Source organism: Arthrobacter sp. TJ-254, assembly GCF_058269175.1.
Map to the genome: position 1 here is coordinate 57,672 of NZ_JBZCNF010000004.1, position 56,270 is coordinate 113,941.

A 56,270-nucleotide genomic window follows, 5' to 3' on the forward strand; every position below is an offset into this window, starting at 1 on the left:
GTGGACGCGCATTCGGCGGAGTACTGGTCGATGGACTCCCCCCGGGTCGTGTCCGTCGTCAAAACGGTGAAGGGCCTCGTCACAGGGCACAAGCCGGACCCAGGGAAGAACGAGGTCATCGAGCTCTGAAGGCCCGGATTCGGGGGTTCGCGGACGCCGGCCGGAGCCCGTTTGGGCACTGGGCGCCAAACCCGGTAAAGTAGCGGCGTTGGTGACGTGTCCGAGCGGCCGAAGGTGCAACACTCGAAATGTTGTTTGGTGTAAAAGCCAACGTGGGTTCAAATCCCACCGTCACCGCCAACTGAAAAGGCCCCTACTCCCCCGCTGTTGCTGGGAAGTAGGGGCCTTCGCTTTGCCCAGCGGTGTCTCATTGGCAAAGAATTGGCAAAACTCTTCGCGAGACATGCTTCCGCACCGGGTCACGAAGCGGGCGCAGGCAGAGTTCAAGCGACCCGCGCTGGGGGGCGGCTGCCCTCAGGACATGCTGTCCCCGGTGCCGGGAAACAAGTCGAGGAATTCCTGCGCGCGCCCCTATCACCGTCGAGGATGGCTGAACCTGATTCGATGGATCGGCCCAGGGGAGAACCTGCGAAACAGACGGTGTACTCGGTCGGCTCTCGGCACCCCAGACAGTGTCCTTCTAGCGCTGACCAGTATTTTTAAGGCTTGTGGTGTTGCAAGCTGGCATTCCAAGCGTCCGGTAGGGCGGTGATCGACCAGGACGGCCGCAGCACGCGGCTGGATCCCTGCGATCTGGTGCTCTGTGACACCTCACGCCCCTACGAGCTCACGTTTCCCGGTGACCATCGCTTGATCGTCATCGGTGTCCCGCGACACATGGTGGCGGCACCTCGTGGGGTGATGAAGCTGGCGACGGCACGACGGCTGCCGACGAGCGGAGGCACCGCACGGATGGTGGCCGCCTTCCTCAGCTCCATGCCCGAAGGAATCGGCTCGACCGGCGTCCCGGACGGTGGCGACCGGCTGGCAGGTGTGCTGGCAGACCTTCTGGGTCTTGTCCTCGGGGAGCTCGGCGCCGGGCCCATCGACCTGCCCATCCCAATGGTCGACCGCCTGCTCGCCTACTGTGATGCCAACCTCTCGGATCCCGGACTGACCGCCACGAGTCTCGCCCAGGCGCATCGAATCTCGCCCCGCTACCTTCACAAGGTCTTCACCCAGCTGGATCAGACGCCCGCGGCGTACATTCGCAAGCGCCGTCTGGAAGGCATCCGTCGTGCTTTCGTCAACCCGACTCTGGCGCCAGCATCGCTGCGAGCCATGGGCTGACCGACGCCCCTCACTTCAACCGGCTCTTCCGGGCAACATACGGCTGCACGCCCGGTGAGTACCGCAGCTCGACGGCGGAGCCGCACGGACTGCTGAGGACGGGCTGATCCCTGGTTCGGGGTCACGAGCGATGCGTCCGCCACGGCTGATCCCGAGCCGCTCCAACGCGGGTCGTTCAGCGCGGGGGAGCTCGCAGTCGAGCCGATCTACGTCGCCCTGACGGATGCGGGATGCGGAGTTGGTCGACGCCCTGAAGGACAGCCCGCTCGGGACCAGCAGCGGTCGTGCGACCGCTGCTGGTCCGGAGGTTGAGGCAGTCAGGGACGACCGCCTCGCGCTGTTCGTCGATCACGCGTCAGGCAGCGGAGTCCCACGAGTCGCTCAAGGCCGCGCGGTAGAGGTCCCGCATCTCATCGGGTGTCGGAACTCGAGGGTTCAGTCCAGGCCCTCCAGTCAGGAAGGCCTGCTCGACCATCGAGTCCAGGATCCCCAGGTAGCGCTCCTTGTCCACGCCATACTCCTGCAACGACGGCAGATCGAGATCGCGGTTCAGCGCACGCAGCGCCCGGCCGATCCCTGCTGCCGCCTCCTCGTCACCGACGGTCGAGTCCGCGAAGCCGAGGGCGCGCGCTGCGGTCGCGTACCGAGCGACCGACGCCTCGGCGGACCACTCATGCACTGTCGGCGCGAACATTCCGTTGGAGACGCCATGCTGGATGTGGAACAGCCCACCGACCGGCGCCGTCATGCCATGGACCAGGGTGACGCCGGCGCTGGTGAATGCGTAGCCAGCCTGCGTCGCGCCGACCATCATCCGCTCACGCACAGCCCGGTTCGTTGGCTCTCGCACGGCAGTTCGCAAGGACGGCCCGATCAGCGCCAGGGCGCTCAGCGCCATGGCATCGCTGAACGGGTTGGCGCCCGTCGAGGTGTAGGCCTCGAGTGCATGCGAGAGCGCGTCGATGCCCGTCGACGCGGTCAGCTTGGCGGGCATGCCGAGCGAGAACTCGTAGTCGATGAGCGCGACCTGCGGAACACACGCCTGGCCCAGGTAGACCAGTTTCTCACCGGATGCGGAGTCCTTGAGGATGCACGCGTTGGTGACCTCGGAGCCCGAGCCGGCAGTCGTCGGGACGCAGATGATCGGCATCACCGAGCCATCGGGTGTGTTGGGAACGACATGGTCGGCATACGTCCCGCCGTACGCCTCGATGATGGCCAGCGCCTTGGCGGAGTCCATCGAACTGCCGCCACCGAAGGCGATGAGACCGTCGTAGGTCCCGTCCGCATAGTGGGCCCGCAGTGCGTCGATGGAGTCGGTCGTCGGCTCAGGGACCGTCTGGCTGAACACCCCGTACTGGATGCCTGCGGCGTCGAGGGGGCCGGTGAGTCGCTTCAGCAACGGGCTTGCGGCCATGAACGCATCGGTCACGATCAACGGTCGGGCGACTCCGACCGCGGCGCAGATGTCCGCGATCCGGTCGCTGGCCCCTTGGCCGAACTCGACCAGCTCGGGGGATCTGAAGGTGGTGAGCATCTCTTGCTACCTTTCTCGGTGACATTGCGGCTCGAGACACCTGGTTCAGGCGCTCGGTTCTTTTGCGCAGTGGAGTGCCAACCGCCACTTGGCATGCTCAAGCGCCGCTGAGCAGGGTGCACCCTCTCGGGGCTACAGCTAATCCCGGGGCTGGGCGACGGCGTCGGTGGCGGGGGCGGCAGTGAGCGCGAGAGTCGGGCCTTTCGGTCAGGCCGCGTGGGTGAGGACGGCCTTGGCGGTGCCGCCTGTCTTCACATCGGCGACGGCGGTGTTGATGTCGGCCAGCGGGTAGGTGCTGATCATGCGGTCGAAGGGGAAGCGGCCCTGGCGGTGCAGGCCGAGCAGGCGGGGGATGAGGACACCGGGGGCCTGGTGTCCCATGACCGAGCCGGTGATGGTGCGGCCCTTGAGCAGTTCGAAGATGTTGGCGTGCAAGGTGGCGTCCAGGGCGGCGACACCGAGGATGGCGGCGGAGCCCAGGGGGGCGAGGGCGGCGATGGCGGTGTTCATCACCGCGACGACGCCCGTCGACTCGACGCTGTAGTCGACCCCGCGTCCGCCGGTCAGATCGGTGATGGCCTCGGTGGTGTCGGCGGTTACTGCGTCCACCAGGTCGGTGGCACCCAGCTCCTTGGCCAGTGCGAGGCGTTCGGGCTTGGTGTCCACGGCAATGACACGCGTGGCGCCGCAGGCGACGGCCGCCATCAGCGCGGAGAGTCCGACCGCTCCCACGCCGAAGACGGCGAGAGTGCTGCCTGCCTGGACCCGGAGGGAGTTGAAGACCGCTCCGGCGCCGGTGATGACGCCGCAGCCGAGAGGGGCCAGGGTCGCCAGCGGCACGTCGTCGTCCACCTTGATCAGGCCGCGCGGGTGGGCGAGGCCGTGGCTGGCGAAGGAGGACTGGCCGAAGAAGTGATCATGGACCGGCCCGGCACTGTCCGTGAGTCCGACCGAACCGTCCGCGCGGCGGGCCTCGAAGTTCAGCGGGACGTGTCGCTCGCAGTAGGCAGGCTGCCCGGCCAGGCAGTTGCGGCAGGTGCCGTCGGAGTCGAGGCTGAGCACGACCCGGTCGCCGGGCCGGAAGCCGGTGACCCCGGAGCCGACGGCCTCCACGACACCGGCACCCTCATGGCCGAGGACGACCGGGTGCGGGGTGGGCAGACGACCCGCGGCGGCTTCCAGGTCGGTCTGGCACAGGCCGGCCGCGGTGTAGCGGACGAGGACCTCATCCGGACGCGGGTCCTCCAGTTCCAGCCGCTCGATCGAGAAGCCGCGCTCTCCGATCCGGGCCACTGCTGCGGTGACGGTCGTGGGCATGGTCTTCTCGCCTTCTGCTCAATGGGTTCGCGGTGGTGAAGGTGCCGGTGCGTCGCATACGCGCTAAGCCGAGTTTGCAACGATCTGGCCCACGGTAACAAGGGTTTCGACGCTTATGACGTCCATGAGACGGTGAGGGTACTCGAGCGGATAGTGAGTGCACACGCTCTACGTCTGTTGGGTTGTCCCGAACCAGTCATACCCTCGGTCAGAGTCGTTCCCACCCCAGTCCTGCCATTGATGAGCGCCGAGCAAAAGTGGGCCAACGCCTGTTCCAGCCATGCAGCCCAAATTGCGACGCGCCCTACGGCCGCTTCACCCTCCAAGGACATTGAGGTGTACGTCCGGTTATCCGGCAATGCAGCACCTTCAATAGCCCTCTGGTCCATGATCACCCATCGTAGTCAGGCCCACGGAGAAAGGTGGCCAGCAGCAAGGCAGTCAGAGACGAGCGGGCCACAGCTCCTCCGACAGGTGTCTTGGAACCGGTCTTCCCAGCGGGGACGGTGGACGGTAAATAACGACCGTCTTGACCAGGTGCGTGAGCTGGCCGATCAGTGTACCGGGACCGAGGCGCCCACCCTTTTCTAACGCATCGAGTAGTGGCACTCCACCGGGGGCTACGAGAACGGTCTGATGGTCTCACACAACACAACGACGGTTATCGGCGCTCTGAAAACACGGGAATGGAAGTAGCTGCGAAGCTCTCGGCCGATACCTTTTCTCCGGCTTCGCCACAATTGCCAGAGAAGTGCACGATGTTTGCAGCAGCCCCCTGGAACGGGCACCGCGCGGTCATCGGAATGAGGCGCGAATCTCCTCAATGGCCAGCTCCGGGCTTTGCAGGTGGGCGTAGTGTCCCACATCAGGAAGAATACGGATGTTCGCGTTAATCCTTTGCGCGAACTCGATCCCCATTTCCTTCTTGATGAAGTTGTCCTTCTCGCCCCAGACGACTTTCACGGGCGTTTTGAGCTTGTCGATGTTCGCCTCAAGATAATCTTCATCTCGCGTAAAATGGGAGTAGTAGTGGTAGAAGGCGTCTGGCGGTGTCATTCCGCCATGGCTCCATGTGCGGTAGACGTCATCCTTGAACTCAGCCGAAGCCTCAAACTGCGCTTCTTTGGGAATACCTCCCTTCAAGGCGGTGTCGAGAAGCTCCGCACTGGTCCTGCTTTTGTAGCCGGCGAGCGTCGCACTTGCTGAGGGTTCCGACTTCAGACTTTGCAATCCGTCGTGCATGTACTGAGGCCTGTTGAACGGCGCGAAATCACCAACAATGATGGTCCTGGCGATCTGCGGATCGTCGAGAGCTGCTAGCAGGGCCGGGAGAGCTCCGATGTCGGTCGCATAGATCGTGAGCGTCGATGTCGCGATGTTCGCCTTCTTGATGTAGTCCTGCAGAACACGCGCATAATCTTTGGGCGAGTACGAAAACTTGTCGGCCGGGGGCCGCGATGAAAGACCATAGCCTGGCCAGTCGATGGCGTGGACTTCGTAGTCCGTGGACAGCGCCAGGGACATGTCTTTCCAGGCACACAGCGTCTCCGGAAATCCATGCAGGAGAAGCACAGTTCCCTTTGGCGTGGTGGTCTGCGCCACCATCCTTCTGAGCGTGATGTCTGGATCGACCTGGACGTACCCGAGTTCGAGTTTGTGATCCATTGCTTCAGTTCCTAACTTAGTTGAGGTATTGGTAGTGCAAGTTTGAGCTCAAGGTTTGGGCTCATGACATTGGCGGTGTCCCACCCACTGGACGGCGGGAGTTCTGTGCTTTTGTGGGTCATCCCTGCCAGCGACACACTCGTAATCGAGTCTGCTCAGAACCTATTCCCGGAGGTTCTTATGCCGGTCGTTTCCCAGCCGGTTGGACGGGCGTGGGCGGAACACGCAGCAGAAGCTGGCCCGCAACCCGTCGCGGCGAGTGACCTAGCGGAGACCGAGGAGGTCCTTGCTCCAGAAGGCCGCCATGACCATCAGAACGGCGAGGACGACGCCGCGGCGGTAGCGCGGTTGTTACTGGAATCTTCTGCCACATGGCACCCAGTGCAAACGCAGACTGGAACCTGGATAGCAGAAATTGGCGGCTTCGCGTGCCCCATAGTTTCCACCTCAGGTGGTCCTAGGTGAGCTGTTGAGGACCATGGAGGCGAGTTCTTTGGCGAGGCGGACCGCGTCCGGGTGGGTGTCCAGTTGGGAGTTGGCGACGGCCCCGTCGTAAAGCAGCCCGAGGCGGGCCGCCACATCGGCAGCGTCAGTGAATCCTGCTTCTTTGCCCAGGGCCAGAAGGGTATCGGCGAGCCAGTCCCGGAAAGTACGGAGGGCTTTGGCTTCTACGCTGCCAGGGAGGGCTTCGGCGTTTGCGTTGGCGAAGGCGCAGCCCCGGTAACCTGGGGCAGCAACCGCTTCGTTCAGGGCGTCGAAGATTGCCAGCAGTTTTTCGATTGGATCTTTCAGGCCTTGCTGGTGCCGGGCGATCCGGTCGCGTCGCCGCTGATCCCTGCCTTCAAGGTAGGCGGCCACCAAGTCGTCCTTGCCCGAGAAGTTGTAAAAAAGCGAGCCTTTGGCAACCCCCGCCTCTTCGATCACTTTGTCGATCCCGACCGTGTGGACACCCTCGGCGTAGAACAAGCGGTCAGCAGCCTCGAGGAGGCGCTGTCGTGCAGACGGACGCGTTGAAACCATACACCAAGACTATCAGACAGATCTGTCTAAAAATAGGTTGATTTTGCTAGACCGATCTGTCTAAATGGAGGACCCTGTTAGACCGATCTGTCCAAGGAGAATCCCGCGTTGCCCCGTCTACTAGCACCCAGCACTTCCTCTTTCGCCGGACTTACGGTGGTTTTCGCCGCGTTCTTTTTTGCTGCCGGTGCCCCCACACCGCTGCTCTCGCTCCGCCAGCAGGAGTGGGGCTTCTCGGCCAGCAGCCTGAGCATCGCCTTTGCCGTTTACGCGTTGGGCCTCCTAGCGGCGCTGCTGGTGGGCGGCTCCCTTTCCGACCACGTCGGCCGGCGCCCGGTCATGCTCGCCGCGCTGTATGGGGAGATTGTTTCAATGCTGGTGTTCCTGCTCGCACCCACAATTACCTGGGTGATTGTTGCCCGTGCCCTGCAAGGCCTGGCCACCGGTGTCGCCACCAGCGCCTTCAACGCCGCCATCAACGAGCACGCCCCGGCGAAACTGAAGAAGCTGGCCGGAGGCCTCGCCACAGCATCCGTTGCCGGCGGTCTCGGCATCGGTGCCCTGGTAACCGGCGCCGCCGTCCAGTTCACCCCGGACGCCAACAGGCTCATCTTCACGATCCTCGCCGGCGTCATGGTCGCGGGAGTAATTTTTCTGAGCTTCACCTCGGAAACAGCTGCGAAGCGTCCCGGCGCCCTTCGTTCACTCTGGCCACGCCTCGTCCTCCCGGCGAGCATCCGCACTGAGTTCTTCGCCGGCATCCCCGTGCACATCGCGGGCTGGATGTTCCCCGCCTTCTTCCTCGGGCTTTCCCCCGTGGTACTGCGGGTCCACTTCGGACTCGACGGCGGCCTGGTGGGCGGCTTGACCGCATCCGTTGGCCCATTCGCGGCAGCAGTATCCAGCTTCGTCTTCACCAAGCAGCCCGCCCGGCGCAGCACGGTGATCGGCATGATCCTTGTCTTCATCGGGATCGTCCTGGTACTTACAGGAATAAACGAAAGGTGGTTGGCCGCCGTCTGGATCGGAGCTGTCTTTGGAGGTTCCGGCTTCGGCGCTTCATTCGGCGGACAGGTCCGACTCATCGCCCCGCACATCCAACCGCACCAACGAGCCGGCGTCTTCTCCGGCGTCTACACCGCCGCTTACCTGGCATTCAGCATCCCGGTCATCATCGTCGGGCAGCTCGCACCGCTGGTAGGGCTGGTGACAACCGTGCAGTTCTATGCCCTCACCATTATGGCCTTCGCCGCACTTTCCATCCTTGTGCAGGCGCATCGGCTGCGGAAAGACATCCGCCTCCAACCCTCAGCAGCCAACTCCCCCGCCTGACATACCCAAGAGGGCAAGGGCGGGCTCCGGCACACGATCCCGCTCCCCACCGCGCGGGCGCTAGGTAGTCGACGTGTCGTCTAGCGGACTCGACCTAAAGCCGAGAGCAGTCAAACAACTAACCAAACGAGGTCTCCGGTCCACGCCCGCGCGATCGTGAGATAGCGGCGGTTAGGAAGCCGAATTATGCAGACTCAACAGTCTTGACGGCTTCCACCCCAGTTACATCAGGAGTTTTCAGCTGCGTTAGCTGGGCGCGAACGGTGAATCGGTTCCGTAAACCGAAGTCGTAGCGGTGGTGAAACCAGCCACATCAGGAAAAAGGTCTGCTTATCCCAAAACCGCCCCGTAGCAGGTTCCTCCACCGGCAGTTGGTCCCTCCCCTAGAGCGTTGATCCAACTCCCGGTTTTCCCGGGTTCCGGGGTTCCGCAAGACCCGCCCACAAGCCCTGGCTGGCAGTCCGTGCCCTGGTCAACCGACTACTGGAAGCTGCCACTTCTGAGTCCGTCCCCGGCCAGTTCTCCACGCGGGATCATCAAAAATTCGGTACGAGCAGCCCATGCCCGTGAATAACTGACCGTGGTGCATTTTGGTGCAGGAGTACCTGTGAGCAACTGTGCTTGCCCGTGAGCAAGATGGCTAGGATCGCTTATTTCTTGCGACTTTTGACGCAACACTCTGAGTCCGCAGGCCCTCAGAAATGGGTTCAAATCCCACCGTCACCGCCATGTAGCGAGGCCCTGCTTCCCCCTGTAAGGGAAGCAGGGCCTTTTGCTTTGACTCGTTGGTCGTCGGGGCGGCCGCCGAGTACAACTCGCTGCGGGCGGTTAGTGCTCCGCTTCCGCGGCAGCCTTTTTGGCGTCCTTCTCGGCGCGGACAGCTTCCGCCTCGTGCTGCTCCTCGGCCTTCTCCTGGTGAATGACCTCCGCAAGGAGCTTCTCCATCTCCTTAGCCACACCGGCGGCCGAGGCCGGGTTCTGGCCGGTCACCAACCGCTCATCCACCACGACCTTCTCCTCAAAGACATCAGCGGCGACGTGGGTGGCACCCTGTTCCTCGAGCCGGTCTGCCAACGAGAACGGGATGACCTTGTCCTTCCCTGCGGCAACCTCTTCCTCGTTGGTGAAGGCTGCCACCCTCCGGCCCTCGACGAGACGGAACCCGTTGTCCAGTTCCACGTTCACCAAACCGGCCGGTCCGTGGCAGACCGCTCCGACTACGCCGCCGGCGTTGTAGACGCTGGCCACCAGGTTCTGCAGGCCTTCGCTGTCAGGGAAATCCCACATGGTGCCATGGCCACCCACGAGGTAGACGGCGTCGTACTGGTCGGCATTGACGACGTCGACGCGGGCCGTGTTGTAGAGGCCGGCACGCGTGGTCTCGTCCTCCGTGAAGGCGACCTGAATTGGGTCATCCTTGTCTACCTCGTCGCGCGGAGGCTGGCCGCCTTTGATCGAGGCAAAGTCGACGAAATGCCCGGAATCCTTGAAGACCTTCCAGGGATGTGCAGCTTCGGCCACGTTGTAGCCGGTCTTCTCGCCGGTATCGCCGATCTCGGAAACGCTGGTCAGTACCATGAGGATTTTCTTCATGAAGTGCTCCTTTCGTCCAGCTTCCACCCTACGCCCCGCCCTATTCGGGCCCTCCATCCCGCGCCCCCACCCAATGAGGAGATCTGCGGGCAGGCCGCTGTCACGCCCGGCACAGGTCGACGTCGAGCTGCACCCACCCCGCCGGTCGGGTCTTCGCCTGCGGGCGTCTACTCGATTGCGCCCTGATAGATGGCGTCCTCGCCGGTCGAGGTTGGATCCACGATCTCCATCTGGATGATGTCCGCATCAGCAGCGGCGATGCCGTAGGCAAACTTTGCGGTTTGAGTTCCGCCGGCCGGGATTGTCGAGAGGACGTCCATGCCGATGCCCGTGTCTGAATCGACAACCGGCTGAACCGCTGTCCCGGAGGCACCGGCACGAACCGTTGGCAGATTCATCAGGCCGCCGTCCACTTCTGCCTCGCCGTTGTTGACCACGGTGATCTCGAAGACCGCATACTGGCCGTCGACTGCCCCTGCTGCACTACCGGAAGCGGCCTGGAAGCCCTGGGATTCAACGGTCACCTCCACACCCCCCTCGAAGGTCACAGTATCGCCGAACGCCACGCTCTGATTGGAGGGGACTTCCTCAATTGCGTCCTGGGTCGTAGGGGCCTCGCTCGGGGCCGTTCCTGCCGTGTCCGCCCCGCCACAGCCCGACAGCCCGAGCCCAATCAGAAGAGCGGCGGTAAGTGCGATGGAATTCTTCATGATTCCCCCCAAATTGGAGTCGCTGACCGGAACTTTGGCCGCGTACCTACACTCTAATTTCAGGGTCCGGCAGTTTCACCTAAATTACCTGACCGGCACCCACCGGCGGAGATGCCTGGGCCCCTGCACCCTGCGCTCAAGCGTCGGAAACTTCACCGAACTCCAGTCCCCGGGCTTCGGGAACAAAGAGTCCCTCGTTGGTGTTCTAGGGGATGAAAAGGCAGAAGCAGTCCCCAGCCAGGGATTGCCGGTGAGAGGCGTACCGCCCACCCCGCCCTTTCCCGAGCAAAAGGAGCAAGTTATGAAGGTTCGCAACTCGCTGAGGGCATTGAAGCAGATTCCCGGATCCCAGATCGTTCGCCGCCGCGGACGCACCTTCCTGATCAACAAGAAGGACAGCCGCGTCAAGGCTCGCCAGGGCTAGTCCCTCCAACACTTCCAGCTAACGCCAAGGGACCCCGCCGCACTGCGGCGGGGTCCCCTTTTTGCTGCCCCTTTTACTGCCCTCATTGCAGCTGGGCCGCCTACCGCCGGGCCGCCCGTCGCACCGCCGGGGCACCGGCCGCACGGAGCCGCCGGTGCGATTCCTCGGCGCTGACGTATTCCCCCACCGTGGCGAACGCCCCCAGGGATGCGACGGAATTGACGATGGTGTCCGGGTACACGTGCACCAGGTTGAATGCCTGGCCGCCGTCATGGCCGCGGGAGGCGCCGACCACAACGTTGAGGTCCTGTGTGTAGCAGGTGGCCGACGCCACCGACACCGGTATGCCGGCGAACATCGCACTCGAGGAGAAGTGGAGGTGGCCTGCAAGGATCAGGCGCACGTCGGTGCCCTGCACCACTTCTCCAAGGAGGTCCTGGCGGCGCAGCTCGGTGAGGATCGCAAGATTCTGGATCATCGGCATTGGCGGATGATGCATTGCAACGAGGGTGCCCTCGGCGGCAGGGCGGGAAAGCTCGGCGGCCAGCCACTCGAGCTGGCGGGCGGTCAGCTCGCCGTAGTGGTGTCCGGGAACCGATGTGTCAAGGACGATGATGCGCAGGCCGCCCAGCCAGTGAACACGGTCAAGCGGGGTCTCCTCCGGCCGCTCGCCGAGCAGGGCCCGGCGCAGGCTGGCCCGCTCGTCGTGGTTCCCCATCACCCAGATCAGCTGAGCTCCAAGTTCCTGCGCCACCGGTTCGACGAGGCGCCGCAGCCGCTCGTAGGCCGACGCCTCGCCCCGGTCCGCGAGGTCCCCGGTAAAGACCATCGCCTCGGGGCGGACCCCCGAGGCCACGGTCTCGCGGAGCAGCTGCGTGAGCCGGGCTTCGCTGTCAACGCCGCCGTAGAGCCGCCCCTCGCCGATGAAATGGGTGTCGCTCAGGTGCAGGATCAGATGTTCAGGGGCCGGATGCTCTGCTGATCCGGCCCCGCCCCGGCTGGCCTCCCCCTCGGCCATGATGGTCAGGCTGTCGCTTCTGCGGACTCGGCGATCCGTGTTTCCGCTGGAGCGAAGACCAGTTTCTCCATGAGGACGGCGATCCGGTCCCAGTGGTGCCGTTTCAGGAGGCGTTTCAGCTCGGGAGTGCCTTCCTCCCCGGCGCGGCCCGCGAGCCTGCGGCACGCCGCAGCGAACCCCTCGCCGTCGTCCTGCAGGTCGACAACGCCTTCGAAGTCGGCGACGACGTCGGGTACGCGCGTCGAGACAACGGGCAGGGCGCAGGCGAGGTATTCGAGCGTCTTCGTGGGGCTGATCGACCGGGTTGCCTCGTTGAGGGCAAAGGGCATCAGCGCGACGTCGAGGTTGGCCATCAGCCGCGGCAGGTCGGCATACTGCTGCTGGCCCAGGTAGCTGATGTTCGGTGCCTGGGGGAGGCTGGCCGGGTCGATCTTGCACACCGGCCCAATCATCTGGATGTCCCAGTCCGGCAGGAGCGCCGCGGCCTCCGCAATGAGGTCGAGGTCGAGCCGCTCGTCGAGAACACCGACGTAGCCGGCGACCGGGCGGTGCCTTTCGCGGTTGGCCCGCCGGGCTGCGGCCGCATAGTGCTCGGTCGAGACACCGCTTGGCACAAGGTGGGCGTCCTCGCGACCCTGCCGAACGACGGACCGGTGGAGGGAGCGGCCGCCGGCGAAGACGACGTCGGCCCGGCGGAGTGCCTGGCGCTGGCGCACGATCAGCTCGGGGGCTGCGTCCTTGAACGCCGCGAGGTCGTCCATGACGTCGTAGACGAGGGTGGTGGGCTGCAGGGCAAGCGCCACCTCCAGGGCGAGCGGCGTATAGATCCACACCACGCGTTCACCGGTCGGTTTACCCAGGAGCTTGGGGAGCTGCTCGATGTAGTCGGGAAGCACCTCGTCGAAGAACCCAACGTGTCTTCCCTGCTCGGGGATCTCGAGCCAGACCCGGGTAAGCCCGTCCTCCGTCTCCCGGGTGGCAAGGCGGTTCTCGGTCACCTCGACGCCGGCGGGCGTCAACGGCTCCTCGACGAACCAGGTGGTGCGCCCGGCGGTGCTGCCGATCCTCGATATGAGCTGCTGCGGCCGCTGCCAGACCCAATCCCACCGCAGGTGCGACAAAACAATGAGTTCACTTTGCATCGACGATCCTCAATTCCATTCGGGTAGTGGTACGGGGAAGGCTTGAGCCCTTGTCGGTCTCGGGAGGCTCCTGCCAGTCCCAATGCGACATTTGAGGGAAATATCCCTGAAGCCAGGTGTTGACCGGTTCGGCGAAACGGTAGGCGGGCAGGTCCGCCGCCCGGGCTCCGCCGGCGGCGAGCGCGTAGGAGACTGACATCACCGAACCTCGGCGGTCCATGGCCTCGTCGAGCCAGTACACGCCGACCGGGTCGATATGCCCGTCGCACCGGAAGAGAAGGGAGTCCCAGTCTGTCGAGTCGATGACCGGGAACCAGCACAAACCCTCAAGCTCGACGCCGCGCGCCTGCGCGGTCTCGCACTGCTCAAGAACGTACTTCAGCCAGGTGGCGCGGTCCGACGTGTGTCCCCGGACGTTGGTCTCGGTGAGGATGCACGGGAGGCCGTAGCGCTCCCAATACTGCTGGATCTGGTCGGCCAGGGGCAACGGTGACGGCGTGGGGGTCGACCCTCCCTCGATCGAGAAGTTCCACTGGCAGTGGGCGTAGTAGTCAAGGCCCAGCACGTCGACGAAGCCCGGCTCGAGGCCCTGCAGCCGTTCCCCGCCCACCGGGGCGAGGTCCCGGCCGAGCTGGCTGTCGGCGTCGTACCCCTTCCCGAGGAAGCTGTCGATTGCCAGGAAGCGGCGGTCGTTGGCCATATCGGCGTACCCCTGCCCTGAAGCATCGGAGCCCGTATGGAACTCGCAGGTGTCCACCCAGACGTGCCGCGCTCCCGGTAGGAGCTGCCGGTACATCCGGCTCGCTTCGGCGACGGCCGGAAGAACGTTGGCGAGCTGGTCGACAAATCCCTGCAGCCCGGAGTGGTAGGGCGGCCAGATGCCCTCGTGGCCGGTGAGGAAAAGGGTTGAGAAAGGCTCGTTGAAAAGGGTGTATTCCTCGACCCACGGGTAGCGGCGGGCGAAGGCTTCGGCATAGCGCAGGTAGGCCTCCCCAAAACGCGGATCAGCGAATCCGTCAGTCAGCCACGTCGGGTAGCTCGTGTGGTGGACCAGGTCGACGATGGGGCGGAACCCGTGCGCGCGTAGGTATCCGAGCACCTCATCGGTGCCGCTCCAGTCGAAGGTGCCTTCCACCTCTTCCACCCGGTGCCACCGGACGGGATACCGCAGACGGGTAATGCCGGCCCGGGCGAGGAGTCCGAGGTCGTCCTGCCACCGGAGGTCGTGCTCGGTGGTCTCGAAAATGTCCCGGTCGTGGGCGGGCAGGAAGGTGCTCTCAAAGCCGCCGATAATCTCGATCGGCTGGCCCGGTGGCGGGATGCTGGCCATGATCTCCTCCTGTCGGTGTTGTGCCGGTGGCGTGCGCTGTGTGGATGGCAATACTAAGCATGCTTAGTGAAATTGGGCGATGAATATTTTTCGGAGGGTGTCTCTTCCCGTTTGCCGAGTTCTTCGTATACGACATCAAGCAGTTCGGCGGCACGGAGGTTCAGCCTCCTCGACTCGTCCAGGTCCCCGTCAAGGCGGACCAGTTCCGCTGACAGCCGCGCCACCTCCGCCTGGAGCGCGGGTATGGCGTCTAGCCGCTCCTTGACCCCGGGCAGCGCCAGACGCACCACCGCCTGGAGCGGTGTCTTGAGCATTCCGCGCAGCCTATTCATTCGTTTCCCTTCTTACCCGTACCCGCCGGACCTCGACGCCGGTGGACTCTGCGGCAGGCACCGTCGCCTCTTCTTCGATGACCAGCCGGTAGCGCCGCAGCTGCTCCTGGAACCGCTGCCAGTCGACCGGCCGGTAATCGCTCCAGCTCGTGGAGCCGACGGTTCCGCCCGTGCCGACCTCGAAAAACCCCCTGCCGCCGTCCGCCAGCAGGTGCTCAACCAGTTTCAGGGTGGTGTCCCACCCGAGCGGGCTGAGCGCGTTGAAGAGCTGGTTGCCATAGACGTGGACCGGCCGGCCCATTCCGGCGCATTCCTTGCGCAGGTGGAGGGCGTGCCGTGCCATGTTCAGGTTCACCCGCTCATACCGCAGCCCTCCCGGAACGCCGTCGGCCGAGGCGCGGGCGTATGCGAGGGCGGGGCGGCTGAAGTCGACGGCGAGGACGTCGTGGCCGAGCCCGGCAAGGAACCGGGCGTCGGCTCCAAGGCCGCAGCCGAGGTCGAGCACGCTGGATCCGGCGGGAAGGAAATCGGGCAGGTTCTTGACGAACTGTGACGGTCGAGGCGCCGGATCGGCCTGGATTTCGGCCCGGTGCAGGTCCTCCCAGTTCTCGCGGTCCACATCGAAGTGGTTGAGCCACCAGAAGAACCTTCGGGCGGCCGCGGGCGGTGTGACGAAGCGGAACGTGGGGTCCGGGACCGCCCAGCCGGAACCGTAGATCGCGGCGAGCAGCTGGGGAGGATCGGCGGGACCGGGCAGCTGCCGGCCGTTGACGGCAAGGGGTTTCAGCGGCAGGATCCGGACGAGCTCCGCCCGCTCCCTGGCGTGGAAGGGCCCGTGGAACCACCCTGAACAGACAAAGTAGGTGAAGATGTCGACGTAGAAGCGGTCGGCGACCGTCCCGCCCGGGAACATGAGCTGCAGGTGCCCTCCCGAGTGGCGGACCACCTCGTACCCCTGGCTGGTGAGCAGCCGCTCCACGGCGAAGCTTTCGAGGACGACGTCGGTCGGGTTCTCGTGGGAGCTCAGGTAGGCGAGGTCGGCGTCGTCATCGTGGGCCATGATCCTGCCGTTGCGGACCGGGCCGAGGAGCGTGCCGCCGGTGACGAAGAGCTTGAGGCCGAGCCGGTCGTGAAGCAGCGAGATCACGTGCTCGGCCTCGTCGAGGACGTCCTCGATCAGCGAGGCGTCGCGGCCTTCGAAGGACCGCGCGATCCTGCCCCACTTGTTGACCACAAGCGGAACGCCGGTGGCCGGTTCACACAGCAGCAGTTCCCCGCCGCTCTCGTCGAACTGAACCGGCTGCTCGTCGGTGAGCAGGTCGCCGTCATGTTCGACGGCGAGCAGGGCCCTGCCGGTGAGCCGTTCGGCGAGCGCGGGCGGCCAGTCGATGGTCAGGCCGTCGAGCTCGCCCTGCTCCGGGACCCGGAAGGTCCAGATCCGGCGCCCCGAAAGGAGCACCGATACGGCTGAACCTGGGGAAAGCACCGCACCGGATACCCTCAGCCGCTGGGTATCCGCAGTGATCCACCCCTTCACTTAGCCGTTTCCAGTGGCACGCTCAGGGGGTCGGACTGGGGCAGCCGTACGTCGAACACCTGCCCCGTGATGTCCGAGGCGAGGACTTCGGCGCTCACCCGCGCAACGGTCGTCGCCTGGACAAGCGAATGTTCGTCCTCAACGCCGAAGGCCTTCACCCGCATGGGGGTCGCCGTCCGGCTGGGGCTGATGCAGTTCACCCGGATGGAGTCCTCGCTCCACTCGTCGGCGAGCGCCTGCGTCAGGTTCACCACCGCCGCCTTGGTGGCCGAGTAGACGGTGTATTTGGCCCGCCCCCGGGTGTACGAACTCGAGGAGTAGAGCAGCAGCGAGCCCCGGGACGCCGCAAGATAGGAGTGCGACTCCTGCGCAACGATGAACGCCGCCATAAGGTTCACCCCGACGTCGTGCTGAAGTTGCTCATCGCTGAGCTCGACCAGCTTGCCGATGGTGAGCACGCCGGCGGTCAGCACGACGTGGTCGATGGTGCCGTAGGTGGCGGCGGCGGATGCGAGGGCCCGCGCAACCGAGGAACGGTCCTCAACGAACGTTCCGCTGCCGGTGCGGCTGTGGCAGACGACGTTCGCCCCCTCGTCCTCAAGCTGCCGGGCCAGCGCCTCACCGATGCCCGAACTGCCGCCGAAGACTACGACGGTTGAGCCGCGCAGGCTGATGGCCGGGTACGGGACCGGCTCGACCGTGCGGTGCTTGAGCTGGAAGAGCTTGTCGGCCAGGTGGATGTCGATGGGGTGGGTGAGCTTGATGTTCGCTTCATGGCCCGGAACCACGATGATCGGGACGTCGGGCTGGTACTTCAGCACCACGGAGCAGTCATCGGTCGCCGCAAAGTCCGGGTCCTGCCGCGCCAGGGCATACGCCTTCATGATGGTTTCCCACCGGAACGCCTGCGGGGTCTGGCCGCGCCGGAGCGAGGCGCGCGGCGGGACCGCCCGGATGATGTTCGCTTCATCGACTTCGATGATCGTGTCGGCGGAGGGGATGCCAGTGTCGACGGCGTCATAGGTGTCGAGTGCGTCGACGCAGGCCCGGATGATCGAGGTGTCAATGAGAGGGCGGACCGCGTCGTGGAAGACGACCTTCGCTCCCGGATCGGCGATCTCCCGCAGGGCGAGATATGAGGTTTCATTGCGGTCGCAGCCGCCGGGGAGGATCTTGGTGATCTTCGGGTACCGCGAAGCGGGAAGCAGTCCCTCGGCCTGGTGGATTGAGCCCTGGTCCATCATCACGAGGATCTCGTCGATGAAGCTGCAGTGCTGGAACACCTCGGCGGTGTGCTCAAGGCTGGTGCGTCCGGCGATGGGGACAAGCTGTTTGGGGATATCCAGACCCATGCGGGTGCCGATTCCCCCAGCGAGGAGGACGGCGACGGTCCGGGGACGCGTCATTCCATCCGCGGGCAGCCCGTTTTCGCTGGTGCTTGTGTTGCTGTGATCGGTCATGCGGCCACCCACCTCTCGTTTCCTTCGGAAGTTTCGTAAGCGTACTGATAATTCAGCGACTGGGCATCCATTATTTTTTGCCGCAAGGACTGTTGCTTTTTACCTGCTGTACACGAAATGTTCACCCGTCGACGCCGCGATAACCTGAGGGAATGGCGATCCGGGTACTTGCGGTAGGGCGGAAACACGAGAGTTGGGTACTCGAGGGCATCACCCGTTATGAGAAAAGGCTGAAGAAGCCCTTCGACCTCAGCTGGCAGTTCCTCCCCCATTCGGCGCGTGAGGCCGACTCTGCACGGAGCGAGGAATCAGAACGGCTGCTCGGCAAGGTCGCCGGGACGCGCGACTACGTGATCCTCCTCGACGAACGCGGAAAGGCCCTGGATTCGCCGGCCCTTTCGACCGCACTGCTGCGGCCGCTGGAGACATCCCGGCCAGTGACGCTGATCATCGGCGGCGCCTACGGAGTTGATGCTTCGGTCCATTCGCGCGCGGATCTTGTGTGGTCGCTTTCACCGCTTGTCTTCCCGCACCAGCTGGTCCGCCTGATCCTCACCGAACAGGTGTACCGCGCCCAGGAGATTGCCGGCGGGCGCTCCTACCACCACGAATGAGCGGCCTGGCCCGAGATAACGATCCCGCGACTTCTCGGCACGCCACGCCTTCGGGCGAACTGCTGCGGCGCCGGGCCGTCATAGGGTTGGCCCATGAGATCCCGGGTACGTAACCACCACTGGCTCGCAGCCGCTGCGGCCCTGAGCACCATCACCGTCCTGAGCGCATGCGCCCCATCGGCGGCCCAGGACGACCGGCAGCCGGCCGCCGACAGCGGGTCAGCCACCTCCGCCGAGGCCTCGCCGTCGGGCCCCGCCTCGTCGCCGGACGACGCCGGTTCCGAACCCACGGCCTCCGGCCCGGACGGTTCGGCAACGCCGTCCGAGGAGGAGGGCGCCTGCACGGCCGCAATGCTTTCCGGGGAGATCACGACCCAGCCGGGCAGCGGTTCGGCCGGGAGCGTCTACCGCACCCTTGAGCTGACGAACACCTCCGGAGAGGCCTGCGAGATGAAGGGTTTCCCCGGCGTCTCCTACGTCGACGCCGCCGGCAAGCAGATCGGCGCCCCCGCCGACCGCGAGGAGGGAACCGCCTCCTCGTTCGCCCTTGAACCGGACGCGACGGCCGCGGCCGTCCTGCGCCAGACGAACGCCGGCAAGTTCGGCCCCGACTGCGACATCACCGCGGCAAGCGGCGTGAGGGTCTACCCGCCCGGGGCCACCGATTCCCTGGTGCTTGAGCAGCAGAGAGAGGCGTGCGCGGCCACCTCGGTCGTGCTCATGGGCGTCGGGCCAATGCAGCCCGCCGGCTGACCAGACCGGCCGAACAGACGGCTGAACAGGCGGCTGAGCAAAGCGGCCCGTAGCCGCAGGGTCTCGGAATGTCAGGACACTGAGGGATGATGTTCTGGTGACATCGGTGTTGTCGAAATTCACGCCCGCCACGCACGAATGGTTCGCGGGCGCGTTCTCCGCGCCCACTGCCGCCCAGGAAGGCGCGTGGAAGGCGGTATCGGAGGGATCGAACGCCCTCGTCGTGGCCCCGACCGGATCGGGCAAGACGCTCGCGGCGTTCCTGTGGGCCCTTGACCGCCTGCTCGTGGGAAAAGACCCGGCGCCGGACGAGCCGGATTCCACCAAGGACAGTGTCAACAAGGACAGTGTCAAAGGGGCGGCAAAACCCAAGCGGAGCACCCGCGTCCTCTACATCTCCCCGCTCAAGGCGCTTGCCGTGGACGTCGAGCGCAACCTCCGGGCGCCGCTGATCGGCATCACACAGACGGCCAAGCGCCTCGGCCTTCCCGCCCCGTCGATCACCGTCGGCGTGCGCTCGGGCGACACCCCCCAGGCCGAACGCCGGGCCATGCTGACCCGCCCGCCGGACATCCTCATCACCACTCCGGAATCGCTCTTCCTGATGCTCACCTCCCGGGCGCGGGAGACCCTCATGGAGGTCGACACCGTCATCGTCGACGAGGTCCACGCCGTCGCCGGGACCAAGCGCGGCGCGCATCTCGCGGTGTCCCTTGCCCGCCTCGATGCCCTCCTCGGCACCCCCGTCCAGCGCATCGGCCTCTCCGCCACGGTTGAACCGCGCGAAACGGTGGCACGGTTCCTCTCCGGGAACGCACCCGTGCAGATCGTCGCCCCGCCCTCAAGTAAGAAGTGGGACCTGACGGTCTCCGTTCCGGTGGAGGACATGACCGATCTCGGCGGAGCCCCCACCCCCGCCAGCGGCGCAAGCAATGACCGCGGGGGCGGCGGTGCCGACGGTTACGGCGGTGACGCTGATGCGGTTCCGCAGGCAAGCATCTGGCCCCACGTCGAGGAACGGATCGTCGACCTGATCGAGGAGAACCGTTCCACAATTGTTTTCGCGAACTCACGCCGGCTTGCGGAACGGCTGACGGCCCGGCTCAATGAGATCCATGCCGAACGGCTCGAACGCGATGCCGCGTGGACCGGCGAGGGTTCCTTCCCGGACGGCTCAGATGGCTCATCGCCCGGCACAGGCGCCGCGCCGGCTGGAACGACGGCGTCCCGCCCTCCGGCAGAGATCATGGCCCAGGCGGGCCAGAGCGCCGGAGGTGCACCGCTGCTTGCCCGCGCCCACCACGGCTCGGTTTCAAAGGACCAGCGCGCCCTCATCGAAGACGACCTCAAGTCGGGGCGCCTGCGCTGCGTCGTGGCGACAAGCTCCCTGGAGCTCGGCATCGACATGGGCGCCGTCGACCTCGTGGTGCAGGTCGAGTCCCCACAGTCCGTCGCCAGCGGCCTGCAGCGGGTGGGCCGCGCCGGCCACCAGGTCGGCGAGGTGTCCCAGGGCGTCCTGTTCCCCAAGCACCGCGGCGACCTCGTCAACACCACCGTGACCGTGGAGCGCATGCTGGCGGGCAAGATCGAGCCGCTCTACATCCCCGCCAACCCGCTGGACATCCTCGCCCAGCAGACGGTTGCCGCTGCCGCGCTGGGCACCATCGACGTCGAGGAATGGTTCGACGTCGTACGGAAGTCCGCGCCGTTCGCCACCCTGCCGCGCTCGGCCTTTGACGCAACCCTCGACCTGCTTGCGGGACGCTACCCCTCCGACGAGTTCGCCGGGCTCCGCCCCCGGATCATCTGGGACCGGATCGAGGGGACCATCACCGGACGCCCCGGCTCCCAGCGCCTCGCCGTCACCTCCGGCGGCACCATCCCCGACCGCGGCCTGTTCGGCGTCTTCCTCGTCGGCTCCGAAGGCGAGGGTGCCCGCGCCGGCGGCCGCCGGGTCGGGGAACTGGACGAGGAGATGGTCTACGAATCCCGGGTGGGCGACGTCTTCGCCCTGGGCGCCACAAGCTGGCGGATCGAGGAGATCACCCACGACCGCGTCCTTGTCTCCCCCGCCTTTGGGCAGCCCGGCAAGCTGCCGTTCTGGAAGGGCGACTCCCTGGGCAGGCCGGTGGAGCTGGGCAGGGCGCTGGGCGCCTTCGTCCGGGAGATGTCCTACGCCCCGGAGGACCAGGCCCGCGAGCGGTGCCAGCGGATCGGGCTCGACGAATGGGCCTCCGGGAACCTGCTGACCTACCTCAAGGAGCAGCGCGAGGCCACCGAGGTGGTTCCCAACGACCGCACGCTGGTCGTCGAACGCTTCCACGACGAGCTCGGCGACTGGCGCGTCGTGCTCCACAGCCCCTTCGGCATGCCGGTGCACGCCCCGTGGGCCCTGGCCGTAGGAGCGCGGCTTGAGCAGCGCTACGGCATGGACGGCTCGGCAATGGCCTCCGACGACGGCATTGTGCTGCGGGTGCCCCTGATGGAGGATGAGCCGCCCGGGGCGGAGCTGTTCCTCTTCGACGCCGACGAGCTCGACGGAATCGTCACGGCGGAGGTGGGCGGATCGGCGCTGTTCGCCTCACGTTTCCGGGAGTGCGCCGCCCGGGCGCTGCTGCTGCCCCGGCAGAACCCGAGCAAGCGCAGCCCCCTGTGGCAGCAGCGGCAACGGTCCGCGCAGCTCCTCGACGTCGCCAAGAAATATCCGACCTTCCCGATCGTCCTTGAAACAGTGAGGGAGGTCCTTCAGGACGTCTACGACCTGCCCGCCCTCAAGGAGCTCGCTGCCTCGCTTGAGCGCCGGGAGCTGCGCATGGTCGAGGTCACCACGCAGCAGGCGTCCCCGTTCGCCCGCTCAATGCTGTTCGGCTACGTCGCCTCCTTCCTGTACGAGGGGGACTCCCCGCTCGCCGAGCGGCGGGCCGCCGCGCTCTCGCTCGACCCGACGCTCCTCAACGAACTCCTCGGCCGGGCCGAACTGCGGGAGCTGCTCGACTCCCGCATCATCGCCGAGACCGAAAGCGAGCTGCAGCGGCTGCGACCCGACCGGCGGGCCCGCGGCCTCGAAGGGGTGGCGGACCTGCTGCGCCTGCTGGGCCCGCTGAGCATCCCCGAGATCGCCGAACGGCTTGAGCGTACCGGCACGGTGACCGAAGGGGCTTTGCCTAACGGGGACTCCTCCGACGGGGACTCCCCGACATCCGCGCACGCCACCGAAGCGGAGGCCGCCGTCTCGGTCGAGGCGCTCCTGCGCGCCAACCGTGCGCTGACAGTCCATATCGGCGGGGTCGAGCGGATCTCGGCCGTTGAAGACGCCGCCCGGCTGCGGGACGCCCTGGGTGTTCCCCTGCCGATGGGCATTCCGCTGGCGTTCATCGAACCGGTCGCCGATCCGCTCGGTGACCTCGTCAGCCGCTACGCCCGCACCCACGGGCCCTTCACCGCCGCCGAGGCGGCGTCCCGCCTGGGACTCGGCGTCGCTGTCGTTGCCACGGCCCTGCAGCGCCTCGCCGCGGACGGGCGCACCGTGGAGGGCGAGTTCCGTCCCGCCGAGGCCGCACCCCAGCTCCAGGCCGGCGAGACGGCGACAGTCCACCCCGCTGCCCCCAGCGAGTGGTGTGACGTCGAGGTCCTGCGCCGGCTGCGGCGCCGGTCCCTCGCAGCGCTGCGCCAGGAGGTGGAGCCGGTCGATCCGGCCGCCTACGGGCGGTTCCTCCCCGCCTGGCAGCACGTCGGCTCGAACCTGCGCGGGCTCGACGGCGTCGCCACCGTGGTGGACCAGCTCTCGGGAGTACCCATCCCGGCCTCGGCGTGGGAACCGCTGATCCTCGCGCAGCGCGTTGGGAACTATGCGCCGGCGATGCTCGACGAGCTGACGGCCACCGGGGAGGTTGTCTGGTCCGGTGCCGGGTCGCTCGCCGGAAACGACGGCTGGATCGCGCTGCACCTCGCCGAAAACGCACCGCTCACCCTGCGCCCGGATCCCGCCTACGAGCCCTCCCCGCTCTCGGCGGCGCTCCTTGAGCTCCTCGGCGGAGGCGGGGGCTACTTCCTGCGCCAGCTCAGCTCGGCCCTGGACGTCGACACCGTGCCCTCCGAGACGGACCTCGTGACCGCGCTGTGGGACCTCGTCTGGGCCGGGCGCGTCAGCAACGACACATTCACCCCCGTCCGGGCGCTCCTCGCCGGGGGACGGACGGCGCACAAGCAGCGCCAGCCGCCGGCCCGCGCCCGCACCTCCCGTGCCGGGCGGCTTGGACGCGCCCCCGGACGGTCGCTCACCACCAGTTCAATGAGCCTCGCGGGAGGGCCGGACGGCGCCTCCGGGTACCAGCGGACCACCCCTCCGGTCGCGGCGGGGCGGTGGAACCTGCTGCCTCCGCTGGAGAACGAGTCAACGTTGCACGCCCATGCGACAGCCGAGCTCCTTCTCGACCGCTACGGTGTCGTGACCCGCGGCGCCGTCGGCAGCGAAGGGGTGCCCGGCGGGTTCGGCCTGATGTACAAGGTGCTGGCCCGGCTCGAAGAGATGGGCCGGTGCCGGCGCGGCTACTTCATCGAGCACCTGGGTGCGGCACAGTTCGCCGTCCCCTCAACAGTCGACCGGCTGCGTTCCTTCAGCGCCGACACCGACCTCCAGCCGGACGCCGACGCACCTTCAGGAAAGGTGCCCAAGGCGACGGCGCTCGCGGCGACCGATCCGGCCAACCCGTACGGGGCGGCCCTCGCCTGGCCTCAGGCCGAGGGCGGGCACCGGCCTGGACGCAAGGCCGGCGCCCTCGTGGTGCTCGTCGACGGCGCCCTGGCGCTCTACGTCGAACGGGGAGGCAAGACCCTCCTCGCCTTCACCGATGACCAGCCCGCGCTCGATGCCGCCGCCGGGGCACTCGTCGGCGTGATCCGGCGCGGAGCCGCTGACAAGATGGCCCTCGAGAAGGTCAACGGAGGCGAGATCCTCGACACCGGGGTGGGATCGGCGCTGGCCGCCGCCGGCTTCTACACAACGCCGAAGGGGCTCAGGATCCGTGCGTAAGGGGGACATCAGTGCCTGAGGGAGATACCGTCTGGCGGGCAGCCCGCGAGCTCCACGGCGCACTCGCCGGCAAGGAGCTCACCCGCTGCGACATCCGCGTGCCGCGCTTCGCCACGGTGGACTTCACCGGCGACACCGTCCAGGAGGTCGTCTCCCGGGGCAAGCACCTGCTGATCCGCGGCGGGGGCGACGACGGCTGGGACATCCATTCCCACCTGAAGATGGAGGGGCTCTGGCACGTCTACGCCCACGGCCAGAAGTGGCGGCGGCCGGGCTTCAAGGCCCGGTGCGTCCTTGAAACCCGGGACAGCGTCGTCGTCGGATTCGAACTGGGCTTCCTGCGCGTCCTGCCGCGGTCCGGGGAGGAGGAGGCCGTGGGTTACCTCGGACCGGACCTCCTGGGCCCGGACTGGGACCCCGCCGAAGCCCTGCGGCGGCTGACGAGCCAGCCCGAACGCCCGCTTGGGCTGGCGCTGCTCGACCAGCGGAACCTCGCGGGAATCGGGAACGTGTACCGCTGTGAACTCTGCTTCCTCGTCGGCGTCCACCCCCTGACACCTGTCGGGGAAGTGGCGAACCTGCCGCGCATCGTTGACCTCGCGAAAAGGCTTCTCGAGGCCAACAAGCACCGAAGCACCCGCGCCACCACCGGGAACCTCCGGGGGAACAACCTCTGGGTGTACGGCCGCTCGAACCGCGGCTGCCTGCGCTGCGGCACCCCGGTGGTCCTGGAACAGGTCGGCGACAGCGAGCTTGAACTTCGGGACCTCTACTATTGCCCGCACTGCCAGCCCCAGAGGCACGGGTCTGGTTTGATGGGCGGATGACCACCATCCGCACCGTCAGCGCCCCAGACCTCGCACCGGCCGAGGTTCTCAGCCTTTACGCGTCGGTGGGCTGGTCGGCTTACACCGACAACCCTGGAACCCTCACCGCTGCACTCGCAGGTTCCTCCCTGCTTGTCGAAGCGCGCGTCGGCCCGCGCCTGATTGGCCTGGCCCGCGTCATCTCCGACAACGCGACGATCTGCTACCTCCAGGACATCCTGGTGCACCCGGACCACCAACGGGAGGGCGTCGGGAGGGCCCTCGTAACCGAGGCCCTCGAGCGGTATGCGGACGTGCGCCAAAAGGTGCTGCTGACCGACGACGAGCCGGGTCAAAAGGCGTTCTACGAGTCCCTCGGTTACACGGAGACAGCGGAGTTCCGCGGCGGTGCGGTGCGCGCGTTCGTGCGGTTCGACTGAGCGCCCCAAGCGATGCGCGGCCGGTGGCCGCGGCAGCCGAGGAGAAGGATCGCGGCGCGGCACCGTAACCTTGAACGGTGATGAAATCCCCGCTCCCCGTGCGCAACGGCGTCAACGCCACCCGGCTGCGCCTGCCGGAGGAGGGTCCGTGGGCAACAGCGCTCGAGTACATCCTCGACCGTTTCGACCACGTCGATCCCGAGGGCATCGCCGAGCGGTTCGACCGCGGCGAGGTGATGGCCCTGGGTGGTGCGGTGCTCACGCGGACGACCCCACTGACCGACCACACGTTCGTGTGGTACTACCGGGAACTTCCTGTTGAGGACCGGATCCCCGTCGACATCGGCATCCTCCACCAGGACGAAAACCTGCTGGTCATCGACAAGCCCCATTTCCTTCCCACAACCCCCGGCGGGCGGTACGTGGCCGAGTCCGCCCTGGTGCGCCTGCGCGTGCAGCTTGATCTGCCGGACCTGATCCCCATGCACCGGCTGGACCGGATGACCGCCGGGATCCTGATGTTTTCGGTCAACCCGGAAACTCGGGGAAAGTATCAGCTGCTCTTCGAGAACCGGCAGATCCGCAAGGAGTATGAGGCGCTCGCGCCGGTCCGGCCCGAACTCGGGCTGGACCGGGTGCCTGTGACTGTGCGCAGCAGGATCGTGAAATCGCGGACGTACCTGCTGGCCCAGGAGGTCGAGGGCGAGCCGAACACGCAGACGACCATCAGCCTCACCGAGGAAAAAGCCGGGGTGGGGCGGTACCGGCTCCAGCCGCACACGGGCAAGACGCACCAGCTCCGCCTGCACATGGCCGGACTCGGCCTCGGGATCATCAATGACCCGTTCTACCCGGTGCTCCAGCCCCAGGGACTCGACGACTACTCGAAGCCGCTGCAGCTGCTGGCGAAAAGCATCGAGTTCACCGACCCCCTTACCGGCGCCGAAAGCTCCTTCACCTCAGCCCTGAAGCTCTCGGAGTTCGCCCAACGTTAACGAATCTTCCGACCACCGTCCAAGGGCATCCCAACCTCGGACCGGTAGGTTGGAGGGGTGGAGATCCCGGGCCCGGATGTGACGATGCCCGTCTACTTCCTGATCATGTTCGGTGTGATCTTCGTGGACGTGGCGGTACCAGTGGTGCCCTCCGAGCTGATGGTCATCGGTGCCGGGACAATGGCATCCCACCGTGCGGCGATCCTGCCTCCCGCGGTCTTCGTCGCGGTGGCGGCCAGCTGGCTGGGCGACCTCGCCCTGTTCCTGCTGTTGAGGAACAAGCTCACCCACTGGCTTGACCGGTTCCGTTGGGGAAAGAAGGTCCACCGCGGTCTTCGGAACGCGGTGGCGAAGGCCGGGAAGTCACCGACCTACGCAGGCCTCGTCGCCGTGCGGTTCCTGCCCGGCGGCCGGACGGCAAGCATAGCTGCGGCGGGTATCGCGGAGGTACCCCTGCGGCCCTTCGTGCTCGCGACCGCCGTCGGGGCGGTCCTCTGGGCGGGGTGGCTTCTCGGATTGGGCTACGCCACAGGAGCGAACACCGGCCTTCCCCCGTGGGGCAGTGCCCTGCTCGGAATGATGGTCGGTACTCTTGTGGGAATTCTGACTGCGGCGTTCCTCGCGGTCAAACGACGTCGAAAGGCCGGACCAGCCGATGAACCCGACGAACGAACGGGCTCCGAGACTTCCTAAGGCCCCTTCCATCCCGCCCACCATCGGCGCCGCCGCGTCCGCTGCAGAAGGCGACGGCGCCACTGACGCCGTTGACCCTCAGGCTGGCGAGGGAGCGCGCGGCTCGGCTGTCCCGCGCCCCGCAGGCCATCGTTGGGAGGCATCCTTCAATCCCGACATCGTGCGCCCCGTCGTAGTGACCCTCACCGCCGCCGCCTGCATCGCCGGCTCAGCCGCAGGCGTCGGTGCCTTCGGCGGTCCCTCAATCCGCGACGCCGCCGGTGGATTGTTCCAGCCGGATGCGACACTGCTAGCTCCGTCCACCAGGGCGTTTTCGATCTGGAGCCTGATCTACGCGGGGCTCGTCGCGTATACCCTCTATCAGTGGCTGCCGAGCCAGCGCAGAAGCGAACGCCAACGGCGCCTGGGCTGGAGCGTTGCGGCGTCTATGGTGCTCAACCTCGCCTGGATCCTCAGCGCCCGCGAATCGCTGCCCGTGCTGAGCGTGGTCGTCATCGTGCTCCTGCTCGCGGTGCTGCTTTCCGCGCTCGCCACCCTCAACCGGTTCCCTGCGGAAAGCCGGTGGAGCGGTGCCTTCGTTGACGCACCGCTGGGGCTGTATCTCGGGTGGGTCCTGGTTGCGACAGCTGCCAATATCGCCGCGGTCACCACCGCGGAAGGCATCGACGTGTTCGGCCTCGGCGGGCAGACCTGGGCATTGATCGGGATCGCAGTGGTCACGCTCGGTGCCGCCGTCATCTGCATGACCGACAGGGGCAGGATTGCCGTGGCACTCGCCGTGTGCTGGGGTCTGGCCTGGATCCTCGTCGAGCGGCTGCTCGGGGAGCCATCGTCAATGCCCGTGGCGTTCTCGGCCGGACTCGCCGCCTTCCTGCTGCTGATCTCGGCCGGATCCCGCAGGCACCAGGTGGACCACAACCGCAGGCGGCGCCTGCGGGCCCTGCAGGATGCGCAGCGGGAGCCGCTCATCCTTGACGAGGGCGGAAACTAGCCCGCGGACCGGGCGTTCATCCGTTCCCCTCGCGCATGGAGAGGCCCTCCGACAGCCACCGGATCGCGTCGGTTCGGGAGGTGAAGAAGTTCGTCGGACAGGGCGGTGTGTGAAGGCCAAGGAAGAAATTGGCAATCAGCCGGTCAACGGGCGACTTACCGAGCAGCGCGATGCGCGAGGCGGCGCACGGGATCGAGAAAGTGCTGCGTGCGTCCCTGCTGACCGACCCAATGGCTTCCATATCGACAAGCATCGGATGGGAGACTTCCCCGCAGAGGTTGTTCACCTCACGCATTGCCGCCCGGGCGTCGTCACCGGAGATTGCGGTACCGGGAGTCCACCGCAGGTGGAGGATGCCGTCAGGCCGCAGGCCGATCGATCCCTTGCCGCCTTCGATGGGAGTGGGGCGGCCGCTGCTCACGGCCCGTCCCATCCGCTGCCCGCGCGCGCTTCGAGGACGGCATAGTATCCGGGGATGCCGATGCTTCCCTCGGCGGTCATGGGCACCGCTTCAATGGTCGCGGCCCCGTCTTTGATGAGCCGCCAGGAGTGTTCCGGAAAGGCGGCCTTGCGTTCGGGCGCGCCGAAATGACCCGGCATGGGCAGGTTGCCTATCGCCCGCCGCAGCGGGGCGGGTATCTTCCGGGGAGTTGCTCCGAGGCTCTCCACATACTGGAGGGGGTTGCCCTGGAAGTTGGTTTCGGTGAGGAAGACCCGGCCGGAGCCGCCGGTGATCGACCGCAGGTTCTCGGCCATCAGGGTGCGCTGCGGCCGGCTCAGCACGTGAAGCACCCCGCGCACGAACACGTTGCAGGGGCCAAGGCGGGAGAACAGCTCGGCCCCCGCACCCGGTGCCGTCGCATCGACGACGTCGAACGAGATATTCGAGATTCCCGCGGCCTCGAGTTCCGCCCTGCGCACAGCGCTCTCGGAGACGTCGACCCCCAGCGCATGCGGGAAGATCCCGGCAAGCCAGCGCGTGTAGGTTCCGTTGCCGCACCCCACGTCAATGACCGGCAACGACACGTCGAAGTGTCCGTGGATCACGTCGAAGTACTGCCGGTGCTCATCCTCCGAGGTGGAATCCCACAACACGTCCCCCTCGGAGCCGGTGCTGCGGATGCCGTTCCAGTACCCCTCCCAGGCCACGTGCGGGTTGCGCGGCGCCTTGGAGGCTACCCAGGCAAGCCGGGGGATCATCTGCACCCTGTTCCAGAAAGTCGGCATTGACCCACTGTACTGATCCCCCACGGCCCCTCCCCGCATCAGGCCTGAGCGTCGCCGTTTCCGTCGACGAGCACAACTTCGGATGAGCCGCCCAGGTGGGCCCCGGAGTCCACCCGCGCCCCGGTATCGACGATCACCCGGCGCAGCTGGGCATCCTGTCCAACCACCACGTTCTCCAACAGCACCGAGTCGACAACCAGCGCGCCGGGCTCGATGACCGTTCCGGGGCCGATGATGCTGCGCACCACCTGGCCGCGCACCGTCGATCCCGGTGCAAGCAGGGAGTCCTCCACCTGGGCGCCCGCTGCGACAAACGCCGGAAGGCGGCGGGGCACATCGGTCTGGATGGGCCACTTCGGGTCATCGAACGCGAGCCCGCTGCCCTCGAGGAGTTCCATGTGCGCCTTGTGGTAGTTCTCCGGCGTCCCGAGGTCGCGCCAGTAACCCTCAAGCCGGTGCTCAACGACCAGCGCGTTCTTCACGAGGTAGGGCACCAGTTGGTGGCCGTAGTCTTCGAGTTCGCCTTCCTCCTCCTGCAGCTTTTCGAGCGTTTGAAGCAGGTCGGAGGCGTTGTAGAGGAAGATTTCGGCAGCCACCAGATCCGTCTTGGGACTTTCGGGCTTGTACTCGAAGCCGGTGACGACGCCGTCCGAAACCTCGGCGACGCCGTGCTGGGAGGCGTCGCCGTCGAACCGGGTGGTCACCATCGTCAGGACGGCGCCGGCGTCGAGATGGGTCTGCACCACGTCCCGGTAGTCGAGGCGGTAGAGGTGGTCGGCGCTCAGGACCAGCACCAGGTCCGGGGCGAACTCCCGGATAAATTCAGCCTGGCGCGCGATGCCGTCCGCATTGCCCTCGGCGAACCCTTCGCCGTCCTTGCCCTGGAAGGGCGGGAGCACCCTGAGCCCGCCCTGCGTCCGGTCGAGGTCCCAGGGCCTTCCGCTTGAAAGGTGGTCGTTGATCGACTTGGGCTGGTACTGCTCGACGATCCAGACATCCGAGTAGCCGCTGTGCTGCAGGTTCGACAGGGGGATATCGATCAGCCGGTAGGTTCCGCCGACCGGCAGGGCAGGCTTCGCCCGGGTGTCGGTGAGGACACCCATCCTCCCTCCGGTTCCGCCCGCAAGAATGAGGGCCAGCACTCTGGGCCGTTCCATGGATCAACCCTAAAAGTGTGAAGCCGGGCCGACAAGCCGAACGTCACAATGGCAGCCGCCCTCGATAGTCTTCTTTCATGGCAACGGAGGACACCGTGCTCGAGCTCCTCGGCATCGACGCGGCGAGCGAGCGCATCTATCACCTGGCACTGCGGCAGGGCGCAACGAGCGTCGCGGCCGTGGCCGAGCAGCTCGGCCTCTCGAAGGCCGAAGCGCAGCGGCGCCTTGATGACCTGCGGGGAATGGGCCTCGTCGCGCGGCGTGCGACCGGGGAGGGCCATTACGCCCCGGTGGACCCCCGGTTCGCCCTGCGCATCCTGACCGACCGGCACAGCGACGGCCTTGCCCGGATCCGCGAGCGCATCGGCACGCTCTCTGAGGAATTCGACGCCGGGCGCTCCAGTCATTCCGCCGCACCCCAGACCCAGGTGGTCAGTGGTGCCGACGCCCTCGCGTCCTGGTACGTGAGGCTTCAACACCAGGCCGGGCGGGAATTCCTTGCCTTCGACCGGCCCCCGTACGTGTCAGCGGGTGCCAATCCGCTCGAGCCGGTGGTGCTTGACCGGGGTGTTTCATGGCGGGCGGTTTACGCTGCTGCAAGCTTCGAACACGAGGGCAGCTGGGAAGAGGTCAATCAGCTCGTCGCCCGCGGTGAGCAGTCGCGGGTCGCCCCGGAGCTGCCGTTGAAGCTGGCCATTGCCGACCGCTCCGTGGCATTGGTTTCGCTGACCCTCAGCGGTGACCAGGCTGACGCACTCGTGACCGAGTCGCCGCCACTGGTCGAGGCGCTGTGCCGGCTGTTCGAGTTCTACTGGCAGACGGCGACGCCGATTACGTCGGCGGGGATCCAGGAGCTCCCTCCGCCGGACGCGAACCGGGGCCGGGCCCGGGCGGTGCGGCAGCCGTCCCCCGAGGAGCGCGCGATGCTCACCCTCATCGGGGCCGGGCTGAAGGACGAGGTGATCGCGCGCCAGCTGGGCATGTCGGCGCGCACCCTCCGGCGCCGGAGCCAGGACCTCATGGCCGAGTTGGGCGCGGCGAACCGGTTCCAAGCCGGCGCGGAAGCGGCCCGGCGGGGCTGGATATGACTCAAACTTTTCGGAATAATCCCGCTGAGACATCGATTTTTGGCCGCGTGTGGCCATAGTCCTTAGGCGGCCAGTTTTCGCGGTGGTGAATATGTAGAGTTTGGGCACGCCGCTCGGCGACCGTGATGAAGGATGCCCATGCCAATACCTCGTTCCCGTTACACAACCATCGCCGGAGGCTCAGCCGCCCTCGCCCTGCTCGCCGGAGGCCTTGCCGCCGTTGGGCCGGCCGCTGCCGAAGCCGCCCCAGACACCCAGCGCGTCATCATCGAGTTTGAGGACAAGCCGGCGCTCGCCCGGCTCGGCTCCGAAAAGGCTGCCGACCTCCGCAAGGGCGGGGCAGGCCTTCGCTCCGCCCTGGGCGAGACCTACAGCGGTCTGCGGGCCTCTGTGAAGGGCGCCCAGGACGCCGCGGTCAAGCAGGCAGGAGCCAGCGGGATCCGCCTCGAACGGACCCGCCAGGTCACCGGCGTGCTCAACGCTGTGATCGCCGACGTCGACCCCGCCCAGCTCGCCGCCCTGCGCTCACTCCCGGGGGTGAGCCGGGTGAGCATCGACCGCCCGGTCGCCCTGTTGGAGACCGAGCCCCCCGTGCCGTCGTCGGCTCCGACGCCGGCCACTCCCGCGCCGTCGTCGACTCCGGCAACGCCAGTGAAGAAGTCCCCGGAACCGGCCGCCAAGGCCGCCACAGGGGAAGGCTCGGTTGTGGCGGTCCTCGACACCGGCATCGATTACTCGCTCTCCGAACTCGGCGGCGGTTTCGGTGAAGGGTTCCGGGTTGTCGACGGATACGACTTCGTCAATGGCGATGCCGATCCCATGGACGACCACTACCACGGCACCCACGTCGCGGGCATCATTGCCGGGACGGGTTCGGTGACAGGCGTGGCACCCGATGCGGTGCTCACCGCATACAAGGTGCTCAACGCGGACGGTGCGGGCTACGAGTCCGACATCATCGCCGCCGTCGAAGCAGCGGCCGACCCGCTCGGGAAGCATCCCGCCGACATCATCAATATGAGCCTCGGCGGTCAGGGCGACGGGCTCGATCCGCTCAGCATCGCCGCCGGAAACGCCACCCGGAGCGGAACGCTCGTTGTGGCGGCCGCGGGCAACAGCGGCCCGGGCGAGTCAACGATCGGCTCGCCGGCAGCCGGTGACGACGTCGTGGCGGTTGGGGCGTCGGTCACCGACCTGCGGATCGCATCCGCAGCCTTCTCCGCCCCGTTCCAGCGGCCGATTTCCACTTGGCGGGTGCCCTTCAGCGCCAACCCGCCGGCCGAGGCCATCACTGCGCCCGTCGTCTCGGTCGGCGCGGGCACGCCCGAGGACTTTGACAAGGCAGGCGACATCACAGGCAAGATCGTCGTCTTCCAGGGTGCGGCGCCACGCTATTCAAGCGACCACTTCGGTGACACCCCCGCGATCGCTCAACTCGCCGAGGAGCGTGGCGCGGTTGGCGCAATCGTCCACGCCCCGGGCTCCAACGGCACCGCCGGCAGGGACGCCGAGAAGGAAACGGGCACCGGCCTCGCGAATGTCATGCCCAGCGGTGCCGGTCCGATCGGCGCGTCGGGTTCGGGACCGCTCAAATCGCTCGTCCTCCTGGGAATGAGCGCCGCCGAGTATGCCCTCTCCGGTGAAGCCGTTGAGGCGGGAACCGCGAAGATCACGATCTCCTCGGTCGATGCCACAGACACAATCGCGCAGTTCAGTTCACGGGGCCCGACAACCAGGGGCACCCTCAAGCCGGAGATCGTGGCTCCCGGCTACCAGATCCTCTCGACCGTCCCCGCCGCCCTCGGCCTTCCGGGGAACGTGACCAGGCTCTCGGGTACGTCGATGGCAGCGCCCTTCGTCGCCGGTGTGGCTGCAGTGGCACAGGCCCAGCGGCCCGACATCACCCCGGCCGCGCTGCGTTCGCTCGTCATTGGAAGCGCAAGCGAACTGGCCGGAGACTCGGCACGGCTTTCGCCCTTCATCAAAGGCTCTGGCCGCGCAAACCCTGACGCAGCCCGCAAGGCGAGCGTCATTGCCTCCCCGGCGGCACTGGGCCTCGGACAGGCCGATGCGGGCGGGAAGCCCACCACCCTCGACGTGAAACTTTCGAACCTCTCCGCCGAACCGGTGTCCGCACAGCTCGATGCGCTCCCCTCGAACGTGAACGCAGGCGAACTCGCATTGAGCGAGACTGCCGTAACGATTGCGCCAGGTGCAACGGTGACCGTTCAAGCCGTTGCCTCCGCCGCCCTGTCGGATCAGGACTCCGAACTATCAGGGGTGATCCGCGCCCGCCTGAGTGACGGCAGCGAGGTGCGGGTTCCCTACGTGCAGCTGTCCCGCCACCTTGGGGTCACCGCAACCCCGCAGCCCTCAATTCCGGGCAAGACCCGGGTGATGATCTCATCCTCCCTTCCGCTTGACGCCGGCCCTGCCGTGACGGTGACCGGGGTGGATGGTGGAACCTCAAGCGTTGCCGCCACGGCCTCCCCCACCATGCCGGGATGGTTCAACGCCGACGTCGACGCCACAGCGGTGGGCACCTATGCCGTCAAGGCGTCGGGAACCGTCGGCGGACGCACCATCGTGGGTGCTGGATCCTTCGAGGTTGTCTCGGGTGAGACCAGCGAGCAGACCTGGCAGCAGGTGGGCCGCAACGCAAGCTCGGCCGGCGTCGCCGTTTCGACGGCGAAGCCCGGAACCGCGATGCAGACGGTATCCACTTCGGTGCGGCCGTTCGTGACAACCGACCACGGCAAGTCCTGGCGGCAGGTTCCTTCCCTTCCAGTCGCGGACGGACAGGGCACCCCACTGGCCGACCCAAGCAATGCCAAGGCGTTCTGGTACGCGGTGAACGGGGGCGGAACGCGGCCTGCGATGGACCCGAGCTACGCCGGCCGGCTGCTGCGGACCGAGGATCTGGGCAAGACCTGGAGCGTGCTGCCGATGCCGGACCGCCACGTCTGGGAAATCGTCAATGACGGGAAGCGGCTTGCGGCGGTTACCTCCGCCGGCGTTGAGATCAGCGCCGACGGCGGGCTCACCTGGTCCCACCTTCCCTTCCAGTGGCCCGGATTGATCAACGGGGCAACGCTGCACAAGGGAAACCTCCTGGTGAGCGGCCTTCAGCGCGTGTGGCGGATCGATGGAATCTTCGGTGCTCCGAAGACGCCGCGGGTTGCCTATGAAGTGGAGGATTTCACGATTCGAGGGATTGCTGCGACCGGTTCGACGATCGCCGTCAGCGAAGCCGAGAAGGTGACGACGTCGGCCGATGGCGGTGCCACCTGGAAGACGTCGGAGAACCTCGGCTTCTACTCAATCGGGGTCCACGCACTCGGCCACGAGCTGATTCTTGCCACCTCCAACGCCGGTTGGGTCAGGTCACGGGACAACGGTGGCTCCTGGGAGCCGTCGCCCTACCCGGTCCACGGCCCGGTTGGCACCGCCTTCGCCCGGTGGCCGGACAACGGCAAGTCGCTGCTCGTCGCGATGGAGGGAGGCGGGCTCTTCGCGTCGGAGAACGACGGCGGAAAGTTCAGGCGGATCGGCGCGGCGGCCACGACCATCACCAGCACCATCGCTTCGACCAACGCCGCCAGGAAACCCACCCTCTTTGTCTCCGACGACCAGGGGGCGGCCGCCCGAGCGCTGCCGAGCGAACCGAAACTGCCCGCCGGTGCCACCGAATGGGGCCTCACGGGCGGGGAGGGAAGGATCGGCGTGCGGGTCAATGACCTCGAGCAGGACGCGGTGAAGCGCGACTCGCTGTGGCAGATCCGCGTCGGAGCCTGGTACGACACGAGCATCGTTGCAACAACCGACGGAGGAAAGACCTGGGAGACAGCGAAGGACGGCTTCCCGGGACTGGACCTGCTTTCCCTCGAAGCAAGCCCCACCCGCTCGGGTCATGGTGCGGCGGGCTTCGCGAGCCTTGAGGAGAACGGGCTGCTGGTGACCACGAACGGCTGGGCGACCTGGGAGACCCACAACCACCCGGTGACCATCCGCGACATCACCATCGACCCGCACAACGACTGGCGCCTGTGGCTCGCCGCGGACGAGGGCCTCTACGTCTCGGACGATAACGGCCGGACGATCCGCCGGGTACAGGAAGGCGAAACCACGTCCGTGTGGGTGGATCCGGCTGATGCAAAGCACGTCGTTGCCGCAGGACGCGGGATCTCCGTCTCCATCGACGGCGGCACGAGCTTCACCAGGTCCGACGCCGGAGGGATCGACATGTACATCAGTTCGGTCACCTCCACCACGGTGAAGGACAAGAGCGGGAGCCGGACCGTCCTGTTCGCCGGTTCCACGACGTTCCGCCCCTCACCGATGTGGGTGCATGGGCGCGGCGTGCTCGTGAGCCTCGACGGTGGAGCCACCTGGGCCAACGTCTCGGCCGGCCTGGCGTCCCCTTCGGTCACCGCGCTCGATGCCTCCGACGACGGCAAGTGGCTGTTCGTCGGCACCCGCCAGGGTGGGTTGTTCAGGGCGGGCGTCGCCGAACTGGTCCGGGCGGCCGACTGACGGAACCCGCGGCGGCACCTTCCCCATTGAGGTGCCGCCGCGGGTTCATCCACTCGGGTCAGAGAATTGCCTACAGCTAAACGATCGCCGAAATCCCGGTTATCGCCCGCCCCACGATCAGGCTGTTGATTTCGTAGGACCCCTCGTAGGTGTAGACGGCTTCGGCATCGGCGAACACCTTCGCCATTCCGTAGTCGGTGACGATTCCGTTGCCGCCGAGGATGTTGCGGCCCAGGGCAACGGTTTCCCTCATGCGGGCGGTGGTGAAGGACTTCGCGAGGGCTGCCTGCGGCATTTCAGCACCCTCATGGCCTGCCCGGCGCCCCTGCCGCGAAGCGCTGTGCTCGTCCTGGAGCTGGGCAATCCTCACCATCATGGCCATGCTGGCTGTGACGTTTCCAAGCATGGTCACGAGCTGGTCCTGAACCAGCTGGAACCCGGCAATCGGCCGGCCGAACTGATGGCGCTCGAGCGCATACTTGCGGGCGATGTCGAAGGCGGCCAGCTGCTGCCCCACCGCCTGCCATCCGACGAGGATCCGCGACCCGCGCAGCAGGTGGCGGGTGTCGGAAAAGTTCTCAATGCCGGCGAACCTATCGGCCTCGGAGACCCGAACATTGTCGAGGCCGATGTCGGCGTTCTGCACCGTCCGCAGGGCGATCTTGTTCTCGATGACCGTGCGGGTGACACCGGGCAGCGAAGCATCGAGGATGAATCCGCGCACCATTGAGGTCTCGGCCTCGCGCGCCCACAGGAGCATGTAGTCGCAGAACGTTCCATTGCCGATCCAGCGCTTCGCCCCGTTCAGGATCCAGGAGTCGCCGTCGCGCGTGGCGGTCGTCGTCATTCCGCCCGCCACATCCGAACCGTGCTGGGGCTCGGTGAGTGCGAAAGCGCCGGTGATGCGCAGATCCATTGCGTCCTGGAGGAGTCGCTGCTTCTGCTCGGCGGAGCCGAACTGGTGCAGTGCCTCGACAAAGAGGTCGTGGTGGACCATGAAGAAGGTGGCGAGGGAGGTGTCGGCACGGGTCATCTCGGCGATGACCATCCCGCCAAACAGGTGGCTGTAGCCCTGCTGGACCGGGGTGCTGAGGCCGAGCGCCGCGAGGCTGGGCAGGATCTCGTGCGGGAACTCCGCCCGGTTCCACCATTCCACGGCACGGGGCGCAACTTCCTTGGCGAGGAAGTCGCGCACGTCCTGGAGCTTGGCGCGCTCGTTCGCGCTGAGCTGGGATTCAAAACCGAGGAAGTCCGCGGCGGGGAGCTGGCTCACCGTTGAGCCGTCCTTTCGTTGGAGGAGCGGGGTGGTGCGGTGTTGCTATTTCGGGGCCATCCGGATGGCCCCGTCGAGCCTTATCGTTTCGCCGTTGAGCATCTGGTTCGCGATGATCGATGAAACGAGGGCGGCGTATTCGGAGGGCTTGCCGAGGCGCGACGGGTGCGGGACCTGGCGGCCCAGCGAATCCTGGGCCTCCTGGGGCAGCCCCGCCATCATCGGGGTTTCGAAAATGCCTGGCGCAATCGTGACAACCCGGATGAGGTGCCGGGCAAGTTCGCGGGCCAGCGGGAGAGTCATTGCTGCAACACCGCCCTTCGAGGCCGCGTAGGCGGGCTGGCCGATCTGCCCATCGAACGCCGCCACGGAGGCGGTGTTAACGATCACTCCGCGCTCCGGGGATTCCCCGGGCCCTGAGACGGGCTCCGACGCCGCCATCGCCTCGGCCGCGAGCCGGACGACGTTGAAAGTGCCGATCAGGTTGACGCTGATGACGCGCGTGAACTGCTCAAGGGGAAGCACCCCGTCGCGGCCCAGCACCTTTCCCGGGGTTGCGACTCCCGCGCAGTTGACGACGACGCGCAGTGGCGCCAGCTCAGCGGCGGCAGTGACGGCGGCGAGCACCTGGTCCGGATCGACGACGTCCGCCGCCACGAAGCGGGCGCGGGATCCGAGGCGAGCCGCGGCGTCGTCCCCGGCCGAGCCGGGGAGGTCGACAAGCACGACGTTCGCGCCGTCGGCGAGGAGCCGTTCAGCCGTCGCCAGGCCCAGCCCCGAGGCTCCGCCGGTGACCAGCGCTGTCGAGTTCGCGAGATTCATGAAGGGCCCCCTGGAGAATATGCAACCTGCCAGCATCAGCGTACTGTGGCGCACCCCACACCGCACTCGCCGTGCCCTCGACTGTGCACTCTGCTCAGTCGGACGGCTCGCGCCGTTGGTTAGGGTGGATTTATGCTCACCCCGCGGGAGACCTCCGGTCCGGATCCGCTCGCCGCACGCGCCCAGGCTGCGGCCGAGAGCGTCGAGGCCCTCTTCGCCCGGCGGTTCTGGCTGCCCGGCTCGCGCCTGGGGCGGGTCGCCGCACCGGGGATCGGGGGCAGGTCGCCGTGGCACTACTGGTGGCAGGCACACTATCTCGATCACCTGATCGACGTGCACCTGCGCCTGGGGAAGCAGGGAAGCCCGGAGGCCGCGGCGGCCCTGTCCCGGGCGGGCGCGCTCGCCCGCGGCATCTGGGCCCGCAACGGACTGCGGTGGACCAACTCCTACTTCGACGACATGGCCTGGCTCGCCCTGGCCCTCCAGCGCCTCGACGCTGCCGCCGCGGCAGCGGGAAGGCGGCGCAGCCACCGGCGCGGGCTCACGGCGCTCGGTTCGGCGCTCCGCTCGGCAGCCACCGATGACTTCGGAGGGGGCGTGTTCTGGAATGTCAAGCGCGATTTCAAGAACACCCCGGCCACCGCGCCGACCGCGCTCTACTTCGTCAGGGCCGGCGATCCCGCCCGGGCCGAGCAACTGCTCCAGTGGCTGCGTTCCCGCCTGTGGGACAGCGGCTCGGGCCTTTACCTCGACGGGCTTCGGAACGGCCCTGCCGGTGAAAAGGTGGTGCGGACGCTCTACACCTACAACCAGGGCCCAACGCTCGGAGCGCTTGTGGAGGTGGGCGGCGCCGCGCATCTGGAACAGGCCGCGTCGCTCATCGAGGCGGTTGCCGAAGGGCTCACCACACCGGAAGGGGCGCTGCGCGCGCACGGGTCCGGGGACGGAGGGCTGTTCACCGGGATCCTTGCCCGCTACCTTGCCGATGCCGCACTGGCGCCCGGTCTGGCCCCCGGGGCGGCGCGTACTGCCCGCCGGCTCATCACGGCGACTGCGGATTCCCTGTGGGAAGGACGGGCTGAGGCCCGGCACCAGACCAACGGGGCTTCCGCGCTCATCTTTCCGGCGCACCCCGGGGAATCCGCGGAACTGCCGGTCGACCTCTCGACCCAGCTGCAGGCCGGCATGGTGTTCGAGGCGGCGACAAGGCTGCCCGGAAGCCGCTGAAGCAGCGGCCCGCGGCAATTACGTCACAGCAATGTGACCAAAAGGCTGTGAAATGTGACACGTTACTCGCAGAATGGGAATAGGTTAGGACATGCTTACCTATGTGCACGGCGGGGTTCACCGCCGGCACGCGCACCCGTCCTGCCGGCCCAGCTCTGAGGCTGTCGACCGGCGTTCTTTTTGAAAGGCTCAAATGAATCTCCGTTTCCGGCAGGCCCAGCCAGCCGCCCTTACCGCCGCACTCCTCCTTGCGCTTACCGCCTGCGGTTCAAGCGGCTCGGCCGAGCCCGCCGCCCAGGGCACCAGTGCTCCCGCCAGCCAGGCCGCAGAGGTTGAAGGCGAGATCACCGTCTACAACGCCCAGCACGAGACGATGACCCAGGCCTGGGTCGACGAGTTCACCGAAAAGACCGGCGTGAAGGTGACCCTGCGCCAGGGCAAAGACTCAGAGATGAGCAACCAGATTCTGCAGGAGGGCGAGAAGTCGCCCGCCGACGTCTTCATCACCGAGAACTCCCCCGCGATGACGCAGGTTGAGAACGCCGGACTGTTCGCCGACATCTCCGACGAGGTCAAGCAGAACGTGCCCGACGAGTACCGCCCGTCGACGGACAAGTGGACCGGCGTCGCTGCCCGTTCAACCCTGTTCGTCTACAACCCCGACAAGGTTTCGGAGGCCGAACTTCCCAAATCGATCATGGACCTCTCCGATCCCGAGTGGGCCGGACGCTGGGGTGCCGCGGCCGGTGGCGCCGACTTCCAGGCCATCGTTTCGGCGATGCTTGAGCTCGAGGGCGAAGAGGCAACGGCGGACTGGCTCGCCGCAATGAAGGACGGCGCCAAGATCTACCCGAAGAACGGCGCCGCAATGAAGGCAGTCAACGCCGGTGAAGTCGATGCGGCAGTGATCTACCACTACTACTACACCGCCGACCAGGCCGACACCGGCGAAAACTCGAGCGACCTCGAGCCCTACTACTTCAAGGGCTCCGACCCGGGCGCCTTCGTCTCGGTGTCGGGTGCGGGAGTGCTCGAGTCCTCCGACAACAAGGCAGCAGCCGACGCCTTCCTCGAATTCATCACGAGCAAGGAAGGCCAGGAGACCCTCAGCACGGGCGAGGACTTCGAATACCCGGTCAGCGCCGATGTGACACCGCGCGAAGGCCTGGTTCCGCTCGAAGAGCTCGAAGCCCCGGTCGTCGATCCCGCCAAGCTGAACGGCGAGAAGGTTGCGGAACTGATGACCGCAGCCGGGCTTCTCTAAACAGCAGGAAGGCACGACCGGCCCTTCATGGCCAATAATTCCGGAATGCACCGAACGGCGGGCGGGAGCAGACGCTCCCGTCCGCCGTTCGGCGTGGCGGCGGCCGCCATCCTCGTCACCCTGGGCACCCTGATTCCCCTCGGATTCGTGCTCACCATCACCGTCGCAACCGGGTGGGACACCGCCGTCGAGCTGATCGTGCGCCCGCGGGTCGCCGAACTGCTGTTCAACACCATTGCCCTGGTCCTGCTCACCGTCCCGCTGTGCATCGTGCTGGGCGTCGCTGCGGCATGGCTCGTTGAACGAACCGACCTGCCCGCCGCCCGCCCGCTCGCACTCCTGCTTGCCGCGCCGCTTGCAGTGCCGGCCTTCGTGAACAGCTATGCCTGGGCGAGCACCATCCCCTCGCTGTCGGGCATCAGCGGTGGAGTCCTGATCTCGGTGCTCAGCTACTACCCGCTCGTCTACATTCCCGTGGCCGCAGTCCTGCGGCGGCTGGATCCCGGCCTGGAGCAGTCGGCCGCCTCACTGGGCATCGGCCCGTGGCGGGTGTTCCTGCGGGTGGTCCTCCCCCAGCTCCGCCTCGCCGTCGGCGGGGGTTCCCTGCTTGTGGGGCTCCACCTGCTCGCCGAATACGGCGCCTACTCGATGATCCGCTTCGACACTTTCACGACGGCGATCCTCCAGCAGTTCGAGTCGACCTTCAACAGCGCGGCTGCGAACATGCTCGCCAGCGTGCTTGTGGTTCTCTGCCTCCTGCTGTTGCTCGCCGAGACCCGTGCCCGGGGATCGGCCCGGTACGCGCGGATCGGCCCCGGGGTCGCTTCAGCGCCGGGGATCCGGACACTGGGCAGGTGGCGGGGCGGTTCGCTGGTGTTCGTGCTGGCGTTGACGCTGCTTGCCCTGGGCGTGCCCCTGTGGAACGTCACACGGTGGCTTGTCGCCGGCGGCAGCGAGGTATGGCAGGCAGCCGACCTCCTCACCGCCCTGCTGCAGACCCTCGCCTATGGGCTCACTGGGGCGGTCGTCACAGTTGCGGCGGCGTTCCCCATCGCCTGGCTCGCGGTGCGCCACCCGGGCAGGTTCACGCGCTTCCTTGAGAGCAGCAACTACATCGCCAGTGCCATGCCGGGCATCGTCGTCGCGCTCGCCTTCGTGACGGTGACGATCAACATCGCCTTCCCGTTCTACCAGACCACGCCCGTCGTCATTGCCGCCTACGTCCTGCTGTTCCTGCCCCGCGCCCTTGTCAGCCTTCGCGCGGGCCTGGCTCAGGCGCCGCGCGAGCTGGAGGAGGCGGCCCAGGCGCTGGGCACCGCGCCGCTGATGTCGTTCATCAAGGTCACGCTCCGGCTGGTCGCCCCCGCCGCGGCGGGGGGAGCGGCCCTTGTCTTCCTCGCCGCCTCAACCGAGCTGACCGCCACGCTGGTTCTGGCGCCGTCGGGCGTCACAACCCTCGCCACCCGCTTCTGGGCGCTGAGTTCGGAAATCGACTATGCAGGAGCCGCGCCCTATGCCCTGCTGCTGATCCTGCTTTCCCTCCCCACGACGTATCTGCTGTACCGGCAGTCCCAGAAGGCGGCAGGCCAATGAGCGCAGAAGGACAAGCATGACCACGAACCCGCTGATCCCCGCAGTAAACCACCTTGAGCTGCTGAACGTTCGAAAGTCCTTCGGCGCCACCGAAGTGCTGCGCGGACTCACCCTGTCGGTGCAGAAAGGCATCACGACGGCGATCGTTGGGCCCTCCGGCTCGGGGAAGACCACCCTCCTGCGCATCATCGCCGGGTTCGAGGCGCCCGACGCCGGCACCGTAAGTTTCGAGGGCTCGTTCGTCGCGGGCTCCGGGCGCCCGGTGCCCGCGCATAAGCGCAATATCGGCTATGTTGCCCAGGACGGCGCCCTGTTCCCGCACCTGTCGGTCGGTGAAAACGTTGCGTTCGGGCTTGAGCGGAAGGCACTGGGCCGTGCCGCGGCACGCAGCCGTGTGGGCGAACTCCTCGGCATGGTTTCCCTCGATGCCGACTACGCGGACCGCCGCCCCGACGAGCTTTCCGGCGGGCAGCAGCAGCGGGTCGCCCTCGCGCGGGCGCTCGCCCGCGGGCCGTCGCTGATGCTGCTCGATGAACCGTTCTCGGCCCTCGACGCGGGGCTGCGGGTTGCGACGCGCAAGACCGTGGCGAAGACGCTTGCGGCAACCGGTGTCACAACGATCCTGGTCACCCACGACCAGTCCGAAGCGCTTTCCTTTGCCGACCAGGTGGCCGTGATGCGCAGCGGCGTCCTGGCCCAGGTCGGCAATCCGTTCGTCGTCTACACCCGCCCGGCGGACCGCGCGACGGCGGAGTTCCTCGGCGACGCCGTACTCCTCGAGGCACACCTCCAGGGTTCCCTCGCGATGTGCGCGCTCGGCGGGATCCCTGTGCGCCGGCCGACCTGCCAGGGCCGCGTGCAGCTGATGCTGCGGCCGGAGCAGATCCGCATCGCCGAAGACGGCAACATCCGCGGAACCGTCCTGGAGACAGATTTTTTCGGCCCGGAGGTCACCGTGCGGATTCGGCTCGAAGGCACGATCGACAGCGACGGGTCGGTTGTCGAAGGGCAGACAGTCACGATCCGTCACTGGAACGCGATGTTGGCACGGGTCGGAACGGAGCTCCGGCTGCGGGTGGTGGGCGAGGGCGTCGCCTTCCCCCTCGACACGTAGCCAGGTCCAAATCGGGTCCTAGCCGCGGGGCCGGTCCTTCTGGGGATAGGGCGTCTCCCCGCGTTCAAGCATCGCCACGAAACGCTCGACGGCGCGGCTGCGCCCGGCCGGAGTCTTGAGCTGGGCCAGGCGAAAGATCAGGGCGTAGCGGTTCTGGGAGGACAACCCCTCGAAGGCCGCCTGCGCGAGCGGGTTCGCGGCAACGGCGGCGGCAAGGTCTTCGGGGACCTCCGCCGTTGCCGGTCCCGCATACGCGCGCTCCCACCGGCCGTCGGCCTGTGCCGCACGCACTGCGGCAAGCCCCGCCTCGTGCATCCGGCCTTCGGCGGTAAGCCGCTCGATGTAGGTGCGGTTCCGCACTGACCAGATGCTCCGCGGGGTGCGCGGGGTGAAGCGTTGAAGGTAGCTTTCGGCGTCCTTGGACTTCCGCTGCCCGTCGATCCAGCCGAAGCACAGCACCTCGTCGAGCGCCTGGGCGTAGGTCAGGGTGGTCACCGATCCGCCCTTGCGGTGCAGCACCAGCCACACGCCGGGCGAGGCGCTGTGGTTCGCCTCAAGCCAGGCGCGCCAGTGCACCGCATCGGGAAGGATCAACTCCGGCAACTCGGTGGCCATTGCCCCACTGTAGGCGTGCGCGGGGGTGCCCGCCAGAGGCGGAATGACGGGGCCGCAGCACCGCTCCGGCCGGCCGACGGCGGCGGGCAGGGGATTCAGCCGTTGGCCGAAGCACGCCTTCCGGCTGTCGCTGCACACCGTCTCTGCTATAAAACTTGTCTATGAATGTGCGCACTCCTGACCCCAATCCGGGCTGGCTCTCCGAGGACGATCTGTACGAGGCCCGCCGCCGTCTGCCAATGGTCTACGTGGAGGCGATCCCCGTCCGGTGCGACGCGCTCGGGTACGTCAACGAGGTCGGGCTCCTGCTCCAGGCCAACGAGCAGGGCGAGATGGTGCGCACCTTCGTATCCGGGCGGGTGATGTACCGCGAGACGATCCGCGCGGCACTGCTGCGCCACCTTGAGAAGGACCTTGGGCCCCTTGCACTGCCCCAGCTGCCGCCGTCGGTCCTTCCGTTCACGATCGCCGAGTACTTCCCCTCCCCTTCGGAGACAGGGCTGACCGACGACCGCCAGCATGCCGTCGCCATGGCCTACCTGGTGCCGGTGACCGGCCGCTGCGACCCCCGCCAGGATGCGCTTGAGCTGTCCTGGCTGACTCCCGCGGAGGCGCTGAGCCCCTCGATCCAGGCCGAGCTCTCCGGCGGTCGCGCCGACCTCCTCCGCCAGGCCCTCGCCCATGCAGGGTGGGGCCGCTAGGCAAGTGAAGCACCGCCGTTACCGTATCTTTATGTAGGCGCAGGTTGAGAGGAATGACTTGTGCCTACGCGGGGGCAGCGGAGGCGAGGTACGTAAAAAGTGGAAGACGAAGGCAGGAAAATGGAGCTCCGGCCCGTGGCCGCCAATGCCGTCATTGCAGGTCAGAACATCGCACTGCCCGACGGCGCGTCGTCAGCCGTCGTTGAAGGCACCGAGATCGAGGCCGACGACTTCGGGGTTCCCGCCGTCGTCGTCGCCCGGCTCGCAGGGGGCGGAACGCTCAGGATGGCAAGCGGGTCGGTGGTCTACATCGAAGCGGATGGAGCCGCTCCCGCCTCCCCAGCCGTCGCGGCCGACGACGGCTCGCCGGAGGAGCTTGTGGCGGAGGTCGCCGCGCTTCACCCGGGTGACGAACGCGTTGCCGAGCTCGCCGAACGGCTCTCCCGCGGCATCAACTTCAAGGCCGGGAGCAATCTTCAGGACCTCCACGACCTCGCGCTGACCCTCTTCGTTGACCGCGGCGACCAGGAGAGCGCGCTTCGCACAGCCGACCTCCTCACCGTGCTGGAGTTCGATGGAAACTTCGGGCGGTGGAAGTGGGTTGAGAGCGCCCTTGCCATCGCGGCTTTCATCACGCGCGACGATGAAGCCCGCTCCAGCCGGTACTCCGCCGCCCTGCGCGTTGCCGACGATGCCGAAACCGATCCGCTGCGGGTCAAGCTCGCGGCGAAGGTCCGGCAGCGGCGGCTGAACAACCCGGAGCTCTACGATCCGGAGATCGTGCGCGCGGCCGCTGCGGGGAACCGCACCGCCGAGAAGGACTGGCGCGTGCTGCGCCTGGGCGTCCTGCTCTACCTGCGCGCACACGGCGGCTCCGAAACCCTCAGCCGCGAGGTCCTCGAGCGCCGGATCCTCAACGAGCTGAGCGCCGTCGCAGCACTCGCCGGCCGCTGAGCCCCACCCGGAGGCCCGGCGCGGCCGCTGCCGGGCCATGGCTCCGGATGAGGCAGTGGCGGGAAGGACCTGCTGTTGCTGGCAAAATGGACAAGTGCATCCACAGTCCCAGCAGTCGTCATTCTCGTTCACCGTCGGTACCCGGCTCGAGGAAACGGCTCCTCCGGGACACGGTGATCGGCCCCGGCACGGCCGCACCGGGGTCATCTCCACACCGCACGGCGACATCCAGACGCCGGCGTTCATTCCCGTGGGAACCAAGGCAACGGTCAAGGCGGTGCTGCCGGAGTCGATGAACGAGGCCGGCGCGCAGGCGCTGCTGGCCAATGCCTACCACCTCTACCTTCAGCCCGGCGCGGACATCCTCGACGAAGCCGGCGGGCTTGGCCGGTTCATGAACTGGCCCGGGCCCACCTTCACCGACTCGGGGGGCTTCCAGGTGATGAGCCTTGGTTCCGGGTTCAAGAAGGTCATCAACATGGACGTACCGGTGGATTCCGAGGCCGCAGGCGCCGATGACCGGGTGGCCGCCGGAAAGGAGCGCCTCGCCGCAATCGACGACGACGGAGTCTGGTTCAAGTCCCACCTCAACGGCGACCGGCACCGGTTCACCCCGGAAATCTCGATGCAGGTGCAGCACCAGCTGGGAGCGGACGTCATGTTTGCCTTCGATGAGCTCACCACGCTGATGAATTCCCGCGGCTACCAGGAGGAATCCCTCGAACGGACGAGGCTGTGGGCTGAGCGCTGCGTCGCCGAGCACGAACGCCTCACCGTTGAACGCAGCCACCGCCCCTACCAGGCGCTGTTCGGAGTGATCCAGGGTGCGCAGTACGAAGACCTGCGCCGAAAGGCCTCGCGTGACCTGGGCGGCATGAACTTCGACGGTTTCGGCATCGGCGGGGCGCTCGAGAAGGAAAACCTCGGCACGATCCTCGGCTGGTGCAGCGATGAGCTTCCCGAAGACAAGCCCCGCCACCTGCTTGGCATTTCGGAGCCCGATGACCTGTTCACGGCGATCGAGAACGGGGCTGACACCTTCGACTGCGTCTCCCCCACGCGCGTTGCCCGCAATTCGGCGTTCTACACCCCGGACGGCCGGTGGAACCTTTCAAACTCCCGCTTCAAGCGCGACTTCACCCCCCTGGTCGAGGGTTGCGACTGCTACACCTGCCTGAATTACACGCGCGCCTACATCCACCACCTGTTCAAGGCGAAGGAGATGGTTTCGGCAACCCTCATCTCAATCCACAACGAGCGCTTCGTCATCCGCATGGTCGACGACGCCCGGGGTGCTATTGCTGACGGAACGTTCTACGACCTGAAGGACGAGGTTCTCGGGCGCTACTACGCGTAATTCCCACAGTCGCACGGCCCGGCGCAACTGTAGCCTTGATGAAAGACTTCGCGAGCGGGGGGGGCGTCAGTGTCTGTGCCGGACGAGGAGGGCCTCAATCACGGCCAGGTTGATCCTTCAGACCGTCCCGGGAGCGGACCGAACCCAAGGGTCACCTTCGGGCCTGGTGCCGTCCTCATAGGCTTTTGCGTCGCTATGGCCGTGCTGGCCGCCGGAATGGCCCTCACCTGGGCGCTGGGCGGATCGAGGTTTGTCAGCATCTTCGCCCTGTCGCTGATGTACGGTCTTCCCGTTGCCGCGGTAACGGGTCTGCCGGTCGCCATTCTGCTCGGCCTGGCGCTCCGTCGGGTCGCCAGCCAGTCGGCCCATGTGCTGGCATTCTTTCTCGTGTTCACAGTGCTTGTTTTTCTTGCCCTCACCCTGATCTATCCGCCGGTGACCGCCCAGACCCTTCCCTTCGCGACCTTTGTTGGCGCAGCGGCCGCGGTGGGCAGGGCCAGCATCTGGAAGCTGGCACGGGTGGGCTGAGGGACACGGTCGGGGTGCGCGGCGCTTCCGGTCAGGGGGCGTCAGGCGTTGCCCCGGGTGACGCCTCCTGCACCGCCTCCTGGGTCTGCGCCCCGAGGCAGGCGAGGCCCGCGGGCTTCTTGTCGACGGCGTCCGCCGCGGCGACGGCCTTGAAAGCCTTCCCGAGGACGACGTCGACGGTCCTGTCGGCCCGATCGTCGGAAACGTAGAGGGACCCGGGAATGGTGCGCTGCACGGTGAAGGCGTTGGCCGCGCCGTCGGCGCCCGAGACGATGATCGCTGTTGCCTCGTTTCCGCTGACGCTGCGGTTCCCGATTTCCGCGACGACAAATGCGCGCTTGCGCAATTGTTCCGCGGCCCCGCCTGCGAGCCCCTCGATGTCTGTGCTGTTGTAGACGTTCACGGTCACCGCGCTGGGATCCTGGAACTCGAAGGGCCCCTGCGGGCAGGTCTCGGTTGGTTCAGGGCTCGACTCGAGTGCCGCGATCCGGATCTCCCCGCGGTTGATGCCCACCGCAACGATCACGGCGGCGGTGAGGAGCCCAACGAGCAGCAGCAGCACGACGCCGTGGATGATCCGCTTGGTATACAAGCGGGGGGCTGGGTTTTCCTCGTCGTCGCTTGAAAAGACCGCCCCGAGGTCCGTTTCAGTGACGATCCGCTGCCCGTGCCACTCAATGGGGTCCCGCTTCGCGAGCGCCCGGGCACGGCGGCTCGAGGGCTCATCAGCCATCGATCACCAAGACTCGGGCGTGGAGGATGGTGCGCTGGTGCAGGGCGGTCCGCACCGCACGGTGGAGCCCGTCCTCGAGGTAGAGGGTCTCCTGCCACTGGACGACATGCGGAAAAAGATCTCCGAAGAAGGTTGAGTCTTCGGCGAGGAGTGCTTCGAGGTCGAGGGTTGTCTTGGTGGTGACGAGTTCGTCGAGTCGGACCTGCCGCGGAGGCACTTCTGCCCAGTCTCTCGGGGTCACATGTCCATGGTCCGGATACGGGCGGCCATCACTTACAGCTTTAAAGATCACTGATACAGCCTAGGTAAAACAATCGCTCAAGGGAATATAAGCCCCGGCGAGCCCGTATCCGTGGCCAAAGAGTTACCCCCGGCCACGGATACGCACCCTAGAAGTTGACGCCACTCTCGAGGATCACGTTGGCGTACGGTGTCGCCTCCCCAGTGCGGATCACCAGCCGGGCCGAGGGAAGCAGGGCCTTGAGTTCCTCATGGGTGATGGCACGGGGTGTGAGCCCCTCGCTGTTCACCCACGCCTCCACCTCGCTGTCCCGGGCTTCGGCGGCGATGATGCTGCCCTCGACGACGATCTCCGCCAGCACCTCCCTCAGCACGTCCGTGAACCGGGGAATCCCCCGGACCAGGGTGAGGTCGACGGTCCGCACCGTCTCGGGGATGGGCAGGCCGATGTCGGCGATGACCACGAGGTGCCCGTGGCCCAGACCCGCAATGGCGGAACTGAGTGTTGGGTTGAGGATGCCGCCGCGTTTCACTTGAGGTCCCCTTCGCCTTCGATGTTCCCTTCGCCGCCGGGGAGCACTTCACCGAGGGCCGGGTACGAGGGCTGGGCGCCCTCGGACCGGACAGCGTACGCGCCAACCCGCACGGCAAATTCGACGCCGGAGCTCAGGCTGTCGCCGGCAGCGAGCCTGGCAGCGAGCGCCCCAACAAAGGCGTCGCCGGCCCCGGTGGTGTCGACCGCCGAGACCTTCGGGGCCGGGAAGGCCTCAACGGCGCCGTCGGAGGCGACAAGGGCACCCTCGGCACCGAGGGTGAGCACAACTGAGGCAAAGCCTGCCGCGGAAAGCCCTTCGATGATGCCGCGGTGGTCAGCGGCGGAAGGGAGGTCCCGGACACCAAGCCGTTCGAGCACCAGGACGCCCTCATGCTCATTGACCACCAGCGGATCGGCCGCCAGCAGCGCGGAGCGTTCGAGGTCGATCACCGGCGCGAGGTTGATCACCACGCGGCCCGTCGATTGCCGAACAGCTTCGGCGATGGAGCCTGCGGGAATTTCACCCTGGAGGACCACAACCGCAGCCTCGGAGATCAGGGCCCGATTGGAGCGCACGACGTCGCCTGTCACCTCGGCGTTTGCGCCGGGGATCACGACGATCGAGTTTTCACCGGACCCGGATACCTGGACGACCGCCACGCCCGTGCCGGCTTCCGCCGCGTGGAGGGCGAGCTTGACCCCCGCGGAACGCAGCCCGGAAAGGGCTGCGTCCGCGTAGGCGTCCTTGCCGACGGCGCCGACCAGAGTGACCGGCGCCCCCAGGCGGGCGGCCGCTACGGCCTGGTTGGCGCCCTTGCCACCGGGCAGGACGGTCATTGACCGTCCCAACACTGTTTCACCCGGTTGCGGATGGCGTTCCAGCGTCACGACGAGGTCCGCGTTGATCGACCCTACGACGACAATGCCCGGTGGTTTGGTGCTCATTCGGTGAATTCTCCTACGTTTTCCTCGTTGACGGTGGTCACGGGGACGGGAACCATTGATTCGACGGATTCGTCCTTGAGCAGCTGCGCGAGGACCTCGACCGAGCGCTTTCCGAGCTCGGAGGGCTGCTGGGCGATTGTGGCGGTCAGGGTGCCCGCCTCGATCGCAGCAAGCCCTTCTTCAGTGCCGTCGAAGCCAACGACGCTGACCTCGCTGCCGGCCCGCTCGCCGAGCGCCTGGATGGCTCCGAGCGCCATCTCATCGTTCTCGGCGAAGATCCCCGTGACACCCGGATTGGACTGCAGCAGGTTGGTTGCCACGTTGAGTGCCTCAGCACGGTCGAAGTTGGCGGTCTGCCGTGCGACGACTTCGATGTCGGGGTAGGCCTCGAGTCCTTCGGTGAACCCTGCCCCGCGGTCGCGGCTGGCGGAGGTGCCGGCAACGCCCTGCAGCACGATCACCTTTCCCTTTTCGCCCATCGCCCGGGCCAGTTCGTCGGCGGCCTGCCTGCCACCGGCCACATTGTCGCTTGAAACAAGCGACTGGACCTCTGCGCCGTTGACGGTGCGGTCCACAGCAACGACAGGCGTGTCGTTCGAGACAAGCGGTGCCACCGACGCCGCAGCGGCGTCCGAGTCGACCGGGTTGATGATGACGCCGTCGGTGCCGCTCGTGGACGCGGTGGCGAGCTGGTTGGTCTGGGTCGCTGAATCGTTCTGCGCGTCAACGACATCGAGGGTGATTCCGGCGTCGTCGGCCGCGGCCTGGGCACCGTCTCGCAGTTCGACGAAGAACGGGTTGTTCAGCGTCGAGATGGCCAGGGTTACGCTGTCGCCGCCGGCCGCCGTGTCGTCGCCGCCGCGGTTGCATGCGGCAACACCGATCAGGAGTGCGGCCGACGCGGTCAGCGCCACTGTCTTGGTTGGGGAGAACTTCATTGTTTTTTCCTTTTTCTAAATGGGACTACTGAGAGGAAAGTTCTAGTGCTGCGCGGTCTTGCGGCGCAGTGAGTCAACACCGACGGCGAGCGCGATGACGACGCCGATCACCACCTGCTGCCAGAAGGATGAGACGTTGAGCAGGTTGAGTCCGTTGCGGATGACCACGAGCACGAGCGCACCGATCAGGGTTCCGCTGATCCGTCCGACGCCGCCGGCGAGGGAGGCGCCTCCAATGACGACGGCGGCAATGGCGTCGAGTTCATAACCCACTGCTGCCTGCGGCTGGGCCGAGTCGAGGCGGCCCGACAGCAGCAGGCCCGCGAGCCCCGCGAAGAGGCCGGAGAGCGCGAAGACGGTGATGAGGACCCGGCGTACCGGGATGCCGGAGAGCCGTGCAGCCTCGGTGTTGCCGCCTACCGCGTACATGTAGCGGCCCATGACGGTGAAGTTGAGGATCAGGGCGGCGACGGTTCCCGCGAGGACGAGCACCACGATGGGCATCGGCACCGGTCCGAGCATGCTGCCGAGGAAGGAAACCTCGGGAGCGGTGGGTATGGGCCGGCCACCGGAGAGGACGAGGGTGAGGCCGCGTGCCACGCTGAGCATCGCCAGGGTGGCAATGAAGGACGGAAGCCTTCCGAAGCTCACTGCAAGCCCGCTCACCGCGCCGCTGAGGGTGCCGAAGAGCAGACCTCCACCGAGTGCGAGCCAGCCGGGCAGGTCGGCCTGCGAAAAGAGCCAGGCCGAGCCCATCGCCGAAAGTGCCGCAACCGATCCGACGGACAGGTCGATTCCGGCCGCCACGATCACGAAGGTGAGCCCGAAGGCGAGCACCGCGATCACTGAGGCTTGGATTCCGACGTTGAGGAGGTTTGGACCGGTGAGGAAGTCCGGGGTGGCAATGAAGAGCGCGAGGCTGAGGACCACCAGGCCCACGAGTGCTCCGTTGCCGGCGAGGAACGTCATGAACGTCTCCCGTCCGCGCCCCTGGGGGACAGCTACAGCTACCTTGTTCATGATTCGTCCTTCATCTGCTTGTCTTCGTTTTCACGCTTTACATCGCGGACGGCCAGTGACATCACTGAGTCCTGCGTTGCGGTTTCGGCTGGCAGTTGGCCGGAGACGTGGCCGCCGCTCATGACGACGATCCTGTCGGCCATGCCGAGCACTTCGGGAAGTTCGCTTGAGACCATCACGACGGCCCCGCCGGCCGCGGTGATGGCATTGATCAGTTCGTAGATTTCGACCTTCGCTCCGACGTCGACCCCGCGGGTCGGTTCATCGAGGAGCAGCACGGTCGAGCCGGCGACGATCCACCGGGCGAACACGGTCTTCTGTTGGTTGCCTCCGGAGAGGGACCCGACCGCCTGGTCGAGGCTGGCCATGCGGATCCTCAGCTTGTCCGCCACCTCCTGGGCCCGTTTCCGCTGCCCGGCGAAGTCGACGATTCCCGCCCGCGCCGTGGCCGCGAGCGTCGCATAGCCGATGTTCTCGTTGACGGCAGCCCCCAGCACGAGGCCCTGGACCTTCCGGTCCTCGGGTACATGGCCAATGCCCGCGCGGATAGCCGCGCCGACGTTGAGCGGCGGGAGGGTCTTGCCCCGGACCGAAATCGTTCCTGAGGTGTACGGGTCGATTCCGGCGATGGCCCGGATCACCTCGGTGCGGCCCGCTCCGACGAGCCCTGCGAGCGCGACGACCTCACCGGCGTTCACCGAGAAGGAGACGTCGTTGACCATGCCCTTCGTTGAGAGGCCGGTGACCTCGAGGAGGGTTTCGGCAGGACCGTTGTACTCCCTGCGGCGCGGGAACTGCTGGTCGATGTCGCGCCCCACCATGAGGCGCACCAACTCATCCTCGTCAGTTGTCGCTGGAACCTCGGCGATGAACTTGCCGTCGCGCAGGACTGACACCGAATCGCCGATAGCGGCAATCTCGTCGAGGTGGTGGCTGATGAAGACCATCCCGACGCCGCGTGCCCGCAGGTCCTCCACAACGGAGAACAGCGAAGCGATCTCCCGCTTGGTCAAGGCCGCAGTGGGCTCGTCAAGGATGAGCATGCGGGCGTCGAGGCTCAGGGCCTTGGCAATCTCCACGAGCTGCTGGTGTGCAATACCCAGCTCCCCCACGTGCCGGTCGACGTCGAGGTCGAGCCCGATCAAGGCGAGCGCGGCTCGGGCGTCGTCCTTCATCTTTCGCTTGTCCACCAGGCCATAGCGGCGGGGCATGCGTCCCAGCGAGATGTTCTCGGCGATGCTCATCGACCCCACCAGGTTGAGTTCCTGATGGATGGTGGCGATTCCGTGGTTTTCCGAGGCCTTGGTGTCGGGAAGCTGGACCTCGGCGCCGTCAATGAGGATCCTGCCGCGGTCCGGCTGGTGCACTCCTGCCATCATCTTGATCAGCGTGGACTTGCCTGCGCCGTTTTCGCCCAGGAGGACCTGCACCTTGCCGGGCAGGACGTTGACACTGACGCCGTCGATCACCGTGACGGGGCCGAAGGCCTTGGACACGTTGTCCAGCGTAAGGATGGGACTGCCGTTCATGATTTCCGTACTTTCTCAAGTTCAGGGGTGGAGCCGCGGACGATCAGGCGGCCGGGAACGATGCGGGAGCCTGGGGTTTCGCCCCCGATGACTCCTGTCAGCATTTCGACAGCCAGCCGTCCCATCGCATCGACGTCGTGGGCGATGACGGTGAGGGCCGGATTGATGAGCGTGAACGCCTCGATGTCGTCGTGGGCGACGAAAGCGAGGTCGGTGCCGATGACGGTCCCGCGCTCGTTGCACACCCCGATCGCCCCGATGCTCATCAGGCTGTCCGCGGCGAGCAGGGCCGTCGGCGGATCCGCGAGGTCGAGGAGGGTACGTGCGCCTTCGGCTCCACTGGCGGCCTGGAAGTCACCGAGGAAGATGAGTTCGGCGTCGTCGTCCGCCCCCGTGGCGGCCAGCGCTTCCTTGTAGGAGCGCAGGCGCTCGCGGCCGGTGGAGGTTGACTGCGGGCCGGCGATGTAGCCGATGCGGCGGTGTCCCCGGGAGGTGAGGTGCTTCACGGCTTCGTGGATGCCCGTCGAATTGTCGGGACTGACGCATGGGACGTCGAAGTCGTCGAGCACCCGGTCAACGAAGACAACGGGAACCCCACTGCGCAGCAGTTGGTCGAGGTTGCCGCCATCGCCCTGTGGCGCCGCGATGACGCCGTCAACCCGCTGGGACAGCATGACGTCGATGTACTGGTCCTGCTGCTCAACGCTCTCGTTGGCATTGCCGAACAGCGTCATGTACCCGAAGTCGCGTGCCCTCTGCTCCACTGCGTGGGCCAGGTCGGCGAAGAAAGGATTACGGACGTCCGGCAGGAGGAGGCCGATTGTCTGGGTGCGGGTCTTGCGGAGTGACCGCGCCTGCGCATTCGGACGGAAGCCGAGCCGTCCGGCTGCGGCCTCGACGGCCTGGCGTGCCTCGGGCGAAGTGGCCGGGTGGCCTGAGAGGACGCGCGACGCCGTGGCTTTTGAAACACCTGCGGCTTCCGCCACATCCTTGATTGTAACCTGCTTCACGGCTTCCTCTCCATTGTGGAATCGGTTCCATGGAATCGATTCCAAGAGTATGCACCTTAAGCTTTTCCGTGTCAAGTGGGTGCCGGGCCGCTGTCGGCCCATAATGGAACATGCCCTTTTCCGAAGCCCGCATGGGCCTGCTCCTCGACGTCGACGGCCCCATCGCGAGTCCCGTCACCCGCACCGTTCCGCCGGGAATCATCGGTGACCTCATCACCTTGGCTGACGCCGGCTGGCCAATTATCTTCAACACCGGCCGCTCCGACGACTTCATCCGCAAGCAGGTCATGGAGCCGATGCTTGCCGCCGGGATCCCCGCTGGAGTCGAGTTTCACGCCGTCTGCGAGAAGGGTGCGGTGTGGTTCAGTTTCAGCGCCGCGGGTGCTGGCGAAGTGCAGATCGACGAGGAGCTTGCGCTCCCGTCGAGCTTCGCCGACGACGTCCGCGACCTCGTTCTCGAGAAGTATCCCCACCTGATGTTCTTCGATGAGACAAAGCGCGCAATGGTTTCGGTCGAGCAGTCCCTTGAGGTGGAGAGCAGCGATTACCTGGCGGGCCAGAAGGAGTTCGACGCCGACGCACTCGACATCCTGCACAGCCACGACATGGGAGCGCAGCGGCTGGGCTTCGAGGAGCCGGACAGCAGCGGGGGCATCGCCTACCGCGTCGATCCGACGATCATCTCAACCGACATCGAGTCGATCCGGGTCGGGAAGGATCTTGGTGCCGAACGGGCGCTGCAACTGATCATTCCGCAGGAGGCGATCCCGTCGGTCTGGCGGACTGTGGGCGATTCGCGCACCGATTACGCGATGGCCGATTACCTCCACCAGGCCGGGTACGACGTCGCCCATGTTGATGTGCGTCCCGCGGACGGCATCCCCGAGAAGCCCTACCCCGTGCTGACGGAGTCCGGTCTTGTCCATGAGGAGGCCGGGGCCGCCTTCCTCGCGCGCTGCGTGGCTTCCCTGCAGGGATAGAGCCTCAGGCCGCGGTGCGGCGCAGGACGGATTCGATTGCGGTGCGGACTTCGGCGGAATCGGGCTCAACCGTCGGAGCGAAACGGGCGACGACGGCTCCCTCGCCGCTGATCAGGAACTTCTCAAAGTTCCATTTCACCAGCCCGGGGAACACCCCCCGGCTCCGGAACTCGGTCAGGCGGGCGTAGAGGGGATGCTGGTTCCTCCCCCGCACCCGCGCCTTCTTCGTCAGGGGGAACGTCACGCCGAAGTTCCTTGTGCAGAACGAGGAGATGTCTTCATCGGTGCCGGGCTCCTGGTTGAGGAACTGGTTGCATGGGACACCTAGCACCACCAATCCCTGCCCCTGGTAGTCCTGGTAGAGCCGCTCGAGGCCGGCGTACTGAGGCGTGAACCCGCACTGCGAGGCGACGTTGACCACGAGTACGGTTCTGCCCCTGAAATCACCGAAGGACTTCTGCGTGCCGTCGTTCATTGTCAGGTCGATGTTGTAGAGGTCTTCGGCGTACGTGAGGTCTCCCTGAGGCATTGCTGCTCCTTCATTGCGGTCCCGATGGTGCTACTTCGTTGCCGACGTCACCTCGGATGGGAAGGGAACTCACTCTCCTTCGTCTTCGTGGAGAGGGGGAATGGGGTTTGATCGTTTCCGCGGGAGGCCAACGTCGTGATGAGCCTGGTTTCAGCTTGGCGCACCCAGTTGCGCACAACGTTCACCGCCGGTGATCCGGCGGTCCCACAATGGCAGCTTGACCTTGAGGACGGCGAGGACGCCGGCTATTTCCTGCCGGACTCCGCGGTGTGGGCAGTCCATGGTTCAATGACGCCCCTGGTCGCAGGGATCCGCGCGCTCCTCCTT

52 protein-coding genes and 1 tRNA gene (2 of these 53 cut by a window edge) are annotated in these 56,270 nt (G+C 66.7%); 26 read left to right on the forward strand and 27 right to left on the reverse strand.

Going from position 1 to position 56,270, the window contains the following annotated elements:
• The 4 genes from AC4D14_RS11755 to AC4D14_RS11770 all read left to right on the forward strand — a co-directional run.
• On the forward strand, positions 1-129 hold the final stretch of the coding sequence (locus AC4D14_RS11755) for a pyridoxamine 5'-phosphate oxidase family protein (protein ID WP_490902481.1). Its footprint begins 357 nt before the window's first position; the window shows 129 of its 486 coding nt (coding positions 358-486); its start codon lies off the left edge, out of view; the stop codon is at positions 127-129.
• An 81-nt stretch (positions 130-210) separates the two neighbouring features.
• Positions 211-300 (forward strand) — tRNA-Ser (locus AC4D14_RS11760).
• 366 nt (positions 301-666) lie between these two features.
• The gene (locus tag AC4D14_RS11765; RefSeq protein WP_490902484.1) at positions 667-1,290 is read left to right on the forward strand and encodes an AraC-like ligand-binding domain-containing protein; all 624 of its coding nucleotides are present in this window, start codon (positions 667-669) and stop codon (positions 1,288-1,290) included.
• The gene (locus AC4D14_RS11770; RefSeq protein WP_490903299.1) at positions 1,287-1,397 is read left to right on the forward strand and encodes an AraC family transcriptional regulator; all 111 of its coding nucleotides are present in this window, start codon (positions 1,287-1,289) and stop codon (positions 1,395-1,397) included. Before AC4D14_RS11765 ends, AC4D14_RS11770 begins: the two co-directional genes overlap by 4 nt.
• A 248-nt stretch (positions 1,398-1,645) precedes the next feature.
• Here AC4D14_RS11770 and AC4D14_RS11775 read toward each other — a convergent pair whose 3' ends face one another.
• The 4 genes from AC4D14_RS11775 to AC4D14_RS11790 form a co-directional block, all read right to left on the reverse strand.
• Positions 1,646-2,827 carry an iron-containing alcohol dehydrogenase gene (locus AC4D14_RS11775; protein WP_490902485.1) on the reverse strand — a complete coding sequence of 394 codons (1,182 nt, stop codon included), beginning with the start codon at positions 2,825-2,827 and terminating at the stop codon, positions 1,646-1,648.
• Positions 2,828-3,034: 207 nt separating this feature from the next.
• Positions 3,035-4,144, reverse strand: coding sequence for an NAD(P)-dependent alcohol dehydrogenase (locus AC4D14_RS11780; protein WP_490902487.1), 1,110 nt, complete (start codon positions 4,142-4,144; stop codon positions 3,035-3,037).
• A 795-nt stretch (positions 4,145-4,939) separates the two neighbouring features.
• Positions 4,940-5,809 (reverse strand): alpha/beta fold hydrolase, encoded by an 870-nt coding sequence (locus AC4D14_RS11785; protein WP_490902489.1) that lies wholly within the window; start codon positions 5,807-5,809, stop codon positions 4,940-4,942.
• Between the two features lie 447 nt (positions 5,810-6,256).
• Entirely contained in the window at positions 6,257-6,829 is a 573-nt protein-coding gene (locus AC4D14_RS11790; protein ID WP_490902492.1) for a TetR/AcrR family transcriptional regulator, read from the reverse strand.
• Between the two features lie 108 nt (positions 6,830-6,937).
• Between AC4D14_RS11790 and AC4D14_RS11795 the strand changes: the two genes are divergently transcribed.
• On the forward strand, positions 6,938-8,161 hold the full coding sequence (locus AC4D14_RS11795) for an MFS transporter (RefSeq protein WP_490902495.1): 1,224 nt from the start codon (positions 6,938-6,940) through the stop codon (positions 8,159-8,161).
• An 828-nt stretch (positions 8,162-8,989) separates the two neighbouring features.
• Here the strand turns inward: AC4D14_RS11795 and AC4D14_RS11800 are convergent.
• On the reverse strand, positions 8,990-9,754 hold the full coding sequence (locus AC4D14_RS11800) for a type 1 glutamine amidotransferase domain-containing protein (RefSeq protein ID WP_490902498.1): 765 nt from the start codon (positions 9,752-9,754) through the stop codon (positions 8,990-8,992).
• 167 nt (positions 9,755-9,921) lie between these two features.
• The gene (locus tag AC4D14_RS11805; protein ID WP_490902500.1) at positions 9,922-10,464 is read right to left on the reverse strand and encodes a hypothetical protein; all 543 of its coding nucleotides are present in this window, start codon (positions 10,462-10,464) and stop codon (positions 9,922-9,924) included.
• Between the two features lie 301 nt (positions 10,465-10,765).
• On the opposite strand from AC4D14_RS11805, the gene AC4D14_RS11810 reads away from it, so the two are divergent.
• Positions 10,766-10,888: a ribosomal protein bL36 gene (locus tag AC4D14_RS11810; RefSeq protein WP_490902503.1), complete on the forward strand. Its 123-nt coding sequence runs from the start codon at positions 10,766-10,768 to the stop codon at positions 10,886-10,888.
• A gap of 100 nt (positions 10,889-10,988) precedes the next feature.
• Here AC4D14_RS11810 and AC4D14_RS11815 read toward each other — a convergent pair whose 3' ends face one another.
• Genes AC4D14_RS11815 through AC4D14_RS11840 form a run of 6 tightly spaced genes read right to left on the reverse strand, consistent with a single transcriptional unit; the run spans position 10,989 to position 17,707 of the window.
• Positions 10,989-11,906 carry a phosphodiesterase gene (locus tag AC4D14_RS11815; protein ID WP_490902506.1) on the reverse strand — a complete coding sequence of 306 codons (918 nt, stop codon included), beginning with the start codon at positions 11,904-11,906 and terminating at the stop codon, positions 10,989-10,991.
• A 5-nt stretch (positions 11,907-11,911) separates the two neighbouring features.
• On the reverse strand, positions 11,912-13,048 hold the full coding sequence (locus AC4D14_RS11820; RefSeq protein ID WP_490902508.1) for a glycosyltransferase: 1,137 nt from the start codon (positions 13,046-13,048) through the stop codon (positions 11,912-11,914).
• Positions 13,038-14,378, reverse strand: coding sequence for a family 1 glycosylhydrolase (locus tag AC4D14_RS11825; RefSeq protein WP_490902510.1), 1,341 nt, complete (start codon positions 14,376-14,378; stop codon positions 13,038-13,040). The genes AC4D14_RS11820 and AC4D14_RS11825 overlap by 11 nt, the downstream gene beginning before the upstream one ends.
• 53 nt (positions 14,379-14,431) lie before the next feature.
• The gene (locus AC4D14_RS11830; protein ID WP_490902512.1) at positions 14,432-14,692 is read right to left on the reverse strand and encodes a hypothetical protein; all 261 of its coding nucleotides are present in this window, start codon (positions 14,690-14,692) and stop codon (positions 14,432-14,434) included.
• A 10-nt stretch (positions 14,693-14,702) separates the two neighbouring features.
• Entirely contained in the window at positions 14,703-16,247 is a 1,545-nt protein-coding gene (locus AC4D14_RS11835; protein WP_490902514.1) for a class I SAM-dependent methyltransferase, read from the reverse strand.
• Positions 16,244-17,707, reverse strand: a complete 1,464-nt coding sequence (locus AC4D14_RS11840) for an SDR family NAD(P)-dependent oxidoreductase (protein WP_490902516.1) — start codon at positions 17,705-17,707, stop codon at positions 16,244-16,246. The genes AC4D14_RS11835 and AC4D14_RS11840 overlap by 4 nt, the downstream gene beginning before the upstream one ends.
• A gap of 152 nt (positions 17,708-17,859) precedes the next feature.
• Between AC4D14_RS11840 and AC4D14_RS11845 the strand changes: the two genes are divergently transcribed.
• The 8 genes from AC4D14_RS11845 (at position 17,860) to AC4D14_RS11880 (ending at position 28,031) form a co-directional block, all read left to right on the forward strand.
• Positions 17,860-18,321, forward strand: coding sequence for a 23S rRNA (pseudouridine(1915)-N(3))-methyltransferase RlmH (locus tag AC4D14_RS11845; RefSeq protein ID WP_490902518.1), 462 nt, complete (start codon positions 17,860-17,862; stop codon positions 18,319-18,321).
• Positions 18,322-18,414: 93 nt separating this feature from the next.
• Positions 18,415-19,074: a DUF4232 domain-containing protein gene (locus AC4D14_RS11850; protein ID WP_490902520.1), complete on the forward strand. Its 660-nt coding sequence runs from the start codon at positions 18,415-18,417 to the stop codon at positions 19,072-19,074.
• 97 nt (positions 19,075-19,171) lie between these two features.
• Positions 19,172-24,106, forward strand: coding sequence for an ATP-dependent helicase (locus AC4D14_RS11855; protein ID WP_490902522.1), 4,935 nt, complete (start codon positions 19,172-19,174; stop codon positions 24,104-24,106).
• A gap of 11 nt (positions 24,107-24,117) precedes the next feature.
• On the forward strand, positions 24,118-24,933 hold the full coding sequence (locus tag AC4D14_RS11860) for a DNA-formamidopyrimidine glycosylase family protein (RefSeq protein WP_490902524.1): 816 nt from the start codon (positions 24,118-24,120) through the stop codon (positions 24,931-24,933).
• Positions 24,930-25,352 carry a GNAT family N-acetyltransferase gene (locus AC4D14_RS11865; protein WP_490902525.1) on the forward strand — a complete coding sequence of 141 codons (423 nt, stop codon included), beginning with the start codon at positions 24,930-24,932 and terminating at the stop codon, positions 25,350-25,352. The genes AC4D14_RS11860 and AC4D14_RS11865 overlap by 4 nt, the downstream gene beginning before the upstream one ends.
• An 80-nt stretch (positions 25,353-25,432) precedes the next feature.
• Complete coding sequence (locus tag AC4D14_RS11870; protein ID WP_490903300.1) at positions 25,433-26,347, forward strand: RluA family pseudouridine synthase; 915 nt, start codon at positions 25,433-25,435, stop codon at positions 26,345-26,347.
• Positions 26,348-26,404: 57 nt separating this feature from the next.
• Positions 26,405-27,040 (forward strand): DedA family protein, encoded by a 636-nt coding sequence (locus AC4D14_RS11875; RefSeq protein ID WP_490902527.1) that lies wholly within the window; start codon positions 26,405-26,407, stop codon positions 27,038-27,040.
• Positions 27,003-28,031 (forward strand): TspO-related membrane protein, encoded by a 1,029-nt coding sequence (locus AC4D14_RS11880; protein WP_490902528.1) that lies wholly within the window; start codon positions 27,003-27,005, stop codon positions 28,029-28,031. Before AC4D14_RS11875 ends, AC4D14_RS11880 begins: the two co-directional genes overlap by 38 nt.
• A 16-nt stretch (positions 28,032-28,047) precedes the next feature.
• Here AC4D14_RS11880 and AC4D14_RS11885 read toward each other — a convergent pair whose 3' ends face one another.
• Genes AC4D14_RS11885 through AC4D14_RS11895 form a run of 3 tightly spaced genes read right to left on the reverse strand, consistent with a single transcriptional unit; the run spans position 28,048 to position 30,415 of the window.
• Positions 28,048-28,452, reverse strand: a complete 405-nt coding sequence (locus tag AC4D14_RS11885; protein ID WP_490902530.1) for a DUF7793 family protein — start codon at positions 28,450-28,452, stop codon at positions 28,048-28,050.
• Positions 28,449-29,258, reverse strand: a complete 810-nt coding sequence (locus AC4D14_RS11890; protein WP_490902531.1) for a class I SAM-dependent methyltransferase — start codon at positions 29,256-29,258, stop codon at positions 28,449-28,451. The genes AC4D14_RS11885 and AC4D14_RS11890 overlap by 4 nt, the downstream gene beginning before the upstream one ends.
• A gap of 38 nt (positions 29,259-29,296) precedes the next feature.
• Entirely contained in the window at positions 29,297-30,415 is a 1,119-nt protein-coding gene (locus tag AC4D14_RS11895; RefSeq protein ID WP_490902533.1) for a glucose-1-phosphate adenylyltransferase family protein, read from the reverse strand.
• Positions 30,416-30,492: 77 nt separating this feature from the next.
• Here AC4D14_RS11895 and AC4D14_RS11900 point away from each other — a divergent pair, with 77 nt between their 5' ends.
• Together AC4D14_RS11900 and AC4D14_RS11905 are read left to right on the forward strand one after the other, a co-directional pair.
• Entirely contained in the window at positions 30,493-31,503 is a 1,011-nt protein-coding gene (locus AC4D14_RS11900) for a helix-turn-helix transcriptional regulator (RefSeq protein ID WP_490902535.1), read from the forward strand.
• Positions 31,504-31,641: 138 nt separating this feature from the next.
• Positions 31,642-36,036 (forward strand): S8 family serine peptidase, encoded by a 4,395-nt coding sequence (locus tag AC4D14_RS11905; RefSeq protein WP_490902537.1) that lies wholly within the window; start codon positions 31,642-31,644, stop codon positions 36,034-36,036.
• Between the two features lie 76 nt (positions 36,037-36,112).
• Here the strand turns inward: AC4D14_RS11905 and AC4D14_RS11910 are convergent, their stop codons facing one another.
• Entirely contained in the window at positions 36,113-37,309 is a 1,197-nt protein-coding gene (locus AC4D14_RS11910) for an acyl-CoA dehydrogenase family protein (RefSeq protein WP_490902538.1), read from the reverse strand.
• A 45-nt stretch (positions 37,310-37,354) separates the two neighbouring features.
• A complete protein-coding gene (locus AC4D14_RS11915) occupies positions 37,355-38,131 on the reverse strand; it encodes an SDR family NAD(P)-dependent oxidoreductase (protein WP_490902540.1) in 777 nt (258 codons plus the stop codon).
• 132 nt (positions 38,132-38,263) lie between these two features.
• On the opposite strand from AC4D14_RS11915, the gene AC4D14_RS11920 reads away from it, so the two are divergent.
• The 4 genes from AC4D14_RS11920 to AC4D14_RS11935 all read left to right on the forward strand — a co-directional run bounded on the left by AC4D14_RS11920 (position 38,264) and on the right by AC4D14_RS11935 (position 43,329).
• Positions 38,264-39,358 (forward strand): glycoside hydrolase family 76 protein, encoded by a 1,095-nt coding sequence (locus tag AC4D14_RS11920; protein WP_490902542.1) that lies wholly within the window; start codon positions 38,264-38,266, stop codon positions 39,356-39,358.
• A 193-nt stretch (positions 39,359-39,551) separates the two neighbouring features.
• Entirely contained in the window at positions 39,552-40,622 is a 1,071-nt protein-coding gene (locus AC4D14_RS11925; protein ID WP_490902543.1) for an iron ABC transporter substrate-binding protein, read from the forward strand.
• A gap of 45 nt (positions 40,623-40,667) precedes the next feature.
• Positions 40,668-42,215, forward strand: a complete 1,548-nt coding sequence (locus AC4D14_RS11930; protein WP_490902545.1) for an ABC transporter permease — start codon at positions 40,668-40,670, stop codon at positions 42,213-42,215.
• A gap of 16 nt (positions 42,216-42,231) precedes the next feature.
• Positions 42,232-43,329: an ABC transporter ATP-binding protein gene (locus AC4D14_RS11935; RefSeq protein ID WP_490902547.1), complete on the forward strand. Its 1,098-nt coding sequence runs from the start codon at positions 42,232-42,234 to the stop codon at positions 43,327-43,329.
• Between the two features lie 18 nt (positions 43,330-43,347).
• On the opposite strand, the gene AC4D14_RS11940 is transcribed toward AC4D14_RS11935, so the two are convergent.
• Positions 43,348-43,944, reverse strand: a complete 597-nt coding sequence (locus AC4D14_RS11940; RefSeq protein ID WP_490902551.1) for a YdeI/OmpD-associated family protein — start codon at positions 43,942-43,944, stop codon at positions 43,348-43,350.
• Positions 43,945-44,105: 161 nt separating this feature from the next.
• Here AC4D14_RS11940 and AC4D14_RS11945 point away from each other — a divergent pair, with 161 nt between their 5' ends.
• The 4 genes from AC4D14_RS11945 (at position 44,106) to AC4D14_RS11960 (ending at position 47,484) form a co-directional block, all read left to right on the forward strand.
• A complete protein-coding gene (locus AC4D14_RS11945) occupies positions 44,106-44,645 on the forward strand; it encodes an NUDIX hydrolase family protein (RefSeq protein ID WP_490902555.1) in 540 nt (179 codons plus the stop codon).
• Between the two features lie 120 nt (positions 44,646-44,765).
• A complete protein-coding gene (locus AC4D14_RS11950) occupies positions 44,766-45,599 on the forward strand; it encodes a DUF6707 family protein (protein WP_490902558.1) in 834 nt (277 codons plus the stop codon).
• Positions 45,600-45,693: 94 nt separating this feature from the next.
• Positions 45,694-46,956, forward strand: a complete 1,263-nt coding sequence (gene tgt, locus AC4D14_RS11955; RefSeq protein WP_490902560.1) for a tRNA guanosine(34) transglycosylase Tgt — start codon at positions 45,694-45,696, stop codon at positions 46,954-46,956.
• Between the two features lie 195 nt (positions 46,957-47,151).
• Positions 47,152-47,484: a hypothetical protein gene (locus AC4D14_RS11960; protein ID WP_490902564.1), complete on the forward strand. Its 333-nt coding sequence runs from the start codon at positions 47,152-47,154 to the stop codon at positions 47,482-47,484.
• Positions 47,485-47,515: 31 nt separating this feature from the next.
• On the opposite strand, the gene AC4D14_RS11965 is transcribed toward AC4D14_RS11960, so the two are convergent.
• The 8 genes from AC4D14_RS11965 to AC4D14_RS12000 form a co-directional block, all read right to left on the reverse strand.
• The gene (locus tag AC4D14_RS11965) at positions 47,516-48,217 is read right to left on the reverse strand and encodes a LytR C-terminal domain-containing protein (RefSeq protein WP_490902567.1); all 702 of its coding nucleotides are present in this window, start codon (positions 48,215-48,217) and stop codon (positions 47,516-47,518) included.
• Complete coding sequence (locus AC4D14_RS11970) at positions 48,210-48,509, reverse strand: type II toxin-antitoxin system VapB family antitoxin (RefSeq protein ID WP_490902569.1); 300 nt, start codon at positions 48,507-48,509, stop codon at positions 48,210-48,212. The genes AC4D14_RS11965 and AC4D14_RS11970 overlap by 8 nt, the downstream gene beginning before the upstream one ends.
• 97 nt (positions 48,510-48,606) lie before the next feature.
• Entirely contained in the window at positions 48,607-48,990 is a 384-nt protein-coding gene (rbsD, locus tag AC4D14_RS11975; protein ID WP_490902571.1) for a D-ribose pyranase, read from the reverse strand.
• Complete coding sequence (locus AC4D14_RS11980; RefSeq protein WP_490902574.1) at positions 48,987-49,937, reverse strand: ribokinase; 951 nt, start codon at positions 49,935-49,937, stop codon at positions 48,987-48,989. The genes rbsD and AC4D14_RS11980 overlap by 4 nt, the downstream gene beginning before the upstream one ends.
• The gene (locus tag AC4D14_RS11985; RefSeq protein ID WP_490902576.1) at positions 49,934-50,875 is read right to left on the reverse strand and encodes a substrate-binding domain-containing protein; all 942 of its coding nucleotides are present in this window, start codon (positions 50,873-50,875) and stop codon (positions 49,934-49,936) included. The genes AC4D14_RS11980 and AC4D14_RS11985 overlap by 4 nt, the downstream gene beginning before the upstream one ends.
• A 42-nt stretch (positions 50,876-50,917) precedes the next feature.
• Positions 50,918-51,895: an ABC transporter permease gene (locus AC4D14_RS11990; protein ID WP_490902578.1), complete on the reverse strand. Its 978-nt coding sequence runs from the start codon at positions 51,893-51,895 to the stop codon at positions 50,918-50,920.
• Positions 51,892-53,424, reverse strand: a complete 1,533-nt coding sequence (locus AC4D14_RS11995; protein ID WP_490902579.1) for a sugar ABC transporter ATP-binding protein — start codon at positions 53,422-53,424, stop codon at positions 51,892-51,894. Before AC4D14_RS11995 ends, AC4D14_RS11990 begins: the two co-directional genes overlap by 4 nt.
• Positions 53,421-54,434 (reverse strand): LacI family DNA-binding transcriptional regulator, encoded by a 1,014-nt coding sequence (locus tag AC4D14_RS12000; protein ID WP_490902581.1) that lies wholly within the window; start codon positions 54,432-54,434, stop codon positions 53,421-53,423. Before AC4D14_RS12000 ends, AC4D14_RS11995 begins: the two co-directional genes overlap by 4 nt.
• Positions 54,435-54,544: 110 nt before the next feature.
• Here AC4D14_RS12000 and AC4D14_RS12005 point away from each other — a divergent pair, with 110 nt between their 5' ends.
• Entirely contained in the window at positions 54,545-55,414 is an 870-nt protein-coding gene (locus tag AC4D14_RS12005; RefSeq protein WP_490902583.1) for a Cof-type HAD-IIB family hydrolase, read from the forward strand.
• A 4-nt stretch (positions 55,415-55,418) separates the two neighbouring features.
• Here AC4D14_RS12005 and AC4D14_RS12010 read toward each other — a convergent pair whose 3' ends face one another.
• Complete coding sequence (locus tag AC4D14_RS12010; RefSeq protein ID WP_490902585.1) at positions 55,419-55,943, reverse strand: glutathione peroxidase; 525 nt, start codon at positions 55,941-55,943, stop codon at positions 55,419-55,421.
• A gap of 135 nt (positions 55,944-56,078) precedes the next feature.
• Between AC4D14_RS12010 and AC4D14_RS12015 the strand changes: the two genes are divergently transcribed.
• Positions 56,079-56,270, forward strand: partial view of an oxygenase MpaB family protein gene (locus tag AC4D14_RS12015; protein ID WP_490902587.1) — the 5' portion only. 726 nt of this gene lie beyond the right edge of the window; the window shows 192 of its 918 coding nt (coding positions 1-192); the start codon lies at positions 56,079-56,081; its stop codon lies beyond the right edge, outside the window.

What these genes read in the sequence shown, in the direction of transcription:
- AC4D14_RS11870 (WP_490903300.1), top strand. Translation starts at nt 25,433, where the DNA reads ATGAAATCCCCGCTCCCCGTGCGCAACGGCGTCAACGCCACCCGGCTG.
- AC4D14_RS11945 (WP_490902555.1), top strand. Translation starts at nt 44,106, where the DNA reads ATGAATGTGCGCACTCCTGACCCCAATCCGGGCTGGCTCTCCGAGGAC.
- AC4D14_RS11915 (WP_490902540.1), bottom strand. Translation starts at nt 38,131, where the DNA reads ATGAATCTCGCGAACTCGACAGCGCTGGTCACCGGCGGAGCCTCGGGG.
- AC4D14_RS11965 (WP_490902567.1), bottom strand. Translation starts at nt 48,217, where the DNA reads ATGGCTGATGAGCCCTCGAGCCGCCGTGCCCGGGCGCTCGCGAAGCGG.
- AC4D14_RS11820 (WP_490902508.1), bottom strand. Translation starts at nt 13,048, where the DNA reads ATGCAAAGTGAACTCATTGTTTTGTCGCACCTGCGGTGGGATTGGGTC.
- AC4D14_RS11930 (WP_490902545.1), top strand. Translation starts at nt 40,668, where the DNA reads ATGCACCGAACGGCGGGCGGGAGCAGACGCTCCCGTCCGCCGTTCGGC.
- AC4D14_RS11995 (WP_490902579.1), bottom strand. Translation starts at nt 53,424, where the DNA reads ATGAACGGCAGTCCCATCCTTACGCTGGACAACGTGTCCAAGGCCTTC.
- AC4D14_RS11840 (WP_490902516.1), bottom strand. Translation starts at nt 17,707, where the DNA reads ATGACCGATCACAGCAACACAAGCACCAGCGAAAACGGGCTGCCCGCG.
- AC4D14_RS11850 (WP_490902520.1), top strand. Translation starts at nt 18,415, where the DNA reads ATGAGATCCCGGGTACGTAACCACCACTGGCTCGCAGCCGCTGCGGCC.
- AC4D14_RS11905 (WP_490902537.1), top strand. Translation starts at nt 31,642, where the DNA reads ATGCCAATACCTCGTTCCCGTTACACAACCATCGCCGGAGGCTCAGCC.
- AC4D14_RS11920 (WP_490902542.1), top strand. Translation starts at nt 38,264, where the DNA reads ATGCTCACCCCGCGGGAGACCTCCGGTCCGGATCCGCTCGCCGCACGC.
- AC4D14_RS11810 (WP_490902503.1), top strand. Translation starts at nt 10,766, where the DNA reads ATGAAGGTTCGCAACTCGCTGAGGGCATTGAAGCAGATTCCCGGATCC.
- AC4D14_RS11865 (WP_490902525.1), top strand. Translation starts at nt 24,930, where the DNA reads ATGACCACCATCCGCACCGTCAGCGCCCCAGACCTCGCACCGGCCGAG.
- AC4D14_RS11815 (WP_490902506.1), bottom strand. Translation starts at nt 11,906, where the DNA reads ATGGCCGAGGGGGAGGCCAGCCGGGGCGGGGCCGGATCAGCAGAGCAT.
- AC4D14_RS11785 (WP_490902489.1), bottom strand. Translation starts at nt 5,809, where the DNA reads ATGGATCACAAACTCGAACTCGGGTACGTCCAGGTCGATCCAGACATC.
- AC4D14_RS11800 (WP_490902498.1), bottom strand. Translation starts at nt 9,754, where the DNA reads ATGAAGAAAATCCTCATGGTACTGACCAGCGTTTCCGAGATCGGCGAT.
- AC4D14_RS11830 (WP_490902512.1), bottom strand. Translation starts at nt 14,692, where the DNA reads ATGCTCAAGACACCGCTCCAGGCGGTGGTGCGTCTGGCGCTGCCCGGG.
- AC4D14_RS11895 (WP_490902533.1), bottom strand. Translation starts at nt 30,415, where the DNA reads ATGGAACGGCCCAGAGTGCTGGCCCTCATTCTTGCGGGCGGAACCGGA.
- AC4D14_RS11890 (WP_490902531.1), bottom strand. Translation starts at nt 29,258, where the DNA reads ATGCCGACTTTCTGGAACAGGGTGCAGATGATCCCCCGGCTTGCCTGG.
- AC4D14_RS12010 (WP_490902585.1), bottom strand. Translation starts at nt 55,943, where the DNA reads ATGCCTCAGGGAGACCTCACGTACGCCGAAGACCTCTACAACATCGAC.
- AC4D14_RS11780 (WP_490902487.1), bottom strand. Translation starts at nt 4,144, where the DNA reads ATGCCCACGACCGTCACCGCAGCAGTGGCCCGGATCGGAGAGCGCGGC.
- AC4D14_RS11935 (WP_490902547.1), top strand. Translation starts at nt 42,232, where the DNA reads ATGACCACGAACCCGCTGATCCCCGCAGTAAACCACCTTGAGCTGCTG.
- AC4D14_RS12005 (WP_490902583.1), top strand. Translation starts at nt 54,545, where the DNA reads ATGCCCTTTTCCGAAGCCCGCATGGGCCTGCTCCTCGACGTCGACGGC.
- AC4D14_RS11940 (WP_490902551.1), bottom strand. Translation starts at nt 43,944, where the DNA reads ATGGCCACCGAGTTGCCGGAGTTGATCCTTCCCGATGCGGTGCACTGG.
- AC4D14_RS11950 (WP_490902558.1), top strand. Translation starts at nt 44,766, where the DNA reads ATGGAGCTCCGGCCCGTGGCCGCCAATGCCGTCATTGCAGGTCAGAAC.
- AC4D14_RS11985 (WP_490902576.1), bottom strand. Translation starts at nt 50,875, where the DNA reads ATGAAGTTCTCCCCAACCAAGACAGTGGCGCTGACCGCGTCGGCCGCA.
- AC4D14_RS11925 (WP_490902543.1), top strand. Translation starts at nt 39,552, where the DNA reads ATGAATCTCCGTTTCCGGCAGGCCCAGCCAGCCGCCCTTACCGCCGCA.
- AC4D14_RS11980 (WP_490902574.1), bottom strand. Translation starts at nt 49,937, where the DNA reads ATGAGCACCAAACCACCGGGCATTGTCGTCGTAGGGTCGATCAACGCG.
- AC4D14_RS11990 (WP_490902578.1), bottom strand. Translation starts at nt 51,895, where the DNA reads ATGAACAAGGTAGCTGTAGCTGTCCCCCAGGGGCGCGGACGGGAGACG.
- AC4D14_RS11775 (WP_490902485.1), bottom strand. Translation starts at nt 2,827, where the DNA reads ATGCTCACCACCTTCAGATCCCCCGAGCTGGTCGAGTTCGGCCAAGGG.
- AC4D14_RS11880 (WP_490902528.1), top strand. Translation starts at nt 27,003, where the DNA reads ATGAACCCGACGAACGAACGGGCTCCGAGACTTCCTAAGGCCCCTTCC.
- AC4D14_RS11825 (WP_490902510.1), bottom strand. Translation starts at nt 14,378, where the DNA reads ATGGCCAGCATCCCGCCACCGGGCCAGCCGATCGAGATTATCGGCGGC.
- AC4D14_RS11805 (WP_490902500.1), bottom strand. Translation starts at nt 10,464, where the DNA reads ATGAAGAATTCCATCGCACTTACCGCCGCTCTTCTGATTGGGCTCGGG.
- AC4D14_RS11960 (WP_490902564.1), top strand. Translation starts at nt 47,152, where the DNA reads ATGGCCGTGCTGGCCGCCGGAATGGCCCTCACCTGGGCGCTGGGCGGA.
- AC4D14_RS11845 (WP_490902518.1), top strand. Translation starts at nt 17,860, where the DNA reads ATGGCGATCCGGGTACTTGCGGTAGGGCGGAAACACGAGAGTTGGGTA.
- AC4D14_RS11900 (WP_490902535.1), top strand. Translation starts at nt 30,493, where the DNA reads ATGGCAACGGAGGACACCGTGCTCGAGCTCCTCGGCATCGACGCGGCG.
- AC4D14_RS11790 (WP_490902492.1), bottom strand. Translation starts at nt 6,829, where the DNA reads ATGGTTTCAACGCGTCCGTCTGCACGACAGCGCCTCCTCGAGGCTGCT.